Annotated in this window: 52 protein-coding genes and 1 tRNA gene (1 of these 53 running past the window's edge); 12 read left to right on the top strand and 41 right to left on the bottom strand. The window is 48.6% G+C overall.

Annotated features, from left to right (window positions below):
• Window positions 1-560, bottom strand: the beginning of a protein-coding gene (locus DFR47_RS19510) for an MFS transporter (protein WP_113946181.1). 751 nt of this gene lie to the left of the window's left edge; 560 of the gene's 1,311 nt are visible here — the first part of the coding sequence; its start codon is at window positions 558-560; its stop codon lies beyond the left edge, outside the window.
• A 27-nt stretch (window positions 561-587) separates the two neighbouring features.
• Window positions 588-1,790, bottom strand: a complete 1,203-nt coding sequence (locus DFR47_RS19505) for a M20 aminoacylase family protein (protein ID WP_113946180.1) — start codon at window positions 1,788-1,790, stop codon at window positions 588-590.
• A gap of 123 nt (window positions 1,791-1,913) precedes the next feature.
• Here DFR47_RS19505 and DFR47_RS19500 point away from each other — a divergent pair, with 123 nt between their 5' ends.
• Complete coding sequence (locus DFR47_RS19500; protein ID WP_113946179.1) at window positions 1,914-2,822, top strand: LysR family transcriptional regulator; 909 nt, start codon at window positions 1,914-1,916, stop codon at window positions 2,820-2,822.
• A gap of 64 nt (window positions 2,823-2,886) precedes the next feature.
• Here the strand turns inward: DFR47_RS19500 and DFR47_RS19495 are convergent, their stop codons facing one another.
• Window positions 2,887-6,330, bottom strand: a complete 3,444-nt coding sequence (locus DFR47_RS19495; protein WP_245416654.1) for an autotransporter family protein — start codon at window positions 6,328-6,330, stop codon at window positions 2,887-2,889.
• A 395-nt stretch (window positions 6,331-6,725) separates the two neighbouring features.
• On the opposite strand from DFR47_RS19495, the gene DFR47_RS19490 reads away from it, so the two are divergent.
• A complete protein-coding gene (locus DFR47_RS19490) occupies window positions 6,726-7,040 on the top strand; it encodes a hypothetical protein (protein ID WP_113946178.1) in 315 nt (104 codons plus the stop codon).
• Window positions 7,041-7,349: 309 nt separating this feature from the next.
• Here DFR47_RS19490 and DFR47_RS19485 read toward each other — a convergent pair whose 3' ends face one another.
• From DFR47_RS19485 to DFR47_RS19375, 23 genes are all read right to left on the bottom strand, one after another.
• Entirely contained in the window at window positions 7,350-9,194 is a 1,845-nt protein-coding gene (locus DFR47_RS19485; RefSeq protein WP_113946177.1) for an Ig-like domain-containing protein, read from the bottom strand.
• A gap of 8 nt (window positions 9,195-9,202) precedes the next feature.
• Entirely contained in the window at window positions 9,203-10,300 is a 1,098-nt protein-coding gene (locus tag DFR47_RS19480) for a hypothetical protein (RefSeq protein ID WP_113946176.1), read from the bottom strand.
• Between the two features lie 30 nt (window positions 10,301-10,330).
• The gene (locus DFR47_RS19475) at window positions 10,331-11,896 is read right to left on the bottom strand and encodes a hypothetical protein (RefSeq protein ID WP_113946175.1); all 1,566 of its coding nucleotides are present in this window, start codon (window positions 11,894-11,896) and stop codon (window positions 10,331-10,333) included.
• Window positions 11,897-11,941: 45 nt separating this feature from the next.
• Window positions 11,942-12,301 carry a hypothetical protein gene (locus tag DFR47_RS19470; RefSeq protein WP_113946174.1) on the bottom strand — a complete coding sequence of 120 codons (360 nt, stop codon included), beginning with the start codon at window positions 12,299-12,301 and terminating at the stop codon, window positions 11,942-11,944.
• 55 nt (window positions 12,302-12,356) lie between these two features.
• Entirely contained in the window at window positions 12,357-12,725 is a 369-nt protein-coding gene (locus tag DFR47_RS19465; protein ID WP_113946173.1) for a hypothetical protein, read from the bottom strand.
• 55 nt (window positions 12,726-12,780) lie between these two features.
• Entirely contained in the window at window positions 12,781-14,259 is a 1,479-nt protein-coding gene (locus DFR47_RS22030) for a CHRD domain-containing protein (protein WP_210207350.1), read from the bottom strand.
• Window positions 14,260-14,302: 43 nt separating this feature from the next.
• Window positions 14,303-15,124 carry a hypothetical protein gene (locus DFR47_RS19455; protein ID WP_113946172.1) on the bottom strand — a complete coding sequence of 274 codons (822 nt, stop codon included), beginning with the start codon at window positions 15,122-15,124 and terminating at the stop codon, window positions 14,303-14,305.
• A 441-nt stretch (window positions 15,125-15,565) separates the two neighbouring features.
• Entirely contained in the window at window positions 15,566-19,216 is a 3,651-nt protein-coding gene (locus DFR47_RS19450; RefSeq protein WP_113946171.1) for a TonB-dependent receptor domain-containing protein, read from the bottom strand.
• A 112-nt stretch (window positions 19,217-19,328) separates the two neighbouring features.
• Window positions 19,329-20,285: a FecR family protein gene (locus tag DFR47_RS19445; protein ID WP_113946170.1), complete on the bottom strand. Its 957-nt coding sequence runs from the start codon at window positions 20,283-20,285 to the stop codon at window positions 19,329-19,331.
• Window positions 20,286-20,412: 127 nt separating this feature from the next.
• Complete coding sequence (locus DFR47_RS19440) at window positions 20,413-20,913, bottom strand: RNA polymerase sigma factor (RefSeq protein ID WP_113946169.1); 501 nt, start codon at window positions 20,911-20,913, stop codon at window positions 20,413-20,415.
• Window positions 20,914-21,126: 213 nt separating this feature from the next.
• Window positions 21,127-22,935, bottom strand: coding sequence for an ABC transporter ATP-binding protein (locus DFR47_RS19435; protein WP_113946194.1), 1,809 nt, complete (start codon window positions 22,933-22,935; stop codon window positions 21,127-21,129).
• Window positions 22,936-23,370: 435 nt separating this feature from the next.
• Window positions 23,371-23,520, bottom strand: a complete 150-nt coding sequence (gene cydX / locus DFR47_RS19430; protein WP_113946168.1) for a cytochrome bd-I oxidase subunit CydX — start codon at window positions 23,518-23,520, stop codon at window positions 23,371-23,373.
• Window positions 23,521-23,572: 52 nt separating this feature from the next.
• Window positions 23,573-24,718, bottom strand: a complete 1,146-nt coding sequence (gene cydB, locus DFR47_RS19425; protein ID WP_113946167.1) for a cytochrome d ubiquinol oxidase subunit II — start codon at window positions 24,716-24,718, stop codon at window positions 23,573-23,575.
• Window positions 24,718-26,316, bottom strand: a complete 1,599-nt coding sequence (locus DFR47_RS19420; protein WP_113946193.1) for a cytochrome ubiquinol oxidase subunit I — start codon at window positions 26,314-26,316, stop codon at window positions 24,718-24,720. The genes cydB and DFR47_RS19420 overlap by 1 nt, the downstream gene beginning before the upstream one ends.
• A 420-nt stretch (window positions 26,317-26,736) precedes the next feature.
• Window positions 26,737-28,443: a thiol reductant ABC exporter subunit CydC gene (gene cydC / locus DFR47_RS19415; protein WP_113946166.1), complete on the bottom strand. Its 1,707-nt coding sequence runs from the start codon at window positions 28,441-28,443 to the stop codon at window positions 26,737-26,739.
• On the bottom strand, window positions 28,440-30,227 hold the full coding sequence (gene cydD / locus DFR47_RS19410; RefSeq protein WP_113946192.1) for a thiol reductant ABC exporter subunit CydD: 1,788 nt from the start codon (window positions 30,225-30,227) through the stop codon (window positions 28,440-28,442). The genes cydC and cydD overlap by 4 nt, the downstream gene beginning before the upstream one ends.
• Before the next feature lie 71 nt (window positions 30,228-30,298).
• On the bottom strand, window positions 30,299-30,880 hold the full coding sequence (locus DFR47_RS19405; protein WP_113946165.1) for a GbsR/MarR family transcriptional regulator: 582 nt from the start codon (window positions 30,878-30,880) through the stop codon (window positions 30,299-30,301).
• A gap of 140 nt (window positions 30,881-31,020) precedes the next feature.
• On the bottom strand, window positions 31,021-31,374 hold the full coding sequence (gene mnhG / locus DFR47_RS19400) for a monovalent cation/H(+) antiporter subunit G (RefSeq protein ID WP_113946164.1): 354 nt from the start codon (window positions 31,372-31,374) through the stop codon (window positions 31,021-31,023).
• Window positions 31,371-31,652, bottom strand: coding sequence for a K+/H+ antiporter subunit F (locus DFR47_RS19395; protein WP_113946163.1), 282 nt, complete (start codon window positions 31,650-31,652; stop codon window positions 31,371-31,373). Before DFR47_RS19395 ends, mnhG begins: the two co-directional genes overlap by 4 nt.
• Window positions 31,649-32,131, bottom strand: coding sequence for a Na+/H+ antiporter subunit E (locus DFR47_RS19390; protein WP_113946162.1), 483 nt, complete (start codon window positions 32,129-32,131; stop codon window positions 31,649-31,651). The genes DFR47_RS19395 and DFR47_RS19390 overlap by 4 nt, the downstream gene beginning before the upstream one ends.
• On the bottom strand, window positions 32,128-33,777 hold the full coding sequence (locus DFR47_RS19385) for a monovalent cation/H+ antiporter subunit D (protein WP_113946191.1): 1,650 nt from the start codon (window positions 33,775-33,777) through the stop codon (window positions 32,128-32,130). Before DFR47_RS19385 ends, DFR47_RS19390 begins: the two co-directional genes overlap by 4 nt.
• A gap of 2 nt (window positions 33,778-33,779) precedes the next feature.
• Window positions 33,780-34,115: a Na+/H+ antiporter subunit C gene (locus DFR47_RS19380; RefSeq protein WP_113946161.1), complete on the bottom strand. Its 336-nt coding sequence runs from the start codon at window positions 34,113-34,115 to the stop codon at window positions 33,780-33,782.
• Window positions 34,115-37,060, bottom strand: coding sequence for a monovalent cation/H+ antiporter subunit A (locus DFR47_RS19375; protein WP_113946160.1), 2,946 nt, complete (start codon window positions 37,058-37,060; stop codon window positions 34,115-34,117). Before DFR47_RS19375 ends, DFR47_RS19380 begins: the two co-directional genes overlap by 1 nt.
• A gap of 476 nt (window positions 37,061-37,536) precedes the next feature.
• Here DFR47_RS19375 and DFR47_RS19370 point away from each other — a divergent pair, with 476 nt between their 5' ends.
• Window positions 37,537-38,862: an NAD(P)/FAD-dependent oxidoreductase gene (locus DFR47_RS19370; protein ID WP_113946159.1), complete on the top strand. Its 1,326-nt coding sequence runs from the start codon at window positions 37,537-37,539 to the stop codon at window positions 38,860-38,862.
• A gap of 12 nt (window positions 38,863-38,874) precedes the next feature.
• On the opposite strand, the gene crcB is transcribed toward DFR47_RS19370, so the two are convergent.
• The 10 genes from crcB to DFR47_RS19320 all read right to left on the bottom strand — a co-directional run bounded on the left by crcB (window position 38,875) and on the right by DFR47_RS19320 (window position 45,494).
• Window positions 38,875-39,261: a fluoride efflux transporter CrcB gene (gene crcB / locus DFR47_RS19365; protein ID WP_113946158.1), complete on the bottom strand. Its 387-nt coding sequence runs from the start codon at window positions 39,259-39,261 to the stop codon at window positions 38,875-38,877.
• Between the two features lie 22 nt (window positions 39,262-39,283).
• Window positions 39,284-39,496, bottom strand: coding sequence for a DNA gyrase inhibitor YacG (gene yacG / locus DFR47_RS19360; RefSeq protein ID WP_113946157.1), 213 nt, complete (start codon window positions 39,494-39,496; stop codon window positions 39,284-39,286).
• Window positions 39,496-40,116 (bottom strand): Maf-like protein, encoded by a 621-nt coding sequence (locus tag DFR47_RS19355; protein WP_245416653.1) that lies wholly within the window; start codon window positions 40,114-40,116, stop codon window positions 39,496-39,498. The genes yacG and DFR47_RS19355 overlap by 1 nt, the downstream gene beginning before the upstream one ends.
• A gap of 41 nt (window positions 40,117-40,157) precedes the next feature.
• Window positions 40,158-40,376 (bottom strand): translation initiation factor IF-1, encoded by a 219-nt coding sequence (infA, locus tag DFR47_RS19350; RefSeq protein WP_002965531.1) that lies wholly within the window; start codon window positions 40,374-40,376, stop codon window positions 40,158-40,160.
• Window positions 40,377-40,635: 259 nt separating this feature from the next.
• A complete protein-coding gene (locus tag DFR47_RS19345) occupies window positions 40,636-41,109 on the bottom strand; it encodes an arsenate-mycothiol transferase ArsC (RefSeq protein WP_113946155.1) in 474 nt (157 codons plus the stop codon).
• 3 nt (window positions 41,110-41,112) lie between these two features.
• Window positions 41,113-41,595 (bottom strand): UPF0262 family protein, encoded by a 483-nt coding sequence (locus tag DFR47_RS19340; protein ID WP_113946154.1) that lies wholly within the window; start codon window positions 41,593-41,595, stop codon window positions 41,113-41,115.
• A 51-nt stretch (window positions 41,596-41,646) separates the two neighbouring features.
• Window positions 41,647-42,939 carry a histidinol dehydrogenase gene (gene hisD, locus DFR47_RS19335; protein WP_113946153.1) on the bottom strand — a complete coding sequence of 431 codons (1,293 nt, stop codon included), beginning with the start codon at window positions 42,937-42,939 and terminating at the stop codon, window positions 41,647-41,649.
• Window positions 42,940-42,959: 20 nt separating this feature from the next.
• A complete protein-coding gene (locus tag DFR47_RS19330) occupies window positions 42,960-43,421 on the bottom strand; it encodes a DUF2948 family protein (RefSeq protein WP_113946152.1) in 462 nt (153 codons plus the stop codon).
• A gap of 161 nt (window positions 43,422-43,582) precedes the next feature.
• On the bottom strand, window positions 43,583-44,872 hold the full coding sequence (gene murA, locus DFR47_RS19325; protein ID WP_113946151.1) for a UDP-N-acetylglucosamine 1-carboxyvinyltransferase: 1,290 nt from the start codon (window positions 44,870-44,872) through the stop codon (window positions 43,583-43,585).
• A 421-nt stretch (window positions 44,873-45,293) separates the two neighbouring features.
• Window positions 45,294-45,494, bottom strand: a complete 201-nt coding sequence (locus DFR47_RS19320) for a hypothetical protein (protein WP_113946150.1) — start codon at window positions 45,492-45,494, stop codon at window positions 45,294-45,296.
• 149 nt (window positions 45,495-45,643) lie between these two features.
• Between DFR47_RS19320 and DFR47_RS19315 the strand changes: the two genes are divergently transcribed.
• Window positions 45,644-45,718: transfer RNA gene (locus DFR47_RS19315), tRNA-Thr, on the top strand.
• 1,382 nt (window positions 45,719-47,100) lie between these two features.
• Here the strand turns inward: DFR47_RS19315 and DFR47_RS19305 are convergent.
• The gene (locus tag DFR47_RS19305) at window positions 47,101-47,400 is read right to left on the bottom strand and encodes a hypothetical protein (protein WP_113946148.1); all 300 of its coding nucleotides are present in this window, start codon (window positions 47,398-47,400) and stop codon (window positions 47,101-47,103) included.
• A gap of 17 nt (window positions 47,401-47,417) precedes the next feature.
• Between DFR47_RS19305 and DFR47_RS19300 the strand changes: the two genes are divergently transcribed.
• The 5 genes from DFR47_RS19300 (at window position 47,418) to DFR47_RS22180 (ending at window position 51,581) form a co-directional block, all read left to right on the top strand.
• Window positions 47,418-47,780, top strand: coding sequence for a hypothetical protein (locus tag DFR47_RS19300; protein WP_113946147.1), 363 nt, complete (start codon window positions 47,418-47,420; stop codon window positions 47,778-47,780).
• Window positions 47,744-48,397: a hypothetical protein gene (locus DFR47_RS21640; protein WP_210207349.1), complete on the top strand. Its 654-nt coding sequence runs from the start codon at window positions 47,744-47,746 to the stop codon at window positions 48,395-48,397. The genes DFR47_RS19300 and DFR47_RS21640 overlap by 37 nt, the downstream gene beginning before the upstream one ends.
• Before the next feature lie 725 nt (window positions 48,398-49,122).
• A complete protein-coding gene (locus tag DFR47_RS19290; RefSeq protein WP_113946145.1) occupies window positions 49,123-50,700 on the top strand; it encodes a sensor domain-containing diguanylate cyclase in 1,578 nt (525 codons plus the stop codon).
• Window positions 50,701-51,001: 301 nt separating this feature from the next.
• Window positions 51,002-51,259, top strand: coding sequence for a hypothetical protein (locus DFR47_RS22185; protein ID WP_245416652.1), 258 nt, complete (start codon window positions 51,002-51,004; stop codon window positions 51,257-51,259).
• Window positions 51,228-51,581, top strand: a complete 354-nt coding sequence (locus DFR47_RS22180) for a hypothetical protein (RefSeq protein ID WP_245416651.1) — start codon at window positions 51,228-51,230, stop codon at window positions 51,579-51,581. Before DFR47_RS22185 ends, DFR47_RS22180 begins: the two co-directional genes overlap by 32 nt.
• Before the next feature lie 233 nt (window positions 51,582-51,814).
• Here DFR47_RS22180 and DFR47_RS22400 read toward each other — a convergent pair whose 3' ends face one another.
• Window positions 51,815-52,087 (bottom strand): phage tail assembly chaperone, encoded by a 273-nt coding sequence (locus DFR47_RS22400; RefSeq protein WP_425373338.1) that lies wholly within the window; start codon window positions 52,085-52,087, stop codon window positions 51,815-51,817.
• 141 nt (window positions 52,088-52,228) lie between these two features.
• Window positions 52,229-52,615, bottom strand: a complete 387-nt coding sequence (locus tag DFR47_RS19275; protein ID WP_113946143.1) for a hypothetical protein — start codon at window positions 52,613-52,615, stop codon at window positions 52,229-52,231.
• 188 nt (window positions 52,616-52,803) lie between these two features.
• Between DFR47_RS19275 and DFR47_RS21635 the strand changes: the two genes are divergently transcribed.
• Window positions 52,804-53,013, top strand: coding sequence for a hypothetical protein (locus DFR47_RS21635; RefSeq protein WP_147245645.1), 210 nt, complete (start codon window positions 52,804-52,806; stop codon window positions 53,011-53,013).
• Between the two features lie 328 nt (window positions 53,014-53,341).
• Here the strand turns inward: DFR47_RS21635 and DFR47_RS19270 are convergent, their stop codons facing one another.
• Window positions 53,342-54,703, bottom strand: coding sequence for an SNIPE associated domain-containing protein (locus tag DFR47_RS19270; protein ID WP_113946142.1), 1,362 nt, complete (start codon window positions 54,701-54,703; stop codon window positions 53,342-53,344).
• Between the two features lie 672 nt (window positions 54,704-55,375).
• On the opposite strand from DFR47_RS19270, the gene DFR47_RS22395 reads away from it, so the two are divergent.
• Window positions 55,376-55,645, top strand: a complete 270-nt coding sequence (locus DFR47_RS22395) for a DUF2569 family protein (protein ID WP_113946190.1) — start codon at window positions 55,376-55,378, stop codon at window positions 55,643-55,645.
• A 355-nt stretch (window positions 55,646-56,000) separates the two neighbouring features.
• Here DFR47_RS22395 and DFR47_RS19260 read toward each other — a convergent pair whose 3' ends face one another.
• Window positions 56,001-56,750, bottom strand: coding sequence for an SDR family oxidoreductase (locus tag DFR47_RS19260; protein WP_113946141.1), 750 nt, complete (start codon window positions 56,748-56,750; stop codon window positions 56,001-56,003).
• Window positions 56,751-56,861: 111 nt separating this feature from the next.
• Here DFR47_RS19260 and DFR47_RS19255 point away from each other — a divergent pair, with 111 nt between their 5' ends.
• Window positions 56,862-57,227, top strand: a complete 366-nt coding sequence (locus DFR47_RS19255) for a winged helix-turn-helix transcriptional regulator (RefSeq protein ID WP_113946140.1) — start codon at window positions 56,862-56,864, stop codon at window positions 57,225-57,227.
• The last annotated feature ends 444 nt before the right edge of the window (window positions 57,228-57,671 follow it).

Genomic DNA, 57,671 nt, shown 5'->3' with positions numbered 1-57,671 from the left:
ACCAGCACGCCCATCAGACCACCGGCCACAACAGCAATACCCTGACTGGCGATCTGCCAGCTGGCATAAAGACCACGCTTGTCGCGCGGAGCTGCTTCAATCAGCATAGCCGATGCCGGTCCGACTTCACCGCCGAGTGCCAGACCCTGCAAGAGGCGACACATCAAAACGATAATCGGCGCAGCAATACCAATTGTTTCATAACTTGGCGTTGCAGCCAGACCCAAGGTACCGACAGTAATCAGCGTCACGGTCAGGATCATCGCAGCACGACGGCCTGCTTTATCCGCAAAAGCACCGATCAGAACACCGCCAAGCGGACGGGTGAAAAAGCCCACGCCGAAAACAGCAACAGACGCCAGCAGGCTTGCAGTTTCGCTGCCCAGCGGGAAGAAGGTCTGCCCGATATAGACCGCAAAAAACGAATAAACGATAAAATCGTAGAATTCGAGGGCATTACCGGCAACAGCCGCGGCAATGGCCTTAACCGGTGGTTTTTCCGACTTTTCAGGCACATTGCCCGAAGCCGTATGCGGCGCATGCATTGCACTGGCGCTCATGGTTATCCTCCAACAGATATAATAATTTTAGTCTTTACGGCCTAATTTGCCGTTCAGGTACTCTTCCGTCAGGGCAACCCAATAGGCGGCTCCCTCAACGATATTTGCGTCATTAAAATCAAAACCGTCATTATGCAGCGCACGGCTGACAGGCCCCGGCTGATCACCATTGCCGAGGAAAATGTATGAACCGGCGCATTTTTCGAGCATGAATGCGAAATCTTCACTGCCGGTCATCGGCATTGTCTGGGCAACATAGTTACCCTCCACGGCAAACCTCTTGCCAACCTGTCGGGCGAATGCTGTTTCTTCAGAAGAATTCTGCAAGGCAGGATAGCCGCGGCAATAATCAATCTCGACTGTCACGCCGAGACTCTGCGCCTGCGTCGCAACCAGATCACGAATTCTGTCTTCAAGCAGATCACGAACTTCCGGCTTGAAGCAGCGAACAGTCAGTTCAATGCGTGCATTTTCAGGGATCACATTATTCGCAATACCGGCCTGCATCACACCGACAGTCACCACGGCGGCATCCAGCGGATTAACATTACGGGCAACAACGGTCTGCAATGCCATCACGATAGCGGCCGTTGCAACAATCGGATCGGCTGTTGTATGCGGCTGCGCACCATGACCGCCACGACCGGTGATCTTAATCGAAACACTGTCGGACGATGCCATCATCGCACCATCATAGAACTGCAACTGACCCTGCGGTGAGCCCGGCATATTGTGGATACCAAAGACGGCATCGCACGGGAATTTTTCAAACAAACCGTCGGCAACCATACGGGCCGCACCACTGTCCGGACGGCCATATTCTTCGGCAGGCTGGAAAATCAGATTAACAGTGCCATTGAAATTGCGACGCTCAGCCAGTGCCTTTGCAGCGGCGAGCAACATTGTTGTGTGACCGTCATGACCGCAGGCATGCATCACGCCGGTATTGACGCTGGCATAAGGCAGACCGGTTGCTTCCAAAATCGGCAGCGCATCCATATCGGCACGCAGACCAATTGCTGTTGAGCCTTCACCATTGCGTAATTGTCCGACGATGCCGGTTGTGCCGATATTGCGCTCAACCGTGTAGCCCCATTTTTCTAAAAGATCTGCGACTATGCCGCCGGTTCTGATTTCTTTAAATGCCAGTTCCGGGTGCTGGTGCAGGTCGCGTCGAAGCGCCGTAAATTCCTCAACATCACGTTCTATCAGTGCTCTGATGTCGTTCATGATTGCACCCTCCTAGATTTCAAAACCATTTCTGATGTTAGCTACGGGTTGCATTTTCATTTGTCCAATGCATAGTAAATTTGATAATCATGCATAGAGCGCATACCAGTTTAGGAAAATTTCATGAACATCCAGCAATTACGACATTTTATTGCGCTTGCTGAGAAAGGTTCATTCACTCGCGCTGCGGAACACGCAAACCTGACGCAACCGGCTTTATCGCGCAGTATTGCGCAACTGGAATCAGAACTGGGAATGAAGCTCGTCGACCGCATCGGAAAACGGTGCGAAGTGACCGCCTTCGGAAATGTGGTTCTTGATCATGCGCGCAGAGTTCTGTTTGAAACAGAAGAGCTCTACCGCGTCGTCAAACAGCAGCATGAAGGCAGTGCCGGACGAATACGCATTGGCTTAGGCTCCACACCAAGCGCCCTGCTCACGGCACCATTGCTCAGCCGCTTTTCAACCACCAATCCGTCTCTGCATATTTTGCTGATGCGCGGCTCTATTCCGCTGCAAGTGCAGGCTCTGCGCGACAGAACACTGGATATGCTGGTGGTTGAAATCAGAGGTGTATCGGTGACCGCAGACCTGCATATTGAAATGTTGCCGGCACTGCGCACAGGCTTTCTTGTCAGTCAGGGCCACCCTTTATTGCAGCAACAGCAGGTCAAATTCTCTGATCTGCGCCCATGGCCGCTGGCCACAACCATTCTGGCACCGGAGCAAATCCGTAATATGATTGCAATCTACGGGCCGGAAGCTCACCCCGATGAAAGCGTTACCTTTCACTCCGATGCAATTGACGGCTTGCTGCAAACGACACTCAGCAGCCAGACAGTCTATTACGGTGTTATCGCTCCCGCACATGACCTGATCACATCAGGACAACTGGTCGAGGTGCCTGTGCGCCCTGTCTCGGATACCTCGCAATTTGCGATTATCCGCCTGTCAGGACGTTCCCAGCCGCCGATGTTTTCGATTTTGCGGCACCTTATTCGTGAAAGAATGGCAGAATGGAGCATTATCTGAAGGCTTCAGATAAATGATCGTTGTGACTGACACCGCTTTTATCGTCAGCGGTGTCAGACAAAAATCAGAATTTCACACTCAGATTAGCATTCACACTATTCTGGGTCAGTCCTGAACCGAATTGTCCCTGATAGCTTAGTCCAAGCATCGTAGCCGGATTAAGCTGCACATCAAAACCGGTTTCAATGAGCGCTGCATCGCGCGCAATTGAGGTTCCGAACGAGGTGAAAGTCGCTGATGTTCCGACAAAACCGGCTGTTGCGGCAGGAGTGACATCACCATAAGCATGGCGCCAGCCAAGATCGGCGCGCGCGGTGCTTACAAAACCACCAAGGTCAAAACCGGCGGAAACACGCATACCCAATGTTGAGAGGGTTGTATCCATGGTGCCGGAGCGAACGGACAGAGCTGCGCCATTCAAGCCTTTTTCATCAAAACCATCACTGCGTACATGAATATAAGCAATATTAGCGTAAGGCTCGATGAGTGAATGCTCGTCTAGATTGAGCTTATAGCCTGCCTCACCAAAAATCTGGAACGTGCCTGCATGATAATCAGCTGAGAGTTTATCGCTAAAATCCGCGAAAGCGACGGAACGGCTCATCTCCACATTATGCCATGAATAGGCCAGACCTGCGCGCAAGCCGATTGCTCCTCCGGCAGTCGCCCATTCTGTTCCGCTATAAGCACCGAGTGTATAATTATCGCTGGCACCGGAAGCGCTGCGCTCTCCGGTCTTAAACGTGGAACGGCTATAACCGGCCAGTACACCCAGCCGCCAATTATCATAAACTGCCGCATCTATACCGGTTGTGAAACCGCCGAGCGTTGATTTTGTACGCGCTGTATTGCTGTCACCGGACTGGCTTGCCCAGCTGCCATAGACAGAACCCCAAGCTGTATAGCGGCTCAGGTCGTCCTTGCTGATTGCCTCAGGTGCGATCGCTTGAATAGCGCTGGCAGCCGCTTTCGGTTGCGCAGCAGGTGCAAAACTCATAGCGGAAACAGCTGTCGAAGCTGTGCCACCAAAAGCCTGTTGCAGACGATTATTGACAGCAGAACGCGTGGCACCACTCGCATTAGCTAATACACCTGTAGCCGAAGCATATGCCTCGCCAGATAATAGCGGCAGGGCTGACCGAATATCTGAGCCATTGATCGCAGAAAAATCCATTGCTGCAATGACATCATGCAAACTTGCAGTGCCCTGCCGCGCAGCAGCGTCAATCGCCAAGCCCACCCCATAACCATTTATATTATCAGCATATCGTGAATAAGCATCATTCTGGCGGCCTAATCTAATTGTAAAGCTCAGCGGACTATTAGCAGACACCGTCGCACTCAGTGTCGGCGATGCGAGCGCGGTAAAGGCGTCCGTAAATCCGCCATTGATCGCATTCGCCTGCAGCCACTGATCAGAAGTGATCGTAAAGCCGTTTTGATAAAAACCCTGCACCGGTGCAAAAGCTATTTCACCCGTTATATCTGAACGACCCGTGACAATCAGGCTGCTAATCTGCTTTTCGTTGTTAAAGGCAAATTGCATCCGGCCATCTTGGCTCTGCGTGTAATCGCCATTAACGGTAATTGCACCGCCAATCAGAGATGAATAAAGCTTACCATGATTGGTAAAATAACGCCCATTAGCGATCGTGTACTCACCGGAACCAGCGAGTATCGTGCCTTTGTTCACAATAACTTCATGGAGATCATGATTACCTGTCAGGACAGATTTGCCACCTGAGAACTGCAAGGAAATATTTTTCCCTATAATATCGTCAGCATAGCTAATCCTGAAATTTTCATCTGTCTGAGACGTAACCCGCCCTTGACTGTCGGCCATCAGACCGAAGCGCAACTGGGTCAGACGCAGATTATTATCCTCGTCGCGCTCTGCGTAATCGGAAATAATATTACCGGTAATGCTCGCACCCTGCATGACATTAATCTGATCAACATAGGCATTTTCAGACATGAATATAGCTGCCTGACGCCCCGCAACGCGGCCGGTCAAATCAAAATTTGAAACCAAAGCCCCGTTCAGTTCCTGATAAATGGTATTATACTGATCCTGCAATGATGGTTCGAGTTCAAGAATATAAGAACCACGATAGCCGGTCGCATCACCACGCGCATTATGGCCAAAGTCAAAACTGACTGCGATGCCGTTTTCACCCAGCGCTTGCACATCACCGCGGTGGGTTAAGGTGTGATCCTTACCATAAGCAAACATAATACCGCGGCCATTCGCACCATCGGCATAGACCCGCACATCAGATGCAATGATCAGATTATTACCTTCACCATCAACACGAATACCACCACCGCCTGCACCCGCAGACAATAAATCTGCACTCTGGGTAATGGTGTTGTGACTACCATAGACATGCAGCCCTAAACCCAAAGTGGCAGTATTATAAGTGTTGGCGATATAAGCAGTGCCTTCTGCATTTCGTGCAAAATATGGGTTGTTATTGATTATGATCTGACCATCGCCATAAACGGAATTGCCATAAAAATTACGCCGGTCGATTGTGTAGCCGATATCCTGCAATGCTGCGAGTTCGGCTTCCATCAAAGTGCTGTAATTGCGATAATACTGATGGCTCATCAAACCGTTTTTCAGTTCGATATGGCTGAAAAGCGGTGAATCTATTGGTCCGTAATCAGTCGCCACCCTCATAGGCAGCCCCTTCATCGCCCCATTCAGTACTTCGCTCACATGCGTACCGGTAAAATAGGCCTGATCTTTCCGGACATCGAATGTATCCAGTCCGAGCTCTTCCGGAGGTACAGCGCAAATATTGCACAGAATAATCTGGTTAGGAGCAGCTGCTTTGTCGTTATCATCACGCAGATGTGCACTCCAACGGTTAAACCCGTTGGTAAAGGCTAGTATCGGCGCTCCCTCTTCGTCGTCGTCAATATAATAAGCATTTGCGCCGATACCAAGAGCATGCCCGATTTCATGAATGAGCACTGTGCCGAGAGATGTTTCACTGGTGAGGGCTATATGAGATGGCGTATATGGAGCTTCCGACCAGTCCATCGTGCCGACTTTGTCCGCAACCATAATATAGCCATGGGAACCATAACTCAGGTTCGTATAATATTGATTGGTCAATGCCGCTTGCACTGTCGTCGGGGCACCATCCTGCATAGTGGAATTATGGCTTGAGGCGGCGGCCCCGTAAGGGCCAATAACTGTACCTACATTAAGTATGGCCGGATTTTTCCCCGAAACCAATTTAATAAGTTCCGACCAATATTGTGTCGCATCAATGATCTGACTTTTATGTAAATCACTCAAATTCCAGGTTGATTGGGCATTATCACCATAAAAACCATCACCAACATCAAAAAAGCGCAGAGTAATAAAAGGGTTGCCTTGCGGATCATTCACGATATGAGGGGTAATCGCTGCGGACGGAGTGACCATTACCCCGCATAGTAAACCTGTCGACAGGCAAGTTGACATGGTCAGTTTGACGATCAATCCGGATGTCATTATTTCCCCCCTCCAATGCGGCAACGCAACAGTTTCCAGCTTCACCTATGTAACGAAGTTGTAAAATGCGCTATCCCCCAGAACTGGGTGTTTTGGGTGTAAACCTCTCATCCGGCAGATATAAATTCTATTTACACGTCACTTTTTCCAGACATGTTTCACCTTCTGGCTTGTATGTAACCGATCGCACGACGCCAGCGTATCCTGATATCAAACAATATAATAGTATCCAAAACCTATGGCAGAATAGCCATGCCCGCTGCGCCAGCAATTTTACGCTGTCAAATATAGCAGCTTAAAAAAATCACCTAAGTTATTATGTTTTTAATGTGATACCTAATAACCAATATTTTTTGTTTATATTTTATCGTTTTTATCTAAATTTGGAGATATAAATGCAAGTATCGAAGGTTGCGCCTTATAACCCACTGGGCACGTCCCATGATCCTGTTACTGCTTTTACCAAAAAAGCAAATTCCGAAATTCAGGATATTAGTTGTCTTATTGAAGATGCACAGATGCTTTCCAATAAAATCATCGGAATTGTTGCGGCTATTATCGGAGATACACCACTCAATACCAGCAGTAGTCCTAAAGCAATACCGTTAGGCGTGCTTAATCAGTTGGTTGACCGTTCCCGCCATGTACGTACAGATATAAAAAGTGCAGGCGATGCACTTGATCGTCTGGCCAACTCTTTTGGCCTATAACTTCATCCATACATTGGGGTTCATTGAATATATTTAAACTTAATTTCAATGAACCCAATTTAGATCATGAGTGCTCAACACACTAGATGCAGATCCGTTCTTTGAACAAAATCATACATTTGATATAGTCAGCGTTACACCAGCTTTTGAAATTAACACTATCAGAACAGCATCCTGATCTCGGATTGATATTGCTAACGCCAACGCAAATATGATTGGATGTATACAATAAAATAAATTCAAGACCTCTTTAACAGAAGTCTTGAATTTTCATTTTAATACAAAAACAACAAAATAACTTTCACAAGATTACATATTAATATATACTTTTCCAGTAACAGTAGGATTTAGTCTTCTGTTACTTGGCTCTACTGCATTCATAATTATTTGTTGCGGTCTAGTGCTTATTTTCCATGTAAATGTTGCTAGCCCACTTCCATTAGAAACACCCAATAAACCATTATGATACTCTATTCCCGGGGTAGTGCCGATGCTACCACCGCCTGTGAAGCCAAAATAATATGGGCCGGAAACTGCACTAGGAAAAGTAGAGCCATGTAAAAAAAACTCTGTATTCGGAGCGATATTTCCGGTGTTCTGATATACAGTTCTGATGGTAACGCTTCCGGTTAAGCCATAGTCCATATGCGAGACATACTGTATAACAACCGGAGCTTTTTGTTCTGGCTGTGGCGTCACAGGTTTTGCTTGCCCTGTAAACGTCGTCCAAGCTCCGTGAATATCTGAGTAAATAACCTGACCATTCGCATCCAGCAGATCAGCTTGAAAAAAAGAAAGTCCGCCTTGAGTGAAATCTGTCCCGTCTGCATACCAGATCCATGCATCGACATTAGTGACACCGCCAGCAGCTGTAACAGGTATATCAAGTGTCGATGTATTTCCCCATGACTTCGTTTTTGTTATACCATAATTTCTAAATGTACCTGGATAATATGGGTTAGTATATTTCTTAAAATGGATATTATATTTTTGTGCAGGAGTGCCTGCTGGTAATGTAATAAAAGCACGTACATTGCCATAATCAGTCTTTGACGTAACAGCCGTATCTTTTATACGACTTATCTTAAATTCAGGTTTAGCTACTGGCTTAACCTTGAAATTAACGACAACACTTTTCGTTACTGACCGGTCAGAAACAAGAGTAACAGTATATGTCACAGATATGTTGGCATTTGCGGCGCTTAAAATACCGACATTAAATGTTCCATCCGATCTTGTAGGTAATGTACTTATTGTTGTGCCGTTTGTGAATTTGGCATTACCAGTCAGCTTAAGCTCGAGTTGTGCACCACTAACTGGATTATTATTATAATCAGTAAGCGTTGCTAAAACCTCATTCTTGCCAACACCATCTGAATATTGATCATTTACAGTAATATTCAAAACAAGTTTAGGTGGCCTCGCTTTGAAAGTAACAACAACGCTTTGTGTCACAGATGGATCAGAGGCCAAACTAACGGTGAGTGTCAAAGATATATCGGCGTTAGCTGAACTTTTTACCTGTACCGTTGCCTTTCCATCTGGATCAGTTGTTCTGGAGATTTTTGTTCCTCCGACCCAAAAATAAGCTTTATCAGAAGACAACTCAAAATTGAGGACTTCATCACTTACCGGTTTATTGGTATTTTCGTCGATTAGCGTGGCTATAAAACCGTTATTGTCAATTCCATCGGAATATTGGCCATTTTTATGGACGGTTATATCTATGCGTAACTTACGCGGCTTGCCGATAAACTCATACTCGACAGGAGCCGGCGCCATTTTCGGATTCAGATAAGGTGTTGCTTTAATCGTGCCCTTTCCGGGGGTCAGATTAATCAACTGAACTGTCGAGGACAGTGATTTATTTGTATGTTTTCTGATAGTTGTTAGTTTATTTTCCTGAAAAACAGCGGTACCGTCCACGATCTTATAATCAACAACAAGAGGTTTAGTACCCTCATCCATATTGTTAAAAGTAACCTGAGCAATATCCACATCAATGCCGTTAGCAACGGCGCCGTTTTTTCTCATGGTCAGAGTCATGCCAGCTTCTACTTTCAGCAGCTGGAAAAGCTGAGCCTGGTCCTCCAGGCTCAAATCACTCATAACCGGATCAATTATATTATCATTATTTATATTTGGATCCGTCATAACAAAAATTATCCTAAATTTCTGAATTCTATATCTTGTGAAAATTCGACATCATCAAATGTCGTGGAAATTGAAATAGTAAAAGTACCGGCTTGCGTTGAAGTTATACCAAATTCAGAGGTATTATCGACAATATCAACCTCATAACTTGTCAATACTGCTCTGCTGGCAGTATTCACTTCACGACTCTTGTCCACAAATCCAAGTGTATTTGCCATTCTGACAAATAGTTTTTCGCCTGCGATTGAATTTGCTAATTTAACGCTGAATATTGTTTCAGTTCTGCCATCAGCGATACCAAGATTGTTATAGGAATAAGAAATGAACTTTGAAGTAGCATCCGAAGGTACAGCTTTATAATCGCCAAACACAACCGGCTGCGCGAGCAGCACTTCAGTACTGTTTTCTTTCGTAATGGAAAGAGCATCACCGGCCAACATCGCTCTGGCCGTACCGATATCCAGCTGATCGATTTTCATCAGGGTAATCGGGCATGTACCGTCCGGATCAATCTCGATAACTGAATTATCCGAGCCGAAAGCTTCATAGATTTGTACTTTTCCCTGTCCGCGGGCATGCCAGCGGGTTCCGGGTTTCCCTCGCACTACGGCAATATTTGCAGGTAAAAGATTAGTAAATGAATCGCTGAAACCGGCAGCACCAGTGGTAATATCTAATTTAAGTCCTACTGCATCAGGGTCATTAATAACCTTAAAATGCAGAAACTGAGAACGACCTATTGCAGTTGTAGTGTCCCTATCCGATGTTCGATACCGAATTTTGTGCGTTCCCACTGTCAGCAGGCTTTTACTAAGCGTAAATGAGCGGAGCGCAGGCTTACCAGTACCAGGCACGTTCCGCGCAATTTGCGAGTCGACAGCTACTGTGGCAGGCGGATAATCATCATAATGAGGATCATCAGGATCAACAGGATCAACATCATCAAGCAGCAATTCCACAAGGTCACCATCCGTCAACAAAGGCCAGATTTCTATACTAACGGTTACATCAGTAAAATTTTCTGCAATATTAATTAGATTTGTATTGGTATTAAACTCGTCGATTACCGGCGTATAAAAATTAATAGCTTGCGAATTGTCAGTCATAATCAATTTCCTACTAAAAATATTGTTTAATTAAATTTCCATAGCTCTTGTAAACATTGTGCCGGTGGTGTGGATAGACTCGCCGATCTGCTCACCGGTGCCGTTTGGACCTGTATGATAAGTATACCAAAGCTCCCAAGTTGCCTGCGTACTACCATCCGGCGAACGCCCCAGATTGCCGAACTCCGTGAAAACATTGATCGCTTTCGTGTCTGTAACCGCTGCAAAATCGTCGATTGTTTGCGGATAAGCTGCGGAACGTGTCTCAAATACTTGATTCAGATTCCACCCTGTTAAGATCGCACGCACAACATAAGAATTCGGGCTAACGAGTAACGATCTGTTTGCAGCCGTCAATTTTGCCTGGTCCGCAGCAAGAGGAATAATCGTTGTTAAAGTAGGCACAATATCTCGTAAGGACAGATGACTACTTATCGGCCTATCAAATGGTCCAAACTGAACGCCCTGAATTGGACCCGTTTTTGAATCCTGCGTAGTAAATCTGAATATCTGAGAATTAACCAACTGTCCGTTATCCGAAACGGCATAGAAAAGAACATTATCTTCGCCTGTTCTTGAAACATTCAAGTCCTCAGTTTTACCATCATAGGTTGCGTTTCCTCCTATAAATGTTGATGTTGGCCGGTCTTGCTGATATTTATTATTCAGGATGGCAACGCAAAACTCTGTTGGCACAACATTAGCGTTAATAAGAATAGGAAATGTTGGCTGTATATAACGCGTCGTGTCAAAATCGGCAGGACTGCCGAACGGAAGCAAAATATCCGGACCTAAGAATTTTGATCGTCCTGAAGGTTGCGCATACATGTATAATCTCGGGCGAGGAACGGTATTGATACCTCCTGTCACCTTACAATGTATAAAACCAGACCTCGTGTTACTAACAGCAACAACAGTTACTGTACCGCTCGCATTGGTTTTTAAGGTAAACGAAGCTGTTTGACCCGTAGTTGATGCCTTAAAACTAATCCCCGCCTGTGAACCACTGGTCATATCAAAGAATCTCCCCGCCTGTGAAGCTGCGAATGGCGCGGGATTGGAAACGATAAAGGTGACATCTACCCCAACGGCTGGCACCGGCGTCGGGTCGGTGGTCATAGCAGTAACCACAATCGTAGACTTGAATTCATCAGCAGCGGTTGTATCCAGCGTGTCACTACTTGCAATCGGGATAGCGATCTGATCAAAGCCAGTCGTTGCAAGAGTATAATCTGCTGGTGTTACAATAAAATTGTAATTTGGCAGCGAAACAGTCGGCTGGCTTTCCAAATTGCAGGCCAGCTCAACATTACCAACTGCGAGCGCTGATAAAATAAACTGAAACCGTGCCCGCCTTTGCTCTAAGTTCACCGAACCCAATATCCCGACCCTAAACGGAAAAACAAACGGTTCTGTTGCCGGTTTGACAGTTCCGGTTGGAATGGGTTGCGGCTGCGGTAAGCTAAAAACAAGTACATCGTTTGCTGTTGGCGGAGTATCCCCCGCCTCCCATAATAATTCAGCAACGATAGTAGCAAATTCACCAACAACTACAAACTGAGGCGATGCTGGTATATAACTAATAGTAAATGCCATAATATAAATCCTATAATTAATATTGAAATATAATTAAGTATATAATTAAACTATATTAAATTCATAATTGAGAAAAACGTCACTTGGCTGACTTTCCAAGGAACCGTTAAGCGCTACTCTACCAAGAGCCTCACAAATAAAGGGCGCCTGAAACCGCGCAACTCTCGCCGCCAGATCGACAGAGTCAATCATGCCTACCCTTACTGGAAAATTACTGCCAGCAGTTGCTGGTCGTAATATTCCGGTCGGAATTGGCTGCGGCATCGCCAAATCAAAAAATATTGCATCAGTTGCTGTTGGTGGAGTATCCCCAATATCCCATGTTAGCGTAACTACGATCGTAGCCGGGTCACCCGCAACTACATTTTGTGGTGTTGCCGGTAAATAACTAGCAGTATATGCCATAATATAACCCTATTAATTGCTTGAATAAAAATACAATTTATGAAATAAAAAAGTATTATTCTCTGTCTATAATTCTAAAGCTGTAAACGGAATTAATATTTTGATCACCACCGACAGCGCCCGAAAGCTCTATATCTCCGGCAGTTTTAGCAATAAAAACACTTTGAAATTTTGCAGTTCTTATTTCTAAATTCAGTGAATTTTGCATCATCTGTACTTCATAAGGAAAACTTGCAGAGACATTTCCGGGAACAATTGTCCCCGCCTCGGCCGGTTGATCAGCAATGACATTAAAGACAAGCGTATCAGTCACAGATGGCGGCACATCCTCCTCACCCCAACTAATGGTTGTAGTAATTGTTGCGTAATCATCGGTTATCACACTCTGAGGAACCGAAGGCGTATGATTAATTCTGTAACTCATAAATATAATCTTTCATATAAAAAATAGTATTAATTTTTAAACAATGGTATATTTTCTACTTTATTTGCGGCCACATCTGCCCCCGCACTTCACCTGTTGGATTTTGCTGCGTGTGAATATTACAATACCATAGGCCAGCAAGCAGCTCGCTTTCCTGTGTACTTGTAAGGATCCGGCTTCCTTTAATCGGACTCGCCAGAGCTGTGCCAAAGTCAATTATAGGAGGTGTTGCTTGATTTGCCGAAGCAGGTCCATGAAAATGCGCCATGGTTGGCGGCCCTGACAGGCCTGAATAAGTAATCGTCCAGCTCAATTCCTTAGTCGATGCATTATAGCTGGCTTGTGCCCTGCCTGTTGCATCTTTAGGCACCCTCGGAGCAGTTGAAGCATCTGAATTTAATTCCATATACCACGACAGAACAACGTCAAAGTTGGCAGCCCCCCCATCACTCAAATCACCAAAACAGAAGAAGGCATATTGTCTTGCAGCACTAACAACACCGTTTCTCGTTACGTAAATATATCTGATATCATTTTTAGCTGGTAACTCTGCATTCGATGTCTGTATAAATTGCGTAGTACTTTTAAATTTAATTAAACTACTAGAATTTACCTGAAAACTTGAATCATATTTGTCATTTATCAAAATATACAGATAGTTGTTGTCCTGTATAAGCGGCGGAGTATTATTATTATTTATTTCAAATACAGGCTCATCCCCGCCAGGAGCCTTGGTAAGAGTAAAAGGGTTTTTGATCGGTGTTGCCTCTTCAAATCCCTTACCTAAAGCAACAGGGTCATAAATTACTATTCTTGCCGTCTCTGAAGTTTGCCCCGCAAATGGATGATAAATAAATCTGGCAGCGCTCGGTGTGTTACCAGCTTTTATATCCAACGTTGCAAAACCAAATGAGTTGGTGAAAAAGTAAATATGTCCTTTACCGCCACGTGACGGATCCTGAAAAATCGCAACATTCTGACCATTATTGGTAAAACTAATATCTTCAAAAATATTACCGTTAAAAAAATCGGTCACATGAGCAACACAATTCGCCAATCGTGGCGTAAGACTGGGCACTGTCGTTCCGGTCCATTTGTAAGATGCGGCTCGAGAAGGATCCGTTCCGGGGCTATTAAATGTTTGTAAAACCCGAACGTTATTTTCCTTATTATCAAAACCTATAAGTAAAGCATTCCCGGCACCCTTAACACTTGTATTTAAACGATACACAAAACCTTGTGTTGACGGCGTTATATTATTAATATCTGTATTCTGCGGATATATTGTAAAATCGAGCGCGTTCACATTCGCAAAAAGCGGAAAAAAAACATCGAATGTAACAGGATTTGGCTGCGACCCTGGCGCAGGCGTGAAGACAGCCTGCACATGCTCATCATTCGCCAGACTCGCAGGCAGTGCCAGATAAAAAGCCGGTAATGTGCCCGTGGCCGGCGTAACCGTTAATCTCACATATGAATATGCATCAGAAAATAAATTACTTGTGACAACATTTACAGTGTATTGTAAAGCCATGATTTTTACTTCTTTAAATAAGGAAATTTGTTAAAATAATTACTTAAATAATTTTTTTGTATATTTCATTTAATCTTGAGTGCAACATTTCAATAAGCTCTTTAATGGCATAAAGCTGGCTCCCGTTAATCGCATCCGTCGAATATTTCTCTATACGACCGGCGGCAAGATTAGTGATTGTACGATTTATATTTTCACTGTTACTATTGCCAATGCTTACGGTTCCCTGCGCAACAGAACCGGCAAATTTGTAGTTATGTCCGGCAATTATAGTCTCACGGGTTGATACAACTTCATCCGTAGTGCTGCAGGCACCAAGAGCAACACAAAATTCCCCGTGCGCCATACTATTCGCACCCAATGCAGTTCCTGAAATACTATATGCTCGGCTGTTTACACCTATTGAAGTACTATTTCCGGCAAGTGCCTTACTATTATATCCGGAAGTAGTAGCCCCTTCACCGGAAGCGACACTATTACAACCCAAGGCGATACTATTATTAGCAAGTGTTTTGCTGTTAGAACCGCATGCCATACTGAAATTTCCGGAAGCCAGACCACCATGGCCGATTACAGTACTATTCTCGCCCGAGGCCTCAGTATCCGAGCCTATTGCTGTACTTAAACTTGCTGAAGTCATGCTTTTATAACCTGCAGCTGTATTTTTATGGCCGATAGCAGAACTAAGAGCGCCAAAAGCCGTACTGAAATTTGCTGTTGCTAAACTCTTATAACCAGTCGTAGTTGCCCCCACTCCGGAGGCCAGACTACCGGCACTGAGCGCTGTACTATAATCCCCCTCGGCCACACTCTCGGCACCAAAGGATGTAATATCAATTTTTACAACTGCGGAAAAATCATTCATTATAGTATAGATCCAATAATAATATAAAAATTATTTATGCAAATAATACTCTATAAACATAAGCATCAATCTACATGAATCAATTATGAATTGCTTCCAGCAAATTAAACAAATATTAAATTGCGAATAAAAAATAGTATCAAATCAAATTTGAAATATATCAATAATCGCACCTCATCTCAATTTGAGATAAACTTCGATTTATAAAATTTTGATATATTTATTATGATAGATTTTATCGAAGCCGCCGATCTCAATGATTTGAGAGGAGCTATGGGATAAGGCGTATAAAGCACCACTCTTGTCTCAAACGCAGGTGTTACTATCTTGCAGCATTCTTGTTTTGCAAGACTATATCACCAGCTTTAGCAGCAGCAAAAGCTGGTGATATAAGCGGAAATTCGGGGATCAGACATCTGTTTGCCTGATCCCTGACTTAGTTCAAAACCGGTAGTTCAGACCAATTTTAAATGTATGGATATCCAGTGAGTTGGAAGCTTTGCGTCCGTTCTTCACACTGGACGATCCTTCATGTTTTACAGTTTTATAGATCGCCTTCTCATAAGGTCTGCAGAACCGTGGAAACTGACTGCAAAATTCAGCCCGATTAGGATCTTTCGACGGATCAACAATCTCTACGCCTATTTTTTCCTGTGTCTCCCGATCACGGACAATACCCGCAGATGCACTGTTAAAGGTAAAACTGGTCTTGCCGAAGCGGGTATAGGAATAATCCGCCAGCACTGACCAGCGATCGTTCAGTGCATATTCCACCCCGCCACCGGCTGCCCAGCCAAGGCGCGTTGCCTTGTCTTTGTCGATCTGCATGATTTCTGTGACTTTCTCATTCGGATCTTCAACCGCGCGGTATTGTTCGCGCGACTGGCTTTCACGAGCAATGGCCAACCCGCCCGTGCCATAGACCATCAGCTTATTATCAACGGCATAACCGAGTTTGCCGCGAAGCGCCGCTGTCCAGTCGATATCATACAGGGTCTGCGCCTGAACATTGCCGGTGCCGGCAAAATCGCCTTCGGTCGTGCGGGCTTTATGCGCAGTATTCAGATAGGTTTTGCTCCAGTCTGCACCAATCCCCAGCACGATACGGTTCTGCAACTGCCAGTTATATCCGGCCTGCACGCCGAACAGACCGCTATCCATGCCAAAATCAGCAGATTCCGTTGCTGCAACAGCATGAGAACTGCCATCAAGCGCCGTTGTCGTGCCCCATGTTTTGCCGAAAATGCCACCGGCATGCGCACCGGCATAAAGGCCGGTCCAGTCTGTAATTCCGCTATCATTATTCGGGCGGCGCGTGAGGAATGATGGTAAGGACGGCAATTGCTGCTCGCCACCGATATCCGCAGTCAGGCTGACATAGAAGGTTCGGCCGGGTCCCGGCTGTGTAACCAGTGCGAGCGGGTCAATATAGAACTTATCAAACAGATTTTCGACACGGAACGCCGCGGTCATATTATCGGTAATTTTATATTCGGCAAAAATATCAACCAGCGTGAATGGTTTCCACAAGACCGGAGAGATAAATTCGGATGCACCCTGTGCAGTCACATCGCCATGACCGATCGCACGCGGCCCCGTATAGGACACACGTCCGCCAATCATCAGGCGCTCTTCCAGCAGTTTTTGCGACAGGGTCAGGTCAACAGAATATTTCGGCTGCACATGGTTGGTGGCATAGTCACCATAGAGGCTCTTGCCGTCGCAAGTGTCCGATGTGCGGCAATATTCAACATTCAGATAGTAATTTGCCGCCAGATCAGCCGTGAATCCGTCCAGTTCATAACGCCCCGAAAACTCCAGACCAGAGAATTTTGCACGGGCAATATTGGCGATGTTCAAGCCGAGATCGCTCGGGTTTTTCGGATTAAGCACCAGATTACGAGCAATATAATTTTTAACATCCCAGTTGAAATAGCCAAGCTTCAGCATGCTCACATCTTCATCTGCAAGCAGGCTGTTATGGATAATATTGGTGCCTAGTTCCCAATTGCTGGAGCGCTCTGGCTTAACTTCAGAGTTTGCCGACACGCTGTTGAAAGCAGAGACAGATTCAATAATGCTCGGCGCACGCAGTGTATTGGAATAGTTGACGTAGAATTGTGTCTGTTCCCAAGGCTCAATCGTAACACCCACTGACGGGCTGAAACCACCGTCATTGGTTTTGGAGCCAGCGCCGCTGCTCCGTTCAAGTTGGTTGCGCTCATAAGGATCGAAGCGGTCTTTCGACCAGAAATGCGAATAGCGCAAACCACCATTTACAGTCAGCCAGTCGACAGGCTTATAAGCGGCTTTGGTATAACCGGCGACTTCATGGCGGATCGCATCGCGGGGCGTCATCCATCCTTCAAGCGCTGCACTATGTTTGCTGCCGCGCGTATCTTCAACACGAAAAGCCATGCCATAGGTCAGATCAAGATCGCCTGCATCGAATGAAAAAGTGGATTTATTCTGAATATCACCGCCCCACATATCGCTGTCGGAACCCACACGGTAATCGGCAGGCAAACCGATTTTTCCGGGCTGAACACCACGACCGCCACGCACAGGATTGCGCAATTGCAAATGTGTCCAATATAGGTTGGCTCGTAGATCAATCAGATCATTATCTTCAGGGTTCCACTTATAGCGTGCTGTCACCGTATCAAGGCTGGTGCCTGCCGTTTGCTCCTGCTGTACGGACTGATCTTTAATACCGCTCAAACGTGAGGCGAGCCGGTCACCCGCTTCACTGCGGAAGCCCATATATCCGAGCTGAACCTCATGATCATCGGCAAAGCGGGCAGTGAGCTTGGCCAGCCATGACTCTGTTTCCAACTGGGTGTTGAGAACCTCTTCACCGGGACGGTAATTGGTCAGCCCCTGATTGGCATAATAATCAGTCCAGAAATTTCCTTTGGGTATGCAATTAATAATAACCGCTGAACTGCAATAAGGCTGTCTGCCAAGATTAACCGGATTGGCTGACGTATCACCATGCGTACCGGCATGGTAATTGCCTTGCTTACGTCGTGCATAACCTGCCAGCATGTCGACCGCATCGCCTTTATAGGCCGCAATCACACTGCCGGAACCGGTTGTCGGCGACAGGAAAGAAGGTCGGTCCATACCGTCTTTTGAGGCGACGGGCGTTTTCATTGAATCCCACGGCGCATAAGGCCACTGATAACCGCTCAGAGAACCGGCATTCGGCTTCGATGTATTGCCGCCCATACCGCCTTTAATGCGGATGCCCCAGTGATTGCCGTCTTTGACAATGTCGTCCACGCCAAGTGTGCGCATGCTGACAGAACCGGCATTGCCCCATGAAGCCGTATCAGCGCCCTTGTTGATTTCAACGCCGCCGATAAAATCAGGATCAACAAAGGTACGGTTAGAAACGCCCTGGTAGCCCTGATAGACGGTAACAGAATTTTCTGCGCCGTCGATAGTGGTCGCAACGCGCCCCATGCCCTGCATGCCGCGAATATTCACATCAATCGCACCGGCCCCATTGCGTGCCTCACCGGATTTAACGCCGGGTGTGCCACGGAACATATCGGCAGGGCTGGAGCCGCGAAAACGCTCAATCGTTTCGCCTGAAATATATGTGGTTGGTGCCGCGGTTGCATAAGGGGCTTCCGCAGCACCAGCCACACCACTGCCTGAAATCGTGATTTGATCCAGTTGGATCGCACCATTGATAGCGCCCCCGCTATTGCCGGTAACCGGCTTTTCAGTGATCAGTACGGATTTAGAACCGGTAAAACTATAGGACAGGCCGGAGCCTTGCAGAATGCGCGCCAGCGCCTGTTCCTGACTGGCCGCGCCGGAAAGTCCGGCAGAAGATTTGCCGCGCGCCACAGCAGGCTCATAGGAGAGCTGCATGCCTGACTGGCTGCCGAATGCGGCAAGTGCGCGATTGAGCGGGCCGGAGGGAATGTTATAATTAGTTTGTTGCTGCGCCTGTGCAACAGACATTGCTCCTGTCAGGGCGATGCCGGTCATTATTGCCGTTGTTGCCAGCAAAGCGGCCATCATAGCCTTGCTGCGGTTATTACGCGTTGGTGCTGCTGTTTTTGTGGCGCCTGTCATGCCAGCTCACTCCGTCAATCGATCATACAGGCGCCAGTTTTCATTCGCTGAAACACCCTCATACTCTTCTTTACGAGTGGGCTTTAAAAATATTCAGTTTTTACTCATATTTTTATACGGCAGAAATAATTGTCGCGAAAGAAGCGATTTTTCGGGCTTTGGCACCAAAAGGGCGAATGACGGCCTCAATGGCCGCATCAGGATCATTCAGGTCAAAAACACCGCTGACAGTGCGCGCCCCAAGCGATGTATCTGCGATAATGACACGTCCGCTTTTCCAGCGGGAAATCTTTGCGCATAAAGCTGCGACTGTTTCATTCTCGGCAAATAACAGATTGGAGCGCCAGGCTGCAATTTCTGATGCATCCTGTATGCCTCTGGCTATCTGATTAGTCGCGCTGTCGTAGGTGAGCCATTTTCCGGCCTCGAGCTTTTCACCAGCCAATGTACGGGTTTTCGCTTCAACAGTGCCATGAGCAACCGTGACGGATGAAAAGCCTTTTTCTGATGACAGATCAAAAGCAGTTCCGAGCGCTGTGACCTGCATCACGCCGTCGGATACGATAAACGGCCTGTTATGATCCGGCTGTACATGAAAATAGGCCATGCCGGATAACAGATTGATGCGACGGTTCTGCTCTGAGTATGCCAAGGCCAGTGCGCTGTCAGGCCCCAGCGTGGCAAGACTGCCATCCGGCAGGACAACATCTCTGATTTCTGCGGTGGTAGTTATATGATCAGCCTGTGCGAGCAGCCATAAATGCGGCAGCGTCAAAGCACCGGTTGTCACAGCGCCTAAGCCAAGTGCACTGCCTGCAATAAAGTTGCGGCGCGTGATTTTACCGTTTTTAGGTTTCCGGCGGTTTTCAGCAAAGGCTGCACCACTAAAACCGTGGACAGCAGCAACACGTGCCCAGGCGGCAGCGTGGGCAGGGCTGCGTGCGACCCATGACTTCACCGTATCGGCCGAAACCGGATTAACGGGATCATTTTGCAAGCGGATAGCCAGATCTGCTGCCTCACGAAACAGACGCTGTGCTTCCTGTGCCTCATCTGCAGAATTATTCATCCGTCGAGCCTGTCAAAGAAGAGTGTTCCTTATAGAGTATTACGAACGAACATGCCCGTTTTTCAGTTTGGCAGAGTATTTGCTGCAGAAAGCTTGGTTCAAAGGTGGGGTATGCAGGTATCTGTGCTTAAAGACCACTCAACCGGCTGTCGATATATTCATAGGCTTCTCTGATGAGTGACCATGTTCTGCCTGTTGAAAGATCCAGCTCTGCCGCGATTGCTGCAATGGTCATTTCATCCATGCGATGCATTTCAAAAGCTTTGCGCGTCCGTTCGGGTAATTCATGCAGCGCTTTGTGCGTCAGTAGCAGCTTTTGGCGGTCATAAACCTGTTTTTCAGGAGATGGTGAAGGATCGGCAATGGCTGAAAAATCTTCCGGCGACAGATCAACCTTACGTATTAAGCCTTCGCGTCTCTGATAGTCAGTGCAGAGATTCCGCGCCGTCCTGAACAGGTAACCCACTGGATTGAAGGTCGTTTTAGTTGTCTCAGGCGGAGAGATCAGAACACGGAGAAAGGTATCCTGCGTGAGATCAGCGGCGGTTTCTTCAGGCAGCCCTCTGCGCCGCAAAGCCTGCCTGATATCCCGCGCGTGTTTTTTAAAAAGATGATGGAGATCCCACATCTGCCCGCAATCATTTTATCAAAATTGACAATCATAGCATCTGCAACAACAGCATATATCTTGAATATAATACTCATATTTAATTGGCAAGATATAAATACTTTCTTGTCGTCATTCGAGAAAGGGCATTGGCACATAGGGTCAGCTTTCCGCAAGACCAATGCCCTTTCTCATCCCATGACCTGCCACTGTAGCAGGTGTTGTATTGAATGCTTACGACAGAAAAACGTCTTCCAGCCCCTTGGTCAGTTCCAGTGCCTGCCGTTCAAACAGACGGCGATAGATGCCGTCAGATTTACGGATCAGCGCATCATGATCGCCTTCCTCAACGATCTTGCCTCTATCAAAGACCAGCAAGCGGTCGAGAGCACGCACAGTCGACAGCCGGTGTGCAATCACCAGTGTCGTACGACCGACCATCAGCCGCTCCATTGCCTGTTGGATCAGCACTTCAGATTCTGAATCGAGGCTCGACGTTGCCTCATCAAGAATAAGAACCGGTGCATCGGCCAAAAAGGCACGGGCAATTGCCACACGCTGGCGCTCACCACCCGAAAGCTTCACCCCGCGTTCACCAACCAGCGTTGAGTAGCCCTTCGGCAGCCGGTTAATGAAGTCATGCGCACTAGCAAGACGTGCTGCTTCTTCAATCTCGGCCTGCGTCGCACTTGGACGCGCATAGGCAATATTCTCGGCCAATGTGCGGTGAAACAGGATCGGCTCCTGTTGCACGATAGCAATTTGCGAGCGGAGAGACGCCTGCGTCATCTCAGCGATATTCTGCCCGTCAATGCGAATGGCACCGCCACTTACATCGTAGAGACGCTGAATGAGCTTGACGAAAGTCGTCTTGCCCGAACCGGAATGACCAACCAGCCCAACACGCTCACCGGCATCAATTTTCACCGAGAAATCGCGGTAAAGCGGATCTTCATGATTGCCGTAATGAAAGGTCACTTTGTCGAAACTGATCTCGCCGTTGGTAATCTGAATGGCAGGTGCATTGAGCTTATCAGCGATGCCATAAGGTTCCGCTTCAATCTGTACCAGTTCTTCCATATCATTGACCGAGCGCTGCAAATTGCGGATATGCATACCCACATCGCGCAGATAGCCCTGCAACATAAAAAACGCAGTCAAAACAAAGGTAATATCACCGGCAGTCGCTTTACCCTGGCTCCAGAGATACAGCGCAAAAGCAATCACCACACCGCGCATCACCAGCAGATTGGCACCCTGAATGAAGCCGTTCAGCGTACCGATCAGCCATGTGCGGCGCGTACGGCCACGCCATTTAGTGACAACTTTCTCAAGACGCGCATCTTCACGGGTTTCAGCACCAAAGGCTTTTACTACCGCGTTACACGAAATGGCATCAGCCAAAGCACCGCCCATTCGCGTATCCCAACTATTCGCCAAGGTCGCGGCCGGAGCTACAAAACCCAATGAAATTACAATGGTACAGACGATAAACAACACAGAACCGATTGCCACCAGCAGCCCCATCATCGGCCAGTACCATGACAACAACGCCACAGACCCAACCAGCATCAAAAGAGACGGCATCAAAGCGATGATCAGCGTATCATTGAGCAAATCCAGTGCCCACATGGCACGCGAAACTTTACGCACTGTCGAACCGGCAAAAGCATTGGCATGCCAGTCTGTCGAAAAACGCTGCAAGCGGGCAAAAGCACTTGCCGCCATATCGCTCATCGTATTCAGCGTAAAATCAGTGATGACATAGAATGTCAGCTGGCGTGTAATCAGTGCCATCGCACCAAGCGCGAGCAGGATTATCAGCGCTTCAATGGCAGCCGACAAGGCAGAGTCACTGCCCAATGCCAGTGCATCAACCAGACGGCCGGAATAGAGCGGCGTCAGAACATCAGCTGCCGTTGCCAGCATCATACCAATGATCATCAGGCTCAGGCGCAGCGGCTGTTTCCGCCAATGCGCAAAAGTGTAGCTTAAAACATTGCGGAACGCAGGCCCGCGGAAATTCAGTCGAAGCCGGGTCATATCAATCATACCAGTCCGCACGAAGACGGGTTCTGGTTCCTTTAAAAGAAAAAACTGCAGCTTTTCAGCCACGGCAAATAAGGAAGTTTATACAGACGCCCTTTCAGGGAGGGCGGACAGGCCTTGGCCTGTCAGACGGGCCAAGAACCTAAAGCTTGGAAATGCCCGCACGAACACCGGGCACCGACGGAAATGGATAGTCTCGCATCTCTTACCTCTTGCCAGTGTTTCAGATGAAATCAAAATAAATGAGAAAATAGTTTTGCCAAGGTGCAAAATACGAAATTTTATTTACCTAACAACCAGTGTGGCAAAAATGCCAATACACTATCGCAAGATCATGCAGGCAATAATATTGTGATCAGCCACATTAAAGAAAAAACACCGGTCTGAATATTCAGACCGGTGTTTTTTCAGCACAACATCAAACAAATACTAAACAGTTTTGTCTGTTTTGTGCTCTGCACCACTCTGTGCTTGCGCTTTGCGCTTGGCAGCATCGTCCACCAGCTCATACCACATAGCATTGAGCACGGCGAAAGCGGCTGCGAGCGGAAGTCCTAATATCCAGGCAAAATACCACATTTAAAGCCTCATCAAAAACAGGAAACGGGAGCGATTTTGGGAGATGTCATTTTTAATAATGCCCCTCTTCCATATCGCTTTCCGTGACCTTGCCGCGCAGCACATAATAGACCCAGCTTGTATAGAGCATGATGATCGGCAGCATGATGCCGGTGCTGACCAGCATGATAAACAGGGTCAGATGACTGGAAGAACTATCCCAGACTGTCAGGCTCATACCAGGATCCAGTGACGACGGCAGAATGAATGGAAACATCGCCACGCCAACCGATGTAATCACACCGAAAATCGCCAGTTTACCGAACAGCAAAGCAGTGCCGGGACGGCGTAACCACAAGGCCAGAATGACCAGAAACGGCGCAAACAGCCCCAAAGCCGGAATTGTCCAGAGAGCCGGATAACGCAGATAATTCGCAAGCCATGCGCCTTGTTCAACCACAGCAGTTTTAAAGAGCGGATTGGAAGGACCATTCGGATCAATTTCACTCGTAATACGGTAGCCAAGACCGGATTTCCAGAGATAGAGACCAGCCGCGATGTAAAATACAACGGTCAGCAGAGCAAAAACTGTGCCGTATTTTCTGGCGCGATCCGCAATTGTGCCACTTGTTTTAACGCAGAGCCACACACAGCCATGCATCGCCAGCATGATCACCGACATTAAGCCTGCGAGCAGAGCAAACGGATTAAGCAATGCGAAGAAGGAGCCTTCATAGAAGATCATCATATCGTCATTGATACGGAACGGCACGCCGAGCAGAACATTGCCGACAGCCACACCAAAAATCAGCGATGGAACGAAACCACCGATGAACAAGGCCCAGTCCCAACCCGTGCGCCACAAAGTGCTTTCCCGCTTATTGCGATATTTAAACCCGACAGGGCGCAAAATCAGCGCAAACAGGATTATGAACATCGCCAGATAAAATCCGGAGAATGATACCGCATAAAGCTGCGGCCAGGCCGCAAAAATTGCACCACCTGCCAGAATGAGCCAGACCTGATTGCCCTCCCAGACCGGCTCAATGGTTTCCAGCACCATACGGCGTTCAAGATCAGTACGGGCAACGAAAGGCAGCATGGTTTCAATACCCAGATCGAAACCGTCCATCGCAGCAAAGCCGATCAGCAACAGCCCCAGCAAGACCCACCAGATCAGACGCAGAGTTGAATAATCAAGAAGTTCGGACAAAACCATTATTTTGCCTCCCCTAATGTGGCTGGTTTACTCGGTTCCGGTTTTGCAAAAGGTGCAGAAACCGGTGCATGATCCGGTTGCGGTCCGTTACGGATCGCCCTTAGCATCACGCCCATCTCGATGATGAACAGAACCGTGTAAATCAGAATGAAACCGATCAGCGAGATCAGCACCGTTGTCGGACTGAGGTTGGAAACGGCGACAACCGTTGGCAGCACACCCTCAATACTCCATGGCTGACGTCCGAATTCCGCAACCAGCCAGCCCATTTCAGCGGCAAGCCAAGGCAGCGGGATCGAAAACACTGCAACCCAAAGTAACCAGCGATGTTTATCCAGTTTTCTGCGTGCGGAGAGGAAGAAGAACGTACCGGTCAGCAGCAGGAAATACATGCTGAGAGCAACCATCACACGGAAGGCGACAAACAGCGGCAACACACCCGGCACAGTATCATTGGCGGCTGCCACGATCTGTTCATCCGTCGCCAGACGCGGATCATCGATATACTTCTTCAGCAACAGAGCATAGCCCAGATGCTCGCCATATTTTTCAAAGGTCTGTGTCGCATCCAAGGGAGCGCTTGAGCCGCGTGGCGTTGCTTTGATCGCTTGCAAGGCATCATAGGCCTTCATACCGTCGCGGATGCGATCCTGTGCCTGCAATACCAGCTGATTAATGCCCGGAATCTCAATAGTCAGTGAGCGTGTGCCGATCAGCCCCATCACATAGGGAATGTGAATGGCATAATGCGTCACCCGATTTTCCTGATCAGGCAGACCGATCACCGTAAAAGAAGCCGGTGCAGGTTCTGTGTCCCACATCGCCTCAATCGCAGCCATTTTCATACTTTGATGGTCGGAGGTCAGATAACCGCTTTCATCGCCGAGAACGACAACCGACAAGGCACCAGCCAGACCAAAGGATGCAGCAACTGTCATGGAACGCTTAGCAATCTCCAGATGGCGGCCTTTGAGCATATACCATGCAGATACGCCAAGGATGAAGATCGAAGCCGTAACATAACCTGCCGAAACCGTATGCACCACTTTGGCCTGCGCCACCGGATTGAAAACCACGGCAAAGAAATCCGTAATTTCCATACGCATGGTTTCCGGATTAAACCGCGAACCGACCGGATTTTGCATCCAGCCATTCGCCACCAAAATCCACAAGGCGGAAATATTGGAACCGATGGCCATCAGATAAGTCACAGTCAGATGGCCGATCTTGGAAAGACGATCCCAGCCGAAGAAGAACAGGCCGATAAAGGTCGCTTCAAGAAAGAATGCCATCAGGCCTTCCAGCGCCAGAGGTGCGCCGAAAATATCGCCGACATAATGACTGTAATAGCTCCAGTTCATACCGAACTGAAACTCCATCACCACACCGGTGGCGACACCGGTGACAAAATTAATACCAAATAATGTACCCCAGAATTTCGTCATTTGCCGCCAGATCAGGCGTCCGGTCATGACATAGACCGTCTCCATGATCGCCAACAAAATAGATAATCCGAGCGTCAGAGGCACAAATAAAAAGTGGTACATGGCGGTGACTGCAAATTGCAGTCGGGATAGTGAAACAATATCTAGTTCCATCATCATCCGCCGCGGGGGCGCGGCGCTCCTGTTGAGCGCATTTAGATCAGAAACAGGGGCGTTTCCGGCCGGAATGCGCGTTAAATCAGACAGTCTGTGTTTCCGGCACGAATGCCGGAAAGGTCTGTGAGATACTTGCAGGCGGATACGTAAACTGATGTATTTCAGAATATACGAATTCTGAGGTTCAAGATACAAATATCCGTTCCCGCCGGAGATACCGGTAAGTTGCAAGGGGTTTCACACTATGGGGGTGAAAGCGGCGCTTGGGAGAAAACCGCTTTCAGTATCAGATAATGCGATCTGTTATGATCAGATCATCTCTCTGATAATATGTAAAAATCGTGCTTCAAAAGCAGCCTCCTTTTCAAAGGCATCAGGGGTCGCCTGCCCGACGGTGAAGCCGGACAGGGCATGGTGTTAAACTTGCCTCAGCGTTTCCAGAACTTCTGAAAATGCCGGTGTATTTTTCAGTGCTTCCGCCGTCATCCGGCCGTTGCTCATCACGATGATACGATCCGCAATTTCTGCCTCACGGCGCAAATGGGTCGCGATAATCATCGTGCGGTTTTCAGTGCCAGATCCGCCACTCGCTTGCGCCAGACGCTGCAAAATGTCCTGCGCAGTGGTTTTATCGAGGCCTTCGGTTGGTTCATCCAGCAGCCAGAGCGGTGTATTGTGCAGGAACAATCGTGCCAGTGCGAGACGCCGTGCTTGCCCGCCGGACAGGCCGAGACCGCCTTCGCCCAGCATGGTTTCCAGTTGCTGCGGCATCTCTGTGACTGTTCCGGACAAACCGGCCAGTTCCAGCACCTGCATCAAATCCGCATCACTTGCTTGTGGCTGTGCCAGACGCAGATTTTCTGCCAGACTATCCTGAAACAATTGCGTTTTCTGCGTCAGTAGCGTTGCCGCATCATGGCGCACAATACCTGAGTTTTGCACCATCTCACCGGCAAGCAATGCCATGAGTGTTGATTTACCTGTGCCGCTGGTACCGACGATTGCCAGTTTTTCACCCTTGCGCACTGTCAGATTGATATCCTGCAACACCAGAGGAGCATTATCCTCATAGCGCATCTCAACCTGTTCGAGATAAACTGCATCTTGCGGATTGGCCGGTTGCACCGGCATATAGAAATGCGGTTTTGTATCGTAGCGATCACCAACCCGCTGCGCGGCCATCAATGTGCGGCCAAGCTCCATCGCGCCACGGCGCAGCGCTGCGAAAGGCTCCATTGCACCCAAAGCCATCAGCAGCGCGAAAGCCGCAACGGCAGGTGAAATCACGCCCGCTTCTGCAAGCCAGACACCACCAAGCAATGCAACACAGAGCAACAACACACTGGCAATACCAAAACCGGCTCCGACAGAGACTTCGATACGGTTCAGGTGATCATCAGCAACTGACAAGCGCTGATCTGCCATGCAGATACTAGCGCTCTGTGCTTTCAGCCGTCCGGCCATCAGCAGATCAGTCTGGCCGGAAACCAGATCAATACTGCGCGCGCGTACCGCTTCGACAGCCTTGGCGCGACGGCGCACCGGCTTCATCGCCCAGAGTGCTGCAATCACCGGCAGACCAAAGCCTGCCACAAGCAGCACAAGCACCATAGCCAGAGAGAAAGTCGTATCCATTAGCCAGAAGGCGATGCCGACCACCAGCATAGTCACAAAAGCCGCCGCAGCAGGAACCAGTACCCGCAGATACAAAGCATCCAGTGCATCAATATCTGCGGTCAGACGGAACAGCAGACGGCTCGGACGGCGCAGCAGTGTTTTTGCTGCCTGTGGTGCTGCCCAGCTGCGGAACAATTTCTCCCGCATAGCCGCCAGCACGGCCAATGTAGCATCATGCGTCACCAGTCGCTCGGCATAGCGCGAAGCTGTGCGTAAAATCGCCAGCAAACGAATACCCGCAGCCGGTGCAAAGACATCAAATGCCAGAGCAGTCGCACTTGCCATTCCGGCAATGGCTGTGGCGGTGATGAACCAGCCGGACAGACCGAGCAAAAGAATACCGCACAGAACTGTAATGGAAGACAGCAACATGCCTGCCCATAATTTACCGCGCTTCTCCGAGAAGAACAGTGTCAGAACGGGTTTAAGAACTGCAAGTTTTTTCATTCTGCCGCCCTCCGTTCAGAGGAAACAGCAATTGTTTCATCCTTGCTATCTGCATGAATGTGCAGGCTCTGCGCACCGGCGGCTCTGTCCACACGGATCACCCGCCCCATTTTTCGTGCCAGTTCTTCGTCATGTGTTGCAACGATCAAAGTCTTGCCCTGCGCCATAACCAGCAAGCCCTGCGTAGCTTTGGCAGCAGTTTCGCTGTCGAGATGCGCGGTCGGCTCATCGGCAAAGATAATATCCGCACCGGACTTCAAAGCAGCTCTTGCCAGTGCCAGACGCAAGCCCTCACCACCAGACAGGCCGGTGCCGTTTTCACCAAGATCAGTGGCGGCTGCGGCAGAGGCAACACTGTCGAGTGCCGCCGTTTTTAAGGCATCCTGCACATCATTCAGTGTAAAGCCGTCACGTCCCAGTGTAATATTGGCACGTACAGAACCGGAGAAAATATGCGGTTTCTGCCCGACCCATGAGAATTGCTCACGTAAGGCTTCCGCATTGTTCTGATCCAGCACTGCGCCATTGATCAGCACATCGCCATTACGCGGCGCGATCAACCCTGCCATCATCGCCAGAATTGTCGATTTACCGGCACCACTTGGCCCCAAGAGAGCCACATGCTCGCCTTTGGTGACCGCCAGATTGAAACCGCTCAGCAATTCAGCTTCATCGCTGCTATCGTAGTTGAAGTCCACATCGCGCAGACAGATTGCATAGTTGTTATCTGTCTCGTCTGCAGCCTGCGTAGCAGTGCTCTCTGCAGTCAGGCTCATACCGCCCGCGCTGATATTTTCCAGAGCATCAATGGCCGCTTCACCGGCAGCACGATCATGCCAGACGGCAGATAATTCCCGCAGCGGCTCGAAAAATGTCGGTGCCAGCAGCAGAATAAACAACCCCTGCCCCAATGTCAGTGTCGCGCCCCATGCACCGAAGTTTAATTCTCCGAGCAAATGGAAACCAATATAAACCGCGACCATAGCCACGCCCAGTGCGGAGAATAGTTCCAGCACAGCAGAGGACAAAAACGCAATCCGCAGCACAACCATAGTTTTTTCGCGCAGCGTTTCCGCATTATTGCGCAGACGTTGTGCAGTCAGATCAACCGCATGAAATGTACGAATGGTGGCAAGACCACGTAAACGGTCGAGCAGAAAACCGTTCATCTGCCCCATTTCCACCAGCTGCTCTTCACTTGCAGCTTTTGCGCGATAACCGATCAGCGCCATGAAAACCGGAATAAGCGGAGCCGCGACCAGCAAAACCAGTGCCGCCGCCCAGGAATACCACAGAACTGCAGCAAGAAAGACAAACGGAACAGTCATGACTTTCATCTGCACCGGTTGATAGCGCGACCAATAGGTCACGATCATTTCGGCCTGTTCAGCCAGAATACTTGCCGCCTCACCCGATGCCGCACGATTGCGATCCAGCGGGGAGCGGGCTGCCAGAGCTTCCACAGATTTTGCACGTAAATCAGACAGCGCCGTGCGCGATGCTTTATAAGCGATGCGCTCGCCAGCACCCTGCATCGCAGTTCGCAGCAGACCAAGCGCAAAAATACCGGCTGCAATCATCAGCAAATTGCTGACTTTACCGCTGACGGTCAGTTCATTGATTGCATAGGCCATCAGCCCCGCCTGCGGCAGCCAGATCAGAGCTGCCAAGGCCTGCAACCAGCTGCCTTTGCGTAAATTTGCCGGCTGCGGCCGCCTTTTACGACGGCGCGCAGATGGTTTTGCAGCGCCGGCAGGTTTTTCACTGCCGCTCGCTGCAATCATTTCGGGGGCGGGATTTTTCCGGGTCGCTGCCATATTCGGGGGACGCGCAGCGGAACCGGCTAATGCTTCACTCAATCCGATTGCCCCTCTTTTTTCTGCGACCGGCTACGGCCAAGCGAGACAATCTTGTCTTTGGCTTCCAGAAAACGCGTCACTTTAGAGCCCATGCTCAGGAGCATGGTCAGTCGTTCGGTTTCCAGAGATTTCACGTCATCATACCAGTTGGTCAGACGCTCGATCAGACCATGCATATCGCTCATGCGCGCCTGCGCAAAAGCATCACTCTCTGTTGACGGTTTTTCCATGAGAATTTCACGCAACACGCTCAGGGTCGGATCAACCTCACGTTTCTTGCGCTCTTCAGCAAGGGTACGCAAAATCTGCCAGACATCGCCCGGTGTTGAGTAAAAATCACGCCGGTCACCCGGAATATGTTTCAGCAGCACCAGATTCCAACCTTGCAGTTCTCTAATACCCATAGACACATTCGATCGCGACACACCGAGCGCATCCACGATCTGATCAGCGCAGAGCGGATCTTTAGAAAGATAGAGCAAGGCATAAATCTGCCCGACCGTGCGGTTAATACCCCAGCGGCTGCCCATTTCACCGAAGTGAAGTACAAATGATTGTACGGTTGGTGACAATTCCAATTCAACTGCTCCCGTATTTTCTGAACTTTCAGAAATTACTGAAAGTTCAGATATTATTATTGTTGCTCCTCCGCAACCCGCAAAGCAGGTCTGGACAATAAGTCGCAACACAAATCAGAGAAGGGACAAGCCCAAAATCGCTAATAAAGATCGGTTGATGTCGGCAATTGCCTGCTATCATCCGTTTTATCGCGATGCATGGTCGCCCGCGTCAATAGCATCAGTGTTACCGGCGTTGTCACAAACACAAAAGCGGTAATTAACAGTTCATGCAAAACCGGACGCGATTGCAAGACCGTAAAGAAAATAATTGATGCAATGAGAATGCCGCCGACACCAAAAGTAGTGCCGAGAGTGGGGGCATGAATCCGTTCATAGAACAATTTAAAGCGTACCAGACCGATCGCGCCAATCATCGTAATCAGTGCTCCGGCGAGCAAAAACACCGAAACCAGAATGGCAGCCCAGAGCGGAAGTTCCAATGTATGGCTCATTCGATCACCTCGCCCCGCATCAGGAATTTTGCCAGCGCTACGCTGGAAACAAAGCCCAACAGACCAATAACCAGCGCTGCCTCAAAATAAATCGACGTGCCGGTACGAATACCAAAAGTGATAAACAACATCATCATCGTTGCATAAAGCGTATCCAGCCCCAGCACACGATCCTGCGCACGCGGACCTGCGATCAACCGGTAGGCTGCACATAACAAGGCAACACTCAGACAAAGCTGCGATATCAGCAGCGCCCATGATAAAATCACTGTGCTCATGTGAAAATCTCCATCAGCAGGCGTTCGTAATGCTGTTTAATGACCGTACGGAACTCGTCTTCACCTGCTTTATCCAGAATATGAATCAGCAGTACACCGGTCGCCGGATTGAAATTCACCCAGGCGGTACCGGGTGTGGAGGTCACGATACAGGCCAGAATGGCGAGCGGCAGACGTCCGCGCAATTGCAGGCTGATCGTCACAAAACCGGCTTTACGTTCTTTTGAACCGAAAAGAATGATTTTGATCACAGCCACATTCGACCAGAAAATATCAACAATCACCCGCCAGATCAGCTCGATAATAGCGCGCAGCGAGCGCACACGTACCGGTTCCGGATCAAGCGAGGTAAAGGCCAGACCGGCACCCACAGCAACAAAAAAGCCGAGGATCGCATGGCCTGGTGTAAAGCCGCTCAAGAGCAGCCACATCACCCAGAAGCTCAGAGACAGAATAGGATGGGGAAACAATGATCTCATTGTGCGTCTCCCTTCGCAGCCGGTGTCGTACTGATCATCGGCTCAAATCCGGCTGAACGTTTCGCATCCAGCACATGATCAATATAATTATGCGGGCGATGCAATGCCTGTGCCGTGGCATCCAGATAGCGCATCACCGGTGCCGCCTGAATGGTCAATGCAAGACACAAAAACAGCAAAGCTGCGACCGGTACCAGCTCAATCACCAGAACGCGAGGCACGTTACCCTCCATCGACGCCCAGAAGGTACGGATACCGGAACGAGACATAGCAATTAGTGCAGCAACGCCGGAAAGAATGATCAGCGCCACATAGACCCAGCTTGCAGTTGAGATTGGTGTATCAGTGCCCATCCCCGCCGGATTAAACAAAGCGGAAAGCAGCGAAATTTTTGCAACAAAACCGGAAAACGGTGGCAGACCGATCAGCAAAATAGCGCTGACAGCAAAACAAGCACCAAGAATAGCAAGGGTTGCAGGGAGTACCGCTCCAACTTCCTCTTCCTCTTCTTCCTCTTCATCACCATAGGCTTCGATCGTCACTGCAAGCACGTTTGCGGCAGCATCCTGCCCGCGCTCCACCAGCTCAATCAGCAGGAAGAAAGCGGCAATCGTCAGTGTCGAGCTGACCATATAGAACAGCGCACTGCCCGTAACCGCCACATTGCCTGTGCCAATAGCGGCCAGCAATGTACCGGACGACACCAGCACACTATAACCGGCAATGCGTCCCAGTGCCTGCGACGCCAGCACCCCGATCAGACCAAAGGCAATCGTCGCCAAACCGATATAGAACAGCGCCGCATCGCCAAATCCGGTTGTTCTCGGTGTCAGTTCACCGAAAAACAGCAGTGACAAGCGCAACAATACATAAATTCCGACCTTGGACATAATCGCGAACAATGCCGCAACCGGCGCTGCTGCCGCCGTATAGGTTGTCGGCAACCAGAAGTTCAGCGGCCATGCACCGGCCTTCACCAGAAAGGCTGTACCAAGAATTGCGCCGCCTGCCTGCAGGAACATCAGGTCTTCTGCCGGTACTTCCGGAATACGCTGCGCCAGATCCGCCATATTCAGTGTGCCGGTCACACCGTAAATCATACTGACGCCGATCAGAAACAGCGACGAGGCTGCAAGATTGACGGCAATATAGTGGAGACCCGCTTTAACACGCGTTGCACCTGTACCGTGCAAAACCAACCCGTAAGAGGCTGCCAGCAGAACCTCAAAAAACACGAACAGATTGAACAGATCGCCGGTCAGGAATGCACCATTCAGCCCCATCAGCAACAGCTGGAACAGGGTATGGAAATGCGAACCGACTTTGTGCCAGCGTGCCAGCGAGAAACACAGTGCCGCCAGCCCCAGAATACTGGTCAGCAGCACCATCATTGCCGAAAAACGATCCAGCACCAGCACAATGGCATAAGGTGCAGGCCAGTTGCCCAGCAGATAAGGGATCACTCGGTCGTCCGGCGTATTCGCCATATTGACCAGCATAATCGCCACAACAAACAGTGCAAAAGTTGCGACAATGCTGATCGCGGATTTCAGCACACGGCGGCGCTCATCATAGAGCAGCAACAGTGCGGCTGTTACCAGCGGCAGCAGAACAGGCGCAATAATCAGATGGTCTTGCCAATTCAGCATTACTGGTTCTCCCTGCCGTCAACATGGTCTGTACCCGTCAGACCGCGGGAAGCCAGCATTACCACCAGAAACAGTGCCGTCATGGCAAAGCCGATCACAATCGCCGTCAGAACCAGCGCCTGTGGCAGCGGGTCGGTATAGAGTGCGGGATCGGGCTGATCACCCAGAATAGGCGCAGAATCCTGACGCAGGCTGGCCATACTGAAAATGAACAGATTGACCGCATAGGAAATCAGCGACAGGCCGATAATAACCTGAAAAGTACGCGGACGTTGCAACAACCAAAGGCCGGATGCTGTTAGAATGCCGATACCAAGTGCAAGAATAAGTTCCATTACCGTCCCTCTCCTTGCTTAACGAGTACAGCTTGCTCAGCCTGTTCCGATTGCGTTTTCTCCGAGCGGCGATGACGGATCGACTGGTGCGCCAAGGCAATCAGCATCAGAACCGTTGCACCCACCACCAGCGTAAAGACACCGATATCAAACAGCAGCGCAGATGCGACCGGCATTTTGCCGATCAGCGGCACTTCGGCATAATCAAAATAGGTGGTGAGGAACGGGTAACCGGCGAAGAACGATCCCGCACCGGTCGCCGCAGCAGTAAGCAGACCAAAGCCCATCCATTTCACCGGCAAAATGCGCAGATGGCTTTCCACCCAGCGAGTACCAAAAGCCAGATATTGCAGAATGAAGCCGATTGCCATGGTAATACCGGCAGCAAAACCGCCACCCGGCAGATCGTGCCCGCGCAGCAACAAATGCATCGCGAAAACGATAATGACACCGAACAAATATTGCATAATCACCGATGGCACGGCGAGATATTCAGACAATGTTGCCCCCGCATCGCGCTCCGGATCTGCCGCATCATAGGCATTCTGGATTTTCTGTTGTTGCGGGGATTCAATCGTGTCAGATGCCGGACGGAAACGACGCAACAGCGCATAAACCGTCAGGCCAACAATACCAAGCACGGTGATTTCGCCCAGCGTATCAAAGCCGCGGAAATCCACCAGCAACACATTGACCACGTTTTTACCACCCGCTTCCGAATAGGAATTAGCGAGGAAGTAATCCGCCAGTGTTGCAGGGCTGAAGCGTGTCATCATGGCATAAGAGACAACAGCCATACCGCCGCCGCCCGCCAGCGCGATAATCAAATCGCGGTAACGGCGGATACGTGGTACCAGCGGAATGCTCGCATTCTCATCTTCCTGCCAGCGTTTCGGCAGCCAGCGCAGACCAAGCAACAGCAGCACGGTTGTCACGATTTCCACCAGCAGCTGCGTCACCGCCAAATCGGGTGCAGACAACCAGACAAAGGTAAAGCAGGTGACAAGCCCCGCACCGCCAAGCAGCATCAGCGATGCCAGCCGGTGATATTTCGCCTGATAAGCCGCACCGACAGCACAAAGTGCGCCGATCAGCCAGACCGTTGCAAAAACAGGATCAACCGGCAACGGTGTCAGCGGCCCCATAAATAAGCCGGACTGATAAACCGGCCATGCACCGGCCATCACTGCGACGAGGATCAAGACCCGCATCTGCGGCTGCAAACGGCGTGTTCCGAAGCGGCTTTCAATACTGCGCGCCCAGCGCCATGAAACAGTGACCAGCACCAGTTCGAAAATACGCTGACCATTGAGATGGCGCAGTAATGGCGGCCCCTCATCACATTTGGCCAGATAATTTTTCATCAGCATGAAAATCACTGTACCGCCGAACAATGCAATCACACTCATCAGCAGCGGCACGTTAAAGCCATGCCAAATCGCAAGACTATATTGCGGTGTCTCACTGCCCAGCACGGAGAGGACTGCGGTATGCAGGAACGGCCCGACGATCAGCGTCGGCACAATACCAATCAGCAGGCAGAGCAGAACCAGCAGCTCAATCGGGAAACGCACCCATTGCGGCGGTTCTTTTGGCGTATGCGGCAGATCAACCGGCGCAGGACCAAAGAAGGTCGAATAAATAAAGCGGATTGAATAGGCCACACTGAAAGCACTGGCGAGGGTCGCCACATAAGGTGTGGCCGTATCCAACCATGAGGAAAGATGGGTTTCCACGGCTTCAGCAAAGAACATTTCTTTGGAGATAAACCCGTTCAGCAACGGCACACCGGCCATCGCCGCACTGGCAACCATCGCGAGTGTCGCCGTCACCGGCATAAAGCGGAACAGCCCGCTCAATTTTCGCAGGTCACGCGTGCCGGTTTCATGATCGATAATGCCCGCAGCCATAAATAGCGAGGCTTTGAAAATCGCATGATTGACCATATGGAAAATCGCGGCAACGGCAGAAAGCGGGCTGCCAAGGCTCAGCAAAGCTGTGATCAGCCCCAAATGGCTGATCGTTGAATAGGCCAGCAAACCTTTAAGATCTTGCTGGAACAGCGCGAACCATGCACCGAGCAACAAAGTGGTCAGACCGGCAAGACCCAGCAGCCAGAACCATTCTTCGGTTCCTGCCAACGCCGGCCACATCCGCACCATCAAAAATACGCCGAGTTTCACCATTGTCGCAGAGTGCAGATAGGCAGAAACCGGTGTCGGCGCCGCCATCGCATTCGGCAGCCAGAAATGGAACGGAAACTGGGCGCTCTTGGTAAAAGTACCGAGCAGGATCAGCACCAGTGCGACCGTATAGAGCGGGTGGTTTTTAATGATGTCGCCGGAGGCAAGAATAACGTCGAGTTCATAGCTGCCAACCATATGGCCGAGCAGCAGAACACCCACCAGCAGACCAAATCCGCCAAGACCGGTGACTGTCAGCGCCATACGCGCACCGTCACGGGCACTGACATTCTGATACCAGTAACCGATCAGCAGAAATGAGAAAATACTGGTCAGCTCCCAGAATACGACCATCAGGATCATATTACCGGACAGCACCACGCCCAGCATTGCGCCCATAAAGGCAAGAAAGAACGAAAAAAAGCGCGGTACCGGATCTTCCGACGACATATAGTAACGTGCATAGATCACGACCAGCAGGCCGATACCGGTGACGAGCATGGCAAACAACCATGCCAGACCATCCATTCGCAAGGTGACGTTGAGACCATAGGCAGGCAGCCAGGCCAGCTGCGTATGCAGAACTTTTCCGCCGGAGACATAAGGATAAAGGGCAATCGTGAGCAGCAGTGATGCTAATGCGGCAAGACCAGCAAACCAGACAGCAACTTGCCGGTCATTCGATCTGAGCAGGCCTGTAAGGGCGCAGCCAATAAATGGCAATGAGATGAGTAAAAAAAGGACTTTTCCGTCCGTCACCATCCGCGCCGGCCTCCTCAAATCAATTACGGGCAGTTTCGGTTTTTAAAACTGCCGCCTCAAAACGAAATTATCTCGTTAAATCCGGTTGTTATTATGTGGTTTCGACCCCTCCAATAGCAAGTGCTTGATTGCAACTTATGTCCGCTATTTCCTGATCTTCGGCACAAAATTTCTGATTTTTTGAGCTTTTACACAATATGTGGAAAAACTCGCGGGCAAATTATCTATTAAATTGGTTGAGAGGCTATAATCAGGGCAAAATATGACAGGAATTTTGCAAAACAACGGCTCTGCTGTGTGTTTTTCTGCAATTGTCGAATCATTCAGAATAGCCGAAGCTGCAGCATGAAATTGACCAAAGCATGCCGGCTTAGCCTTAGAACCGTTTCAGCCAGCATGCTGTAATATAAAATGTTAGAGCGACTTTTGTGCGCCAGACAGGGCGCACGGCGCTCTATAGCATACAGGAATATCCTATGGGTCCGCAGACAGACAGCGTCCAGTCATCCCCATCATTACCGAAGAAGACACAGATCGTCATTATTGGCGGCGGTATTATCGGTGTGTCTGCGGCATTGTTTCTGGCGCAGCGGGGCATTCCGGTAACCCTGCTGGAAAAAGGTGTGATTGCGGGAGAGCAATCCAGCCGCAACTGGGGCTGGTGCCGCCATACAGGGCGCGACTCCCGTGAAATGCCGCTGATTGTTGAGAGCATGAAACTGTGGGAGCAGATGAATGCACTGACCGGACGTGAAACAGGCTTCCGCACAACCGGCATCGCCTTTGCAGCAGAAAAAGAAGAAAACCTCGAAAAATGGCGTGAATGGGTGCAGATCGCCAAAGAACACGGCATCGACAGTCAGGTTGTTGGCAAGCAGCAAGCGGAGGCATTGGCACCGGGCTTGCAGCGTCAGCTCCATGGCGCGCTATATACAGCAGCCGATGGCCGTGCCGAACCGCAAAAAGCAGCGCCCGCCATGGCAGAGAAAGCGCGCGAACTCGGCGCGATCATCATGCAGAATTGCGCTGTCCGCCGCATTGAAACCACCAATGGCCGCGTCAGCAGTGTCATCACCGAGCAAGGTGCCATCGGCTGTGAAGCAATCGTAGTCGCAGGCGGCAGCTGGTCCCGCCTGATCTGCTCCGATCTCGGCACAACACTGCCGCAGTTGAAAATGCGCTCATCTGTCTTACGCACCACACCTGTCGAGGCCGGTGTTGATGCTGCCATTGCCTTCTCAGATTTCGCGCTGCGCAAACGGATGGACGGCGGCTATACGGTTGCCAGCCTGTCGGGCAGTATTGCAGATATTGTACCGGACAGTTTCCGTTTTTTACCGAAATTCATTCCGGCATTGCGGACTGAATGGAAAACCGTGCGCCTGCGGTTCGGCCAGCGCTTTATTGAAGAGGCTTTTGAGTGGAAGTTGCGTCCTGCAGACCAGACGTCGATTTTTGAGAAAATCCGTATTCTTGATCCGGAACCGCATAAGGCGGCCAATCAGGCCGTGTTCAAAGCACTACAACAGGCACTGCCAGCTTTCAAGAATGTGCAGATTGCGCAACAATGGGCTGGCCTGATTGATACGACACCGGATATTGTACCGGTGATATCACCGCTCGATCATATACCGAATTGTATCGTCGCCACCGGCTTCTCCGGCCATGGCTTTGGCATCGGCCCCGGTGCAGGCAAGCTGATTGCGGATATGGTCACCAATGAGCGTCCCGTGGTTGACCCTGCACCATTCCATATCAACCGCTTCAGCGACGGCTCCAAAATTCATATTGAAATGTGGTGATACGCGCTGTTTTTAAATCAGACGCATCAGATACAGCCCTGCCAGCAGGGCTGTCGCACCTAAAATCACGGAAGACAGAATATAGACCAGCGCGGTGCCGATATCACCGTTTTCCATCAACAGCACTGTTTCCAGTGAGAAGGCCGAGAAGGTTGTAAACCCGCCCATAATGCCGGTGGTCAGAAACAGCTTCCAGCTATCAGACAGCACAGCCTCCTGCCCGCCGCGCGTGGTGAAAAAGCCGATAATCAGCCCCATCAGAAGCGAACCGACAATATTGACAATGAAGGTGCTGATCGGAAACACGGTGAGTGCTGCAAAACGGGCGAACAACAGCCCCGTACCGTAACGGGCTGCACCACCAATTCCCGCACCGAGGAAGACAATCAGAAATTTCATTTTGTCTTCCTTTCCTAACTGATCAGTCGTTTTCCTGATCGCTGTCGTCAATAGGCTTGCCCGGAATGACATAGGCGTCAGACAGCCAGCGATTGAGATCAACACTGCGGCAGCGCGGTGAGCAAAACGGATAAGAGTCACGCGTTGAAGGCTTGCCGCATTCAGGGCAAGGCCGGCTCGGGCGCAACGGTGTTACATTTTCATAGGAGCCGGCAGGTTTGTCGTCATCACTCATCAGACTTTGCCTTCGTGCCACTGCTCGTAGACCGGAAATTTTTCACCTTCCAGCAGAGCCTGTGTTTCATGCAGCGGTAAACCGACAATATTGCTATAGGAACCAACCAGCTTAACGATAAAGCTGCCCGCCAGTCCCTGAATAGCATAACCGCCCGCTTTGCCGCGCCATTCACCGGAGCTGATATAAGCATCCATCTGGCGACGGCTCAACCGGTCAAAACGCACACGGCTTTCAACCAGCGCCTGCCGCACACTGCCCTTAGGCGTGATCAGACAAACACCGGTAAATACCTTATGGGCACGGCCGGAAAGCAGACGCAGGCAATCCAGTGCCACATCTTCGCTCTCCGCTTTCGGCAGAACCTGCCGTCCGACGCCAACAACAGTATCGGCCGCAAGAATGAAAGCGGATTGATAATCCGTATCATTCTGCAGCTTTTCTTTCGCTTTTTCCGCTTTTTGCCGGGACAAACGCTTTGCGAGCGAGCGGGGATGTTCCAGTCGCTGCGGTGTCTCATTGATATCAGCCGGTTGCAAAAAAGCGGGTTCAATACCGATCTGCGCCAGAAGCTCAATGCGCCGCGGCGAAGCCGAGGCCAGAACCAGATTATGGGACATTGGTGTCTTCATTGTCAGGGAGGAGTCCGGCAGCAGAAATCTTATTTAAAGCGATAGGTAATACGACCTTTGGTCAGGTCATAAGGGGTCATTTCAACCAGTACCTTGTCACCGGCCAGAACGCGAATACGGTTTTTGCGCATACGACCAGCGGTATGAGCGATAATTTCATGTTCATTTTCGAGCTTTACGCGGAACATAGCATTCGGCAAAAGTTCCGTTACAACGCCCGGGAACTCAAGGACTTCTTCTTTAGCCATATGGTACCTGTCTTTTAGTTTAATAAATCTGCATCATGCAGAAGGTCTGATTTTGCGCGGAACCTATATGATTAGAGTCCGTTTGTGAACAACTGAAATGTTGAACTGATAAAACTAGGGTTTTGATACCCTAAAACAGGCTCAAAACCACGCTAATGATACATAAAAAGCATGAAATGCCGGATTTAAGGTGCATAAACAGCCCTGAATGCCCATAGCATATGCAGGACTCACTATCAAATTTAGCACGTCTTAGCACTTATTGCAGAAAGCGCTCTGTAATTTTTTGCTTCAGCCGATCCCGCACATCACGATAAGCGGCCAGCCGCTGATCACGCGAGCCGGTCACCAGTGTCGGATCCGGCATCGGCCAATATTCCACATTGGCTGCGAAACTGCGCATCCGCTCCAGAACCACATGATGTGCCTGCGGTGTCAGTGTAATGATCAAATCGAAATAACCGTCATTCAACTCTTCAAGTCCGACAGGCTGGCGCTCATTGAGGGACAGCCCCTCTTCTTCCAGCACCGCATCGACAAACATATCGCGCTCACCACGCGTAACACCGGCTGAGGCCACATAGGTTTTGCCGTTCAATAAAGAACGGGTGAGAATTTCCGCCATCGGCGACCGGATCGCATTCATCCCGCATACAAACAAAATGGAATCCGGTTTTCTGACAGCGGCAGCGCTATTAAAATCATCCGGTATCTGATCAGGGCTTACGCTCATCAATCACCCGCGCCAATGCAGCACACAGACCAGCGTAAATAAACGCCGCGCTGTATCAAAATCAATCTCGATCTTACCGTCAAGCCGGTTCATCAATGTCTGCGAGCCCTCATTATGCAAACCGCGCCGCCCCATATCGATTGCCTCAATCCGGCTTGGTGTGGCCGAGCGGATCGCCGCATAATAGCTTTCGCAAATCAGAAAATAGTCCTTCACTGTTTTGCGCAACGGCGACAATGAGAGAATATGCGTGGCAACCAGTTCGCCGCTCTCACGGGTGATGGTAAAGATCAGACGTTTTTCCACCAGAGACAGCCGCAAACGATAAGGCCCGCCATCGGTGTCTCCGACAGGAGAAAAACTGTTCTCCTCAATCAGATCGAAAATAGCGACAGCGCGCTCATGCTCAATATCCGGCGTAGACTGGCCGATTGTCTCGTCCAGTTCCACATCTATCAGCCGGGCATTGTCATTTTTACCGGTCATCTGTCCTATACAGGCGGTGCTGATGCACCGCTCCGTTTTCCTTCAAATTGTTTACATATTCAGACGTCGTGAAATCGACAATCCATGCGCCTGCAAGCCCTCAGTCTCGGCCAGTGTAATCGCCGAAGGACCAAGAATACGCAACTGTTCTGCGCCAAGCTTCAGCAAAGATGTCCGTTTAACAAAATCCATCACCGAAAGACCGGAAGAGAACCGTGCAGAACGGGCCGTCGGCAACACATGGTTTGGCCCGCCGACATAATCGCCAATGGCTTCCGGTGTGTATTTACCGATGAAAATTGCACCGGCATTGCGGATTTTCGGCAGCAGGCCATCCGTATCAGCAATTGCCACTTCCAAATGCTCGGCAGCAATACGATTGATCAGCGGCACAGCGCTGTCAAAATCCTCAACCAGAATAACCGCACCGAAATCCTGCCAGCTTGCGCGGGCAATCTCGGCGCGCGGCAAGGTTTGCAGCTGCCGTTCGACGGCATCTTCCACAGCCTTGGCAAAATCTGCACTGTCTGTCAGCAGGATCGACTGGGCAAAAGCATCATGCTCGGCTTGCGCCAGCAAATCCGCAGCAATCCAGTCCGGATGGTTATCGCTATCTGCGACCACCAGCACTTCGGAAGGCCCCGCGATCATGTCAATGCCGACAGTACCGAAAACCAGACGTTTTGCAGCCGCCACATAGGCATTACCGGGACCTACAATCTTGGAAACCGGTTTGATTGTCTCTGTACCATAGGCCAGCGCCGCAACAGCCTGCGCACCGCCGACACGATAAATCTCGGAAACACCGGCAATATGCGCGGCCACCAGTACCAGCGGATTCAATGCACCATCCGGTGACGGCACAACCATTACAATACGCTCAACACCAGCAACTTTTGCCGGCACCGCATTCATCAGCACCGAGCTCGGATAGCTTGCCGTACCGCCCGGCACATAAAGACCAACGGATTCCACCGCTGTCCAGCGCGAGCCAAGTTCCACACCGATCGCATCGATATAATAATCATCTTTCGGCAGCTGACGCTTGTGGTAGGATTCAATCCGGTCACGCGCGAAGATCAGCGCATCAATCACCGTCTGGTCAGCGTTTTTAACCGCTTCATCCACTTCCGCCTGCGTGACCGCAATACCGGCGACACCAAGATCAATCCGGTCGAAACGCTTGGAATAGTCGATCAGCGCCTGATCACCATGCTGGCGCACCTGCTGCACAATCTCACGAACTGCGCGATCCACATCTTCGGAAACTTCCCGTTTTCCCGCCAGAAATGCCACAAAACTGGCTTCGAAATCTGCGGCACTTTGTATGAGCGTCTGAACCACGCTATTCCCTCATTTCGTACTTATTTGGCTTCAGTCTGATCAGCTGCAATATGATCCGGCTTGTTACCGGTTTCCCATGCAGCGCCCAGATCAGCCAGTCGCATTTCAATCACTTCAACAGTAAGACGGATTGTTTTATCTGCTGCAAAAACCAGTTCAATCACACCGGACGGCGCATCTGCCGGTTCAAAATTAATTGCCAGCAAAGCCAGCACATCCTCCGGCGCTGTCCTGTCAATATTCATAGCGCGCACATTGGTGACGCGATCAAAATGCAGCACACTGCGGCGGCGTTCATAGCTACCTTTGCCACGGGAGCGCGCCGGTTTCTGATCATGGATAAAACGGTTACAAGCAAGAATAAAACGCTGTTCGCCCGGGCGATAATCAAGATCGCCGACTTTCAGAACCGCATCCTGCACATGGGCAGAAATGATCTGTAAGTCTTCTTCATCCATTGCCACAAGCTTGAGCATCCGCAATCACTCTCCTGAACTCGCACAGCGCATTATCCGACCGGAACGATCAACGCACTTCAGTGTACCGATATAAGCACTTAACAGTAAAAATCACTACTGTTTAATAACAAAACCCCGACTTGTACAACAAATCGGGGTGTGCAACAAAAATCACACCGGCAAAATCAACCGCTGATGCGGGAGATTTCAGCGCCGCAATTGGACAGTTTTTCTTCCAGACGCTCAAAACCACGATCCAGATGGTAGACACGGTTCACAGTGGTTTCACCTTCAGCCACCAAACCGGCAATAACCAGCGTTGCCGAAGCACGCAGATCCGTTGCCATTACCGGCGCACCTTTCAGGCGCTCGACGCCTTCAACAGTTGCAGTTTGACCGGAGAGCGAAATCTTCGCGCCAAGACGTGCCAGTTCCTGCACGTGCATGAAGCGGTTTTCGAAAATTGTCTCGGTAATATGCGATGTACCTTTGGCTTTGGTCATCAGCCCCATGAACTGCGCCTGCAGATCGGTCGGGAAACCCGGGAACGGGTCGGTTGTAATATCAACCGGCGCAATACCATGACCATTGCGAACAACGCGGATACCGTTTTCCACATCAGTGATTTCAGCACCGGTCTGGCGCAGCACATCCAAAGCAGATGTCAGCAGATCGGAACGGGTGTTCTGCAGCACCACATCACCGCCGGTCATGGCAACGGCCATTGCATAAGTACCGGTTTCAATACGATCCGGAATAACGCGAACGCGGGCACCATTCAGGCTGGTTACACCCTGAATGCGGATTGTCGGTGTACCTGCACCTTCAATTTTTGCACCCATAGCATTCAAACAATCGGCCAGATTAACGACTTCCGGCTCACAAGCCGCATTATGGATGATGGTATCACCCTTGGCGAGGCTGGCTGCCATCAAAGCCACATGGGTCGCACCAACAGATACTTTCGGGAATGTAAATTCCGCACCGGTCAGGCCCCCTTTGGTTGTTGCGCGCGCATAACCGTTTTCAATTTCAATATTCGCACCCAGAGCAGTCAGGCTATCGAGCATCAAATCTACAGGGCGCGTACCGATCGAGCAACCACCCGGCAATGACACAATCGCCTCACCGGCGCGCGCCAGAAGCGGCGCAATCACCCAGAAGCTGGCACGCATTTTAGCAACCAGTTCATAAGGTGCAGTCGTATCAACGATATTCTTGGTTGTGAAATGAACCGTGCGCTCATAAGAGCCGTTCTGATGCTCACGACGACCATTCACCGAATAATCAGCTCCGTGATTGCCGAGAATACGGGTCAGCAGCTCCACATCGGCCAGATGCGGCATGTTTTCGAGGGTCAGCGTCTCATTCGTCAGAAGCGAAGCAATCATCAGAGGCAGAGCTGCATTTTTCGCGCCGGAAATCGGAATAATGCCGTTCAGTTTATTGCCGCCGGTGATTTTAATACGATCCATAATTTTTCACTTTCACGGCAATGTCTTCACACCCGGAACGCATATGCTCCATGGTTTCCGACAGCCTGTTTTCAGACAGTTACAGCACAGGCTGTTTCTGACTATTCCGGTTTCCTGTTACAGATAGCTTTGCCCGTGCAAAGTCTGCGCTGATATTCCTGTTGCCTTAAAGCAGTTTTCGGCAAAGACAACAGTCTCTTTCTATCAGAATTGTGTCTTTGTTATAAAAAACGTCATTTTCATTGCAGCCTGTACTCATCCGTTGCGTTTAAGCTACGCTAGACAGACGGATTTCACAGACCCGCTATTCCATAAAACACTCATAAACTGAAAAAGTTTAGAAATGATCATTTCAAGAGCAGACAGATAATCCGGATTTCAGAATTTTCCGCCGCTTTGGAAGCTAAGTAACGCGCTCACTCTAGTCCGTTTCAGACGGCTCGTCATTCGGGCTGACATTAGCAGCGGGCAGTCCTTCACCGCGCTCGTCTTCCGCTCCGGATCGTCTTGAACGAATCTGTGCTTTGCGTCGCATGAGATTCGCACGCAATTGTTCAGAACGGCGCTTAGCACGCTGATCTATTTCGGCTTTTTTAGATGGAGTATCAGGCTTATCAGTCATTGTGCAGCTCTTTTACACCAGCAAATGTGTCAGGAGAAGCATACATATGCACAGGTTTTGATTGTTTTTGCTATTTTAACAAAAGAATTGCATTTGATGGCTTGCGGTTTCAGAAATCTTATGTCAGAAACCGCCGCAACGAACAGCATGCTGCGGTAGCTCAGTGGTAGAGCACTCCATTGGTAATGGAGAGGTCGGGAGTTCAATCCTCCCTCGCAGCACCAGTTTTCCCAAAAAATTCAGATAATTAACAAGTTCGTTATCATCATCTCAAATTCAAAACATATTTAGTGTCACCACAGAGTCACCATTGCTTGTAACCTGTGACTCAGTTGCATTTGTTTAGAATCCGCTTTCGTTTACGATTTTTTGAATTGGCGTATAATTATCACTTCGCAATTCATACCCAGCAATCGAACTCAGCTTCGTATGTTTCAATCCACACCAATTCACAGCATCTATTAGCTCTCTCGAATCTGTCTTGACTCTTTTTCGATAAGAGAACATTTGTAGAACAGAACTGTAATTTAAAAATTGTGACCACTATTTTGCGCACCCGTTTGCGCCACGGATTTGTTGTGCCATGCATCAGGTAAAAACGGTGAACGCTTCCCGCTCCCTCTTCCCCCGGGAGCTAATACCAATAATCGTATGACTATCTTCGCATCAAAGATTCAAAGTTATTTTTTGGGTTCTTTTAAACCTCGAGGCTTAAAAAGCATTAGACACCCCAACACAAAAAGTAGAGGCGCTACCAAGCTATAAAAAAGAAATAAAAACCAAATTTCTTCGGATTGTCCTCATAATCCACGAAAAAACCTTTGCCACCACGGACAGCAACATGCATCTCGCCGTCGAGCCAAGCGGTCACTAAATTGCAGCCTACAATTAATGAGCTCAGCAACATTAAAAAAACCACATACCATAGTCGCAATGCATTTAAATCTGCCCATTTTTGACACGTACTGATAACGAAGCCATATTTTGTTCATGGAAATTGAAAACATCATAATTCCTGCGATCAATAAAAGCGCGGCTAAGTTGTTTTTTCCATTGTACCTGTCTGATATTAAACCTGTCGCAAATGAAACTGTCCCGTTTGCAGCCAAAAATGCAGTCCAGTTTCGATGCCAAAAACGCACGTATATTCCCCTGATTATTGCCACTATAGAGCAGACATGATGCTTCATAAGTAAGAAATACGTTCTGTCTACACAGCAATTTGCTAGTGACCATTTTATACGTTGTAAAAAATGTGCATCAAATCATTTACGCTGTTATGTCTAGAACTTCCTTGCAATTTTTAAAGCACTCAAATTTAGCGCACGCATTAATACCACTAAATTAATTCTTTTACTTGATTGATAAACGCCGAGCGACGAAGGCGAAAAGAGCGTCACTAATCCACATTGCACAGACACCAACCAAAAAACTCCTGCATGCATAGTTACATTAGTGTCATCATCTGGCGGCAATGGAAAATGAACTGCTCTTAGGTAATGGACAAAAGGCTCAGTTAGATAGCCGGCAGCCAATGCGCCACAGACAGGAGACCCATTGCCTGCCCGTGTATCGTTGTCGGCGACATATACGGGCCGTATCCGGTTTAAGGTCGATCCGCTGCCACCCCACGCAATTGCTCGCATTGGCCGCGCACCCCGCCAAGCTCAATACACAGAGCAACGCTGTCCATAGTGTCGATTGTCTCATTAATCCCTGCCCTGTTCTGGATTGCCTGTGTCACAGCTTGGGCGGCTTTCATTGCCGCCGGTTGCTTGCCATCATGAATTCCAAGTGCATAAAAAGAGGCCTGAAACTGCCCCTCCGATTTGGCTGGCTGGAAAGCAATATCCAACCGGTCACGGAGCGGTTTGAGAACGAACTCGTCGTAAGTTTCTCCCTGCAAATAAGAGCGATAGCCGTATGAAACAACTGACCTTCATTGAGATCGATCTGGACTACTGCGCTCTGCGTTTCGGAGAGGGCGCTTGTAATACTACGGCCGGAGAGAAATGCTTTAACACCAAGGCGACCTGCAAGGCGCGGACGCGTTTTGTGAATGAGCCTGTGACGCTACGCTTTGCCATAGGTACAAGTTATCTGCCTGAGAGCGGTATCGATTATACGGCGGCCTGTATTGAGGATATCTCCTTCATGCCGGCTACAGTCTCGCTTGGCGAAAATCTCGGTACGAGAGCGTCTCTGGATGTCACAATGAGAGATTTTCTGTATCCGGAAACGGGGTTTTTGTGGCTGTCGCGACAAGCGGTTCAAACCGGGTCATGACATCAATGGATGGCATTAACTGGACTGATCGAAATGCAGCGCAAAATAGTTCGTGGTGGAGCATTACATTTGGTGACGGATTTTTTGTTGCTGTTTCTTCGGATGGTAGCGGCCGGTCAATGAGATCAACTGACGGAATAGGATGGACATCAGGTGGTGGGGCTACACGATTCTGGAAAAGTGTGGTGTTCGGAAATGGTCGCTTTGTGGCTGTTGCAAGTGATGGTGGTAAGCAGCGTGTTATGAGTTCAGCTGATGGGCTAAGCTGGTTCAGCCATTGGCCAACGGAAGAAGACGCATGGATATCCGTAACATATGGTAAGGATATATTTGTTGCTGTTAGTCGTAATGGCAAATGTATGACATCGCCTGATGGAATAGGGTGGACTGCCCGAAACCTAATGACCAGAAGCCAGGCCTCGCGCGTCCGGTATGGCGGTGGTCTGTTTGTTGCAATTGGTTATGGTGACGATGCCGTTTATTCAAAAGACGGCATAAGCTGGACAAAAACAGGCATTCCGGTTTCAGGTTATTGGCAGGCTCTTGCATATGGTGCCGGAGTGTTCGTTGCTGCTGAAGTTTATGAACGTGCAAAGAATATCATGAGGACAATTTAAGATGCACGGATTAAGCGTGTAGTCACCATCAGCAGCGTGAATGCTATTGTTTATCGATATTTATCAAGAGTAATAATCAGGTGGTGGTGAGGCTGGACATGGTGATTGTCCTTTAAAATCTCGCGACATACAGCTGTAGCGATCAAAGCTCTTGCCGGTATCCATTACAGCCTTACCTGCGCCGCAGGAGGCCAAAATTAACACGGCGATTAACAAAGTAGCAGCTCTTTTCATTCTCCTAAAACAGCACAACAACGGCCTCATTCCAGTGGAGCTTTTTTATTTTCAAGGGAAGCTCCATGAATATGAATCTTGGCGACATCCGCCTCTTGATTGAGGCGGGGCTCAATCATACCGTTCAGATCACGAGCTTTGGCCGCTGTTACAATCCGCAGCAGTTGGATTGTTTGGTGAGGAACGTGCCACCGAATTATTAGCTCAGAAATAAAACTCAGGATTTACTCTGTAATGGGCTCATTTAATGTGGTGAGCTAGAGCTATAGCCCAGATGACCATCACTGTAATTAGGGATAATAAGAATACTCGGACATTTAAAGAAGGTGCGAACACACGCGCTTATGAGTCTGTTTAATGTGCATTTTTGCAGCTATTATTCAAAGTACGTTATTATGATTTCATAATTTGAATGGTTCATTTAGCGGGGGGGCCAGGATATGTGTGTTCATTTTAATGATTGCATCCCATCAAACTGGATGTGAGGCAATATGAGCGGGGCAATACAAAACAAAAAATTGAGAGGTCATGAACTGTTACCTTCATATTACAAGGTGACACTACTTTCTATTGCAATTTGGGTAGCCTTAGTAACGTGTACTGGTTGGTGGATTTCGCAAGCAATTTTAAAGGCTGAAATTGCTAGCTTGGATGACAGTGCCAAGTATGAGGCTACTACGACAGCACATGTCATGGATCGTGTATTCACAGAAATGTCCAGTATCGCCAATATGATGGCAGGACATGCCGATGTAATCCAGCTTGCTGTTCGTTATCGTACAGACACACTTGGTTTTGACAAGTTGACACGCCAACAGCGGGCGACTGAATTCACTCGTGACCCTTTGGTTCGTAAGGTCGGTGATATCATGAATGGGCTTGCAGGCGATTTGCGCTATGCCCGAATTTACATGAACAATATGTCAGATGATACCGTTACGGCTAGTAATTGGGCTGAGGATGACAGCATTGTTGGTATGATTGATGCGGGGCGGCCATATCTGCTCGATGCTCTACGTACAGGTAAAGGCTCTTCATTTGGAATTGCTCGACTTAATAAAACGCCGTCCTATTTTGTTGCTAGTCGAATTACCAATACAAATGATGAACCATTAGGTTCAGTGACGGTTAAATTTGATGCGCCGGATGTTGCGTCTTATTTAGTCGGACGACACATTGCTTTGATTGTAAATCGCCAAGGACGCGTTATTACTTCTTCAACACCGGACTTTATGCTCCGTAACGTATCCCCCCTTCTTCCTGAAGGGACGGTGTTGCCGCCTGATGGTGAAGAAGAGCCTGGTGTGCCGTTAGATATGCAGGCGATTTTGAATCCAATGCATGGCAACTCATGGTTAGTTGATCATAAACCTTATCTTGTCGAGCGCCAGCCAATTAAAGGTACGGATTATCAACTTTTCACCTTAGCATCATTGGATGCTTTGGAACCAATGCAAAAGCACCATTTCTGGGTGGCAGGATTAATAGCTTCATTCGGAATTGTTTTTATCCTGCTAGCTAGCGAAGTCATCAAATATATTATGATGCGGCGGCAGGACGAGCTGTATGCCGCTAATTATGACGTTCTAACGGACTTACCTAACAGGCGAGCCATATTGGTAGAGTTGGATCGATTGTTCACATTAGCCAAACGCTCTCAACAATGGGTTTTAGTCGTGTTTATCGACCTAGATGGATTTAAGGCGATCAACGATACCTATGGACATGAAGTTGGTGATAAATTTCTGATTGATGTTGGTAAGCGCTTATCCAGCGGGCTTCGTGAGAGCGACATGTTGGGGCGTTTAGGTGGCGATGAATTTATAATGATAGGTCGGGTATCGCCATCGAATGCCAGTAATCAGGACGCGAATATTGCAGACTTGCGTAATCGTTTGATGCCTTTGTTGATCGGTTCTTATATTTTTGAAAATTGTCAATTTGATTACTCCGGAGCCAGTATAGGTATTACTTGTGTAAATCCATCTGTAAGCTCTGTGAAAACTGCTCTGAGAGAGGCTGATCAGCTAATGTATGCTGATAAAAAAAGGCGCCGTGAAACAGAGTAACGCCCTGCTGTATATTGAAATTTTTAATGGAAGCCTCGCTCACGCGGGGCTTTTTTATATCCCAAAGGAAACATCATGAATATGAATCTTGGCGACACCCGCCTCTTGATTGAGGCGGGACGAGAGCGTGGACTATTGCGCAATCAAATGGCTTATGTGCTGGCGACTGCTTATCAATAAGAGAGGCAGTGACAAATATCTTCGTTCAAAGAAATACTGGCCTTATATCGGGCGCGGATATGTTCAGATCACATGGCTCGAGAACTACGTAAAGGCAAGAAAGGCGCTTGGCGTTGACTTCGTGGATAATCCTCAGCTTCTGTTAAAGCCGGAATACGCCGCGCCAATCCTCATCATTGGTATGCAGGAAGACTGGTTCACGGGTAAGAAACTGTCCGATTACATCACCTTACAAAAGTCTGACTTCCGTAATGCTCGACGCATCGTCAACCTGATGGATAAGGCCGATCTGATTGCAGGCTATGCCCATGCGTATGACAAGCTGCTGCTTGCTGAGGGGTATGGCGTTGAACAAGTTAATAGAAGCGTCGGCCAATGAGGTTCTGTCGGTGCCGGAGAACCTCGAACCGATCGGTAAGTCGAAACGCTTCTGGACGCGGCTGACAGCTGCGGCACTTCCCGCACTAGGGATGTTAGATTGGCGTGTGCAATTGGTTTCGGTGGTGATTGTCGGCGGTCTTGCCGGATATGCAATTTATTCCATGCCTCCAGTTCAAGCCAAGATCGCTAAACTGATTGAGGCTCAGCTTTCAACACATTATCGGCACGGTAACCCGCAATCACGGGGAAACTCTTGGGGAAGCCACGCAAAGAAAAAATCACCATGGAAGCCTTTGCAAATCCGCCCAGATGCTGCCTGAATCACTTGTAGCTGATATATTCGAACTCGAAGCTAAGGGATTTTGATTGTCCATAACAATGCGCCCGAGATAATCACCACCCTCGGCCTGCCCGGTCACCACCTCAGTATCATATGCATATGGCAGCGCTGTTAAACCTTGTGCTATACCATGCTGCATGACAGTCAGCCGGCCGGCGTAAAGCACGCCATTTCGTGGCAGGGAAAATGCCGGTTTAATCTGGACAGCCACCTCTAAGGCGATAACCAGTTCAAAGCGCAAAATAGCAGGCTGTCATGAGATTTACTTCCCTGTTTTTGACGAGCTTCAGCACGCGCAGAATTCGCCGCAATCTCTTCTTCAAGAGTTTTGCGGAACATGGCGTCCATAGCGATGATGATTGAACATTCTTCAGGCGTAACCGGTGTACCGGTAATCCGTGCCCAGCTATCAATATCCGGATAGCTTATTGGCTGCTTTGTACTCGCCCGTACATTGGAGAGCTGCCAGAACCAGCCCCCACAAATGATGACCGGCTTCAGGTATCACGACATTCTTGTTTTTATCAGCAGCGAAAAACCATTCATTGCGCTGCCGTCGTGTTTCACCGGCTTCATCCGGCGTATCGTACCGGATAAAAGTCGAGACGGCTACAATAAGCCCCGCCTCTAGCTCCCGGTAAAATTTTCAATGTCATTCACCTGTTTGTTGACCTGATCAAAGATCCAGTCAACTGAGAGAACATCCAATATATTCGCTCGTGTGAACTCCGGCACACCCTGCCCGTCGCGGAACTCCTGCCCGTTCCAGTTCCATGACTGAAAACATGCAGCGATGCGATCAATGATCTGTACTTCACCATCACTGGCTTTCAGTGACTTTCCCTTACGCTGACGCTCATAATTGGCATCAATCTGCCGGCGGATCACGCTTTTCACGCTATCTGAGGCCGACGACACAAGCGTGAACCAGATTTTCAGTCCCGTACCATTCACAGGGTGCAACAGCTCATAATCGAATGAGCTCTCATATTTTACGATATTTGAAATCGCCATTATGACCTCCAATAAAAAAAGCCCCGCGTAGGCGAGGCTGTTTTTGAAACAAAAAGACGACCTGAGCCGCCTTCTTTCATGCTGCTTCCGATTATCCTTTACAGACTGTCAGGATCGTATCATCTGTTCAATCGACCATTAGATAGGAATTCTATAAAAAGCCTAGCAATATGAGTTAGGGGGATAAAATGGGAACTTGGCTTAAAGCATTAATTGCCACTGCATGCATCGTCATCATTGCAGGAGGTGGTTACATGGCTTGGCGAGAGTATCAAAGGCTTGAACAACAGAAACTCGCGGACAATTTCAACAAATGCCGCACAGATGCAAATATGCTTATAGATTTTGTTTTGTGTAAAAAAGGACAACACTACAGTCATGATATCAGGCGTTCGTGATCGTCTTGGTGGATACAAAGGTACTGTATATGCAGAAAATAAGGCAGGATCTTTTGAGTGTTGGCGTTGATATAGGAAAATAGCCCACCCACACAGAAATAGCTTACGGCGATACACGAATTGCAAGCCGCTTAAGACACCACCTCACAAGACCCCGCCTAGCGGGATCTGATTTTACCCGCTATAGACTCGAACTCTCGTACCTCTTTATGTAAATGATAGCCCCTGCCTATAGGTTACTGGTCGCTATCATCCCCAACGTGGTTGTCATCACCCATCGCTTTACAAAGCAGGAAAAGAAAAAGACGCCGAGGCGCTTTTTATAGATTCAAATAAATGCCAGCATTGGCTCCATCGTTGTATTCTCTGTATTTACCAGAGTTTGATGACGACGAGCCAGTGTTTCACGATAGTCTTGAGCTTCAACATCTTTAAAGAAAGATGCTTCCGGCGCTAGTCGCTTCACAGCTTTTTCTACATCATCCAACGAAGCTCTGAAAAACTCTTTTCTGTAATTTTGCGCATTAACTCGGGTTCGCTCGAATTCTCCATGCAAAGCGCGCTCTAAAGCTGGAGCATCGTCACTGTAAATTACGGCATGAGTATCGAAAACAAACGGGACACTAGCATCACCGAACTCTCTGACCCGATCCATTGGGTCTAAACGTCTTGTGAGGCCGATTTTAATAACATCGTCACCAAAAGATCCGATATTCGATATTATATAAACATAACCGGAGCGAGTTCGCTCAGCCATTGCTTGCGCTCGTTCAAACCGAGCATGTGCCTCAGCAAAATCACTTTCAAGCATTTTAATTTGCTCATTATAAGCATCAAGCTTTGGTCCAACAGATTTCTCAGCTTCTTTTTTTGCCTTATCTAATAATCGAAGATAGCGAGCTTCTTCTTCTTCGGCACGCTCCATATCTCTAATAAGTTTTTGTTCTTCGCGTGCAAGACGTGAGGCCTCGGTTTTTTCCTCACGTTCCAATTTTATATTCTCGCGATATTCATGTGTGAGGTACAGTTCTTGAAGTTTTAATTTTAGATATCCATCTGAAATATATGTAGTATTTGACGCATTCAGTTTATCAATTTGATTGTGCGCATTAAGTATCCTCTTTTCCATTGCATTAACGTTATTCCATCTTGCGTTAGCAATAGATGCATCACACTCACTATTAAAAGCCCTCAATGTTAGGCGAATATTTCGATTGGTCATTGTCTGGCCTTGGGCTTTGCTACCACCTAATGACCACTCTGTAGGACAAAGGACTGCTGTTTTATCACTAACCATGATTTTTTGTTTTTCGCGAACAGCAATAATAGCCGCTTTATAGTCCTCACTATCGCTATAATCAAAATGAGGTTCATAAACTCCCATTTCGGCGAATGCGAGTTTTTCATCAAAGATAGCGACTTCTTTAATGAGACGATCATAGATTACTTTTTTTGTCGCATATGAGGTCTGAATATCCGAAATTGCATTTCGCTTTTCTTCTATCTCCTTCTCAAGAGATAGCACTTCGGCATCCAAATCCAGTGCCGGCTTAAAACGAGTTTCTAACTCCTGTAATCGCATAGCAGTTTTTTTCTTATTTTTCAGCAATTTATAAATAATATAAATTAGCAAAAACGTAATAATTATAAAAATAAACGCAGCAAGAAAGCTAATTACATTAGAAGACATTTTCAAATCCCATGAATCACGACAATAAAATCACAATTAATAGAAAATGTTAGACCATTATATACTACGGCATATTATTATTGAAAACTTACGTTTTTCCCATCACGATGGCGCAACAGTAAACTGCTCCTAATTAAGCGCCAATGTGAACACGTTGAGAATAAAATCCTCAACACCGCCGTTAGGTGTTGAAGGTCCCGCTACTAAGCCACGGTTAAAATGTGTGGTACCTGTATTCTCCAACATGAAGCATTATGATCAAAACCGTGATGATACTGGTCGTACGGAATAGCGTTGACCTAATCAAAGTTTACCGTGATCCGGCGTCATGAGCTATCCTTTCGCCGGTGAGCGAATTGTTCTAGCTTTGGTTTGAGAGTCACACTCTAATCGTCGTAGCAAACAAAAGGATAACGACATGCAGAGAGTAAGTACGAAAGATCTAGCACGGCGAGATGATCGAGCGCCCTGTTATGATTGTGGCCGTAAAGCTGCCCAAAGCGGCAACCAAACCTGGACTCTCCAAGGCAGTAACTATCACTGCGCTCCATGTTCTGAATATGAAGGGCTCTATTAAACAACTCTCACATCAATCCCCTCTCCTGAGGGGAAAGAAATGGGCACCCGCGCCGAACTGCGAGGAGCGGCGGAGTTGTCTCGTCATGATATCTCCTGTTCACTGCATCTAAGCCGAATTCAGACAGAAATTCCACTTATCCCGGTTGTTCTAGTTTATCTAACCACCTCTCCCTGTTATATCACTTCGCCGATGTATTTAATGCCCCTTCATTTTTAGATGGAGCGCCACGGGATACTATTCTGATATCTGTCAGTAGCGCTATCTGGATACCATATTTTCTGCATTCAAAACGTGTTAAAAACACTTTTACAAAAAGCACTCATAACCATTTTCATCGTCATAGCGGTATTATGACAAAATAAAGGCGGCTCAAGCCGCCTTCTTTTTGTAATTATTGCAGATCACAAACGCTACCTTTGTGAGATGGTTCACGTAGCAATCCACATTTCAATGTCCAGCTTTTTGCAACGCAACTCGTAATAGACCAGCACGGTAATCACAGCCATGGTATTACCCGTGATACAATAAGAGCAGCAGAGAGTAGTGAGTACCTGTTCATGCTGTAGCGTCGCTTTTAGGAATAGCTTGACTAAAACGATCAAGCCTTTCGGAGTAACGCGCAGTCATATTGCTGAAACTCTGCCGTAGACAAAAATGGCTAAGGGAAAAGCACTACAACCGTAAGGGCAATTTCGATGGCTTTGCTTGCTGCTTTTCTCAAAATTGACTTGTTGGAAGCACATAGAGTTCGGCAACATTAACATGCTCTGGGGCAGACGTTGCGAACACGACTGCGTCGGCTATGTCGGATGCAGCCAACAACGTCATTTGACCGGAAAAAGTGGTTGTCATTTCTTTATAACCTTCGCTCGTGGTGCTATTCAACAACTCCGATTCCGTCGCCCCAGGCTGGATGCTAGTAACACGGATATTATGCGCCTTGCTTATTTCCATCCGTAGTCCTTCAGTGAAGGCGCTTACCGCATATTTCGTCGCGGAATAAACGGCAAAACCTTGGCCGAAGAGCCTACGTCCAGCAACTGATGAAGTATTGACTATATGTCCTGAGTGCTGCTTGATCATAGATGGCAGCACCGCCGCCGTAACGTTGAGGACACCTTTGATATTCACGTCCACCATATTCTCCCATTCATCAGTCTTGAACTCGTCGATGCCAGACATTGGCATGACACCGGCATTATTAAAGACGATATCAAGTCTGCCCCATGTATCGAGCAGCGCATTAACACTGGCTTCGACCGACACTTTATCGGTCACGTCCATTTGAAGGCTGAGAGCCTGTCCCCCTGCTTGTTCGATTTCAAGTTTCAAAGCTTCCAGCCGGTCAGTCCGACGCGCGGCGATACCCACCTTTGCGCCAGCTGCGGCGAACTTCTTTGCAGTTGCCGCGCCGATGCCGCTTGATGCACCAGTAATCAGCACGATCTTCTCATTCAATGTGTTCATAGTTCCAATTCCTTATTAGGCGCCACAATTTTTGCGGCAGAGTTTGAAGATGCGCTATAAAGATATATAATAGATACTTAGTTTCAATTACGCACTTAAAGGGTACTAGATATGGAGATGGATACTTGTAAGGCAAGCTGCGATCCTGAGAGGCTTGATGAAATCCGAGTGGTGCTAGATCAGGTCGCCAATAAATGGTCGATCATGATCCTTACATTGTTGTGCGATGGGCCGGTCAGATTCAATGAACTTCGTCGACAGTTGGGAAACATTACCCATAAGTCATTGACGGAGGCACTCAGACGACTTGAGCGCTATAGGTTGATTAGTCGGAAAGTACTTACGACATCACCAGTCGCAGTTCAGTACGAAATCACCAAGTTGGGCATCACTTTGGGACCGCCTCTATCAGCACTCGTCCAATGGGCCCAAGATAATGCTGCTGAAATGCTCGCACCACTACCAGATTTTGAATAAGCAACGAGATCTTATAGGAATCAACATCGTTACATTCAGAGCCTTTAAAAATAAATATTACTGACAAAAAAGCTGCAAATAATTCCAATGAAAAAGCAACTCAAATTGGCAAACTGGCATTCTCAGGGTTAATTTTTTAGTGTTCATCATGACATTTGCCATGGTCATTTTGTTATTCAGATAAAAAACCCCGACAGGGGGGGGTAAACTGTCAGGGTTCGTTTAATGCTGTCATAGCTCATAAAACCGAACAAGATAATCATTATCGTTCATTTCGATACCGTCAATATGACCAGTGAAACTGATGATTTTACTCAATTATTGTTAAATTTATTAGGATAAATTGAGACAATAAAAAAGGCCGGGGCAACTCTGCACCGACCTTCCTACTCATCATTTAATTTCCAGTGCCAGTACATCCGTGGTCAAAGGTTTAAATTGATG

Origin of the sequence: Pseudochrobactrum asaccharolyticum (assembly GCF_003314995.1) — a bacterium.
Lineage (GTDB): Bacteria > Pseudomonadota > Alphaproteobacteria > Rhizobiales > Rhizobiaceae > Pseudochrobactrum > Pseudochrobactrum asaccharolyticum.
The sequence above is the reverse complement of the archived record's forward strand: the minus strand, read 5'-3'. Positions and strand labels throughout refer to the sequence as shown.

Coding starts and splice junctions, on each gene's coding strand:
- DFR47_RS19390 (WP_113946162.1), bottom strand. CDS start 32,131: ATGAGATCATTGTTTCCCCATCCTATTCTGTCTCTGAGCTTCTGGGTG.
- DFR47_RS19345 (WP_113946155.1), bottom strand. CDS start 41,109: ATGAGCGTAAGCCCTGATCAGATACCGGATGATTTTAATAGCGCTGCC.
- cydD (WP_113946192.1), bottom strand. CDS start 30,227: ATGATTGCAGCGAGCGGCAGTGAAAAACCTGCCGGCGCTGCAAAACCA.
- DFR47_RS19440 (WP_113946169.1), bottom strand. CDS start 20,913: ATGTGGGATCTCCATCATCTTTTTAAAAAACACGCGCGGGATATCAGG.
- DFR47_RS19470 (WP_113946174.1), bottom strand. CDS start 12,301: ATGGCATATACTGCTAGTTATTTACCGGCAACACCACAAAATGTAGTT.
- DFR47_RS19455 (WP_113946172.1), bottom strand. CDS start 15,124: ATGAATGATTTTTCCGCAGTTGTAAAAATTGATATTACATCCTTTGGT.
- murA (WP_113946151.1), bottom strand. CDS start 44,872: ATGGATCGTATTAAAATCACCGGCGGCAATAAACTGAACGGCATTATT.
- DFR47_RS19290 (WP_113946145.1), top strand. CDS start 49,123: ATGAGCGGGGCAATACAAAACAAAAAATTGAGAGGTCATGAACTGTTA.
- DFR47_RS19450 (WP_113946171.1), bottom strand. CDS start 19,216: ATGACAGGCGCCACAAAAACAGCAGCACCAACGCGTAATAACCGCAGC.
- DFR47_RS21635 (WP_147245645.1), top strand. CDS start 52,804: ATGGGAACTTGGCTTAAAGCATTAATTGCCACTGCATGCATCGTCATC.
- DFR47_RS19490 (WP_113946178.1), top strand. CDS start 6,726: ATGCAAGTATCGAAGGTTGCGCCTTATAACCCACTGGGCACGTCCCAT.
- DFR47_RS19270 (WP_113946142.1), bottom strand. CDS start 54,703: ATGTCTTCTAATGTAATTAGCTTTCTTGCTGCGTTTATTTTTATAATT.
- DFR47_RS19505 (WP_113946180.1), bottom strand. CDS start 1,790: ATGAACGACATCAGAGCACTGATAGAACGTGATGTTGAGGAATTTACG.
- DFR47_RS19300 (WP_113946147.1), top strand. CDS start 47,418: ATGAAACAACTGACCTTCATTGAGATCGATCTGGACTACTGCGCTCTG.
- crcB (WP_113946158.1), bottom strand. CDS start 39,261: ATGAAATTTCTGATTGTCTTCCTCGGTGCGGGAATTGGTGGTGCAGCC.
- DFR47_RS19480 (WP_113946176.1), bottom strand. CDS start 10,300: ATGACTGACAATTCGCAAGCTATTAATTTTTATACGCCGGTAATCGAC.
- DFR47_RS19255 (WP_113946140.1), top strand. CDS start 56,862: ATGGAGATGGATACTTGTAAGGCAAGCTGCGATCCTGAGAGGCTTGAT.
- DFR47_RS19500 (WP_113946179.1), top strand. CDS start 1,914: ATGAACATCCAGCAATTACGACATTTTATTGCGCTTGCTGAGAAAGGT.
- DFR47_RS19260 (WP_113946141.1), bottom strand. CDS start 56,750: ATGAACACATTGAATGAGAAGATCGTGCTGATTACTGGTGCATCAAGC.
- DFR47_RS19495 (WP_245416654.1), bottom strand. CDS start 6,330: ATGACATCCGGATTGATCGTCAAACTGACCATGTCAACTTGCCTGTCG.
- infA (WP_002965531.1), bottom strand. CDS start 40,376: ATGGCTAAAGAAGAAGTCCTTGAGTTCCCGGGCGTTGTAACGGAACTT.
- DFR47_RS19475 (WP_113946175.1), bottom strand. CDS start 11,896: ATGGCATTTACTATTAGTTATATACCAGCATCGCCTCAGTTTGTAGTT.
- DFR47_RS19395 (WP_113946163.1), bottom strand. CDS start 31,652: ATGAGCACAGTGATTTTATCATGGGCGCTGCTGATATCGCAGCTTTGT.
- cydX (WP_113946168.1), bottom strand. CDS start 23,520: ATGTGGTATTTTGCCTGGATATTAGGACTTCCGCTCGCAGCCGCTTTC.
- DFR47_RS19355 (WP_245416653.1), bottom strand. CDS start 40,116: ATGTCCCATAATCTGGTTCTGGCCTCGGCTTCGCCGCGGCGCATTGAG.
- DFR47_RS19370 (WP_113946159.1), top strand. CDS start 37,537: ATGGGTCCGCAGACAGACAGCGTCCAGTCATCCCCATCATTACCGAAG.
- DFR47_RS19465 (WP_113946173.1), bottom strand. CDS start 12,725: ATGAGTTACAGAATTAATCATACGCCTTCGGTTCCTCAGAGTGTGATA.
- cydC (WP_113946166.1), bottom strand. CDS start 28,443: ATGAAAAAACTTGCAGTTCTTAAACCCGTTCTGACACTGTTCTTCTCG.
- DFR47_RS19380 (WP_113946161.1), bottom strand. CDS start 34,115: ATGGAACTTATTCTTGCACTTGGTATCGGCATTCTAACAGCATCCGGC.
- cydB (WP_113946167.1), bottom strand. CDS start 24,718: ATGGTTTTGTCCGAACTTCTTGATTATTCAACTCTGCGTCTGATCTGG.
- DFR47_RS22030 (WP_210207350.1), bottom strand. CDS start 14,259: ATGGCTTTACAATACACTGTAAATGTTGTCACAAGTAATTTATTTTCT.
- DFR47_RS19420 (WP_113946193.1), bottom strand. CDS start 26,316: ATGGAACTAGATATTGTTTCACTATCCCGACTGCAATTTGCAGTCACC.
- DFR47_RS19435 (WP_113946194.1), bottom strand. CDS start 22,935: ATGACCCGGCTTCGACTGAATTTCCGCGGGCCTGCGTTCCGCAATGTT.
- DFR47_RS19445 (WP_113946170.1), bottom strand. CDS start 20,285: ATGAATAATTCTGCAGATGAGGCACAGGAAGCACAGCGTCTGTTTCGT.
- DFR47_RS19375 (WP_113946160.1), bottom strand. CDS start 37,060: ATGGTGACGGACGGAAAAGTCCTTTTTTTACTCATCTCATTGCCATTT.
- DFR47_RS19320 (WP_113946150.1), bottom strand. CDS start 45,494: ATGACTGATAAGCCTGATACTCCATCTAAAAAAGCCGAAATAGATCAG.
- yacG (WP_113946157.1), bottom strand. CDS start 39,496: ATGAGTGATGACGACAAACCTGCCGGCTCCTATGAAAATGTAACACCG.
- mnhG (WP_113946164.1), bottom strand. CDS start 31,374: ATGAGCCATACATTGGAACTTCCGCTCTGGGCTGCCATTCTGGTTTCG.
- DFR47_RS19485 (WP_113946177.1), bottom strand. CDS start 9,194: ATGACGGATCCAAATATAAATAATGATAATATAATTGATCCGGTTATG.
- DFR47_RS19275 (WP_113946143.1), bottom strand. CDS start 52,615: ATGGCGATTTCAAATATCGTAAAATATGAGAGCTCATTCGATTATGAG.
- DFR47_RS19340 (WP_113946154.1), bottom strand. CDS start 41,595: ATGACCGGTAAAAATGACAATGCCCGGCTGATAGATGTGGAACTGGAC.